Source organism: Phaeobacter sp. G2, assembly GCA_025163595.1.
GTDB lineage: Bacteria > Pseudomonadota > Alphaproteobacteria > Rhodobacterales > Rhodobacteraceae > Pseudophaeobacter.
This window is the reverse complement of record CP104100.1, coordinates 2,464,042-2,521,032: the sequence shown is the minus strand read 5'-3', so window position 1 is coordinate 2,521,032 and position 56,991 is coordinate 2,464,042. Positions and strand designations below refer to the sequence as shown.

Here is a 56,991-nt window from a genome sequence, read left to right as displayed (position 1 = left end):
GCCGGAGCAGTATTGCGAGGTTGTTTGCGGTTATTGTCATGATGAACCGCGAACGGACGCGCTCAAAGCCACGATGCATTGTTTGGGCCATGCCGCCGATGGCTATCGAAGAGTATTGCTTAGAATTGAATCATGGTCCGTTCGGCGAATATGAGCCGATAGCCATGCGACCCAAGCTCTCACTCCGCCGCTTGTCCGACTGTTTTCACGTGAAAGGTCGACGAACACCAGCCGTTGGCAATCTCAGGCCTTTCATTCGTAATGGGAGCTATGCCGTCCAACTATGCCGCCCTGCCCCGCCGAGAATGCCGATGCCGCGCATCTGGATCGTCGAAAACCCAATAAAATAAAGCCTTTGATGCACCAGCATAATCGGAAAACGGTCTCGAAAACCGTTGAGCCTTCACGGGTTCCCAGGGTTCGAATCCCTGTCTCTCGGCCATTTTCCCTGCATGTGAAAACCGCCTTTAACACCATAAAAAGAAGGTGGTTTTGGTGTTTATGCTGTCTGAGATCTCTTCCAAGTAATTTGCTCTGTTTGGTTCAGTCGTCCGACCGGGCTGAATTATCTCAGTCGCCCTGTTACTCTTGTCTCTTGTTGGCAGATCTGCGCTCACTCTTTCTGCTGGCTCGCCCTCGCAAGGCTCAAAAGAAAAGGCCGGGTTTCCCCGGCCTCATTTGTTGGTTCCAATGTCGCTAGGCAGCTGGCATGGCTTAGCCCCGGCGGCGACGCCCGCCACCACGACCACCGCGACCGCGGCTTTCTTCACCCTCTTTCAGAGGCGCCTTGTTAAACTTGATCCATTCGCCACCGTGTGGGTCATTGTTGGTCAGGAAGTTGGCGGCGCGGATGGCTTCCATTTCCTTGCCTGCGCGGGGCTTCATCGAGCCCAGGCCAAACATGGTGACAAAGGTTTCATCATCCATGTCTTCGGGCAGAATGATGCCAGCGGCGGCGACTTCTTCTTTTTTGGCTGCCAGAGCTTTTTGCGTCACGGGCAGGCCTACAGGATTCATAATCGCCGAGGTCATGCCCGCACCCATCGCCATGGGCAGGAAGGCATTGTTGATGCCGTGACGGTTTGGCAGGCCAAAGGAGATGTTGGAGGCACCACAGGTGGTGTTAACCCCCAGCTCTTCGCGCAAGCGCCGCACCAGAGCAAAAACCTGCAGGCCGGCAGTCCCCATGGCGCCAATTGGCATCACCAGCGGGTCAACCACGATGTCATGGGCGGGAATGCCAAAGTCGGCAGCGCGCTGCACGATCTTTTTTGCCACCTCAAAACGTACATCGGGATCCTCAGAAATCCCGGTGTCATCGTTGGAGATCGCCACAACAGGAACGTTGTATTTCTTGACCAGCGGCAGGATCTGTTCCAGGCGCTCTTCTTCGCCGGTGACAGAGTTCAGCAGCGGGCGACCTTCGCAGACCTCAAGACCGGCCTCCAGCGCGCCAGGCACCGAGGAGTCGATGCACAAAGGAACGTCAACAAGCCCTTGAACCAGTTCAACGATCTTCCGCATCAGTGGCGGCTCTGTCTCATTGGGGTTGGGGTTGGAGTTATAGACAACACCCGCATTGATATCGAGCACGGTTGCGCCAGCCAGTACCTGCGCCACAGCATCTTTTTCAACCGTGGAGAAATCACCGGCTTCCAGTTCTGCTGCCAGTTTTTTGCGCCCGGTGGGATTGATCCGCTCGCCAATAACACAGAAGGGCTCGTCAAAGCCCATAACGGCTGTTTTTGTTTTAGATTCGATAACCGTACGGGTCATTGTTTATCCTTGCGGGTTGACGGGCTGCGCAGATGCGCCGCCGTTGTTGATGGCCCAGGTGGCGTTGGTCTTGATGCCGCCAAGTGGGAAAAAGTGAACTTTGGTGATGTTGAAATCCGGGTTGGCGGCCTTGTGGGCAGCCAGATCCGCCAAAACTTCACCGGGTTCATGGGGCAGCAGCAGCTTGGTAACATCTTTGGCGCGCTTTTGCAGCACTTTCAATGAGGGACCGACGCCGCATGCGATGGCAAATTTGATCATGGTCTGCAGCTTGGCAGGACCGGCGATGCCAATATGCACCGGCAAGTTCATGCCCCGCGCGCTCAGCTCATTGACCCAGTCAATGACCGGCTGTGCTTCAAAGCAGAACTGTGTGGCCAGGGCCATCTCGGCGTCGGTACGCTTGGAGAATTCCTGTTTCCAGTCCAGCGCCGCATAGGTGTTTGCACGACCGCCTTTGGGATCAATGTCGAGGTTGGGTTCCGGGTGGCCCGCGACGTTCAGATGGGTAAAGCCCGCCTTGTCAAACAACCCGGTTTCCAACAGCTGCATCGAGGAATGGAAATCGCCTTTTGGCTCGGCAACGCCGCCGGCCAGCAATAGCGCCTGCTTGACGCCAGCTTCGCCCTGGTAACGGGAGATCCAGTCAGCCAGGGTGGCCTCATCCTTGATGATGCGCGCCGGGAAATGCGGCATGACATCAAAGCCTTCTTCGGCAATGCGTTTGGCGGTGGCAACCATGTCCTCAATGGGCGTGCCATCGATATGGGCGATATAGACACGGGTTCCCGCAGGCAACAGGGCGCGGAAATCCTCAACCTTGGTGGCTGTGCGCGGCATTACTTCGATGGAATACCCCTTGAGAAAGGCCTCCATTTCAGGGCTGACGGGCTGGTCGGCGCCAGGGTCGCGTTTTTTGAAGTTCAACAAAGCCATCACGGCCTCCCATAGTGGTGTCAGGCTCACGCCCATCCGTCATTTGCAATCAGGGTCTTAAGACGATCCTGATCGTATTCCGCTTCCAGACGTTTGGCCTCAGCCTCGGCAACCTCGCCAGCATCACCTTCCAGGGCATAGGGCGCTGCTTTGCGCCATTCTGCCAGGTAGGCATCGCTGTCTTTGGCGTTGACCTTCATCGCAGCCCGGTCAATTGCCTGTTCAAACCGTTCTTCCAATTGGCGCTTTGAACCGCGGCGCCCCTTGCCCACAATGACCTGCGCGGGGATATCGCGCCAGTATACGATCGTAACATCCACCATAGCCTGTCCTCCTGAGACGTCTGTTGTGTTGTTTTAGTGCGTCCCGTTTCACCGAGTACGCCGGATTTCGACACCACTTGGGTTTTGAGCGACGTTTTTCCTTTCTCTTGAATACAAAGCTGCCCCGGCGCTGGCCACAGCTGGGCAGTGTCAAAATACTCATCAAACATATGAGTTTGTCGCAACCTTTGCAGTCAGCCCCCCACCCAGTCCCCTGTATGCCGGGGGTTATAGCGGCCAGATGCCCTTGCGCAGCAGGGCCTGGCTCCATAGTCTAGGGGCAACACGATAATCGGAGGGCGTGAATCATGACGCCCAGGCGTTCCAAAGGTGCGGGCGCGTTTCCCAAGGTGGTTGAAACCCCTGTACCAGCCCGTCCGGATTCTGATGCGCTTTATGCGGCTCTGGATCTTGGCACAAACAGTTGCCGCATGCTGATTGCCCAGCCAAAGGGCAGCGGCTTTCATGTGGTGGATAGCTTTTCCAAGTCTGTGCAATTGGGCACAGGGCTTGAACGAACCGGACGCCTGTCCCGTTCGTCCATGTCCCGTACTATTCAAGCGCTGCGGATCTGCCAGCAAAAACTCAAACGCAACCGCGTCAAGCGCATGCGATTGGTTACCACCGAAGCCTGTCGGCGTGCCAAAAACGCGCGCGAGTTCATCCGGCAGGTGAAACGGGAAACCGGGCTGCTGCTGGAAATTATCCAGCCCGAAGAAGAGGCCCGCTTGGCGGTGATTTCCTGCGCGCCTTTGGTGTCGACCAAGACTGAGCAGCTACTGGTGGTGGATATCGGCGGCGGCTCGACTGAACTGGTCTGGATTGATTTGTCTTCGGTGCCAAAGCGTGATCGCCCGGCCGCCATCATGCGGCTGCATGCCGGGTTTCACCCAGCCCACAGCCCTTTTCCGTCCGCCAAGGTCGTGGATTGGATTTCTGTCCCGCTTGGGGTGGCCACGCTGCGGGATCAGTTCAACGACGTAGAAGATGATTCCGCCCGCTTTGCCCTGATGAGCTGGTATTTCGAAGAACACCTGGCCGATTTCGCCCCCTATAAGGATGAGCAGGCCCGCGACGGCTTTCAGATTGTTGGCACCTCGGGTACGGTGACCACTGTTGCTGCCTCCCATCTTGGGTTAAAGCGCTACGATCGCACCAAAGTGGACGGGTTGCGAATGACCAGCGACCAGATCGACAAGGTGATCCGGGGCTATCTGGATCTTGGGCCGCAGGGACGTCGTCGTGACCCCCGAATTGGCGAAGATCGTCAGGCCCTGATCATGTCTGGCTCGGCCATTTTGCAGGCGCTGCTCCGGTGCTGGCCCACGGATCGGCTGTCGGTGGCGGATCGCGGTCTGCGCGAAGGCCTGCTTTATGCGCAGATGAGCGCGGATGGTGTACTGGAAGACGGGCCCTTCTGAGGCACGTAAATGTAATTTACGCCCTGCCCTCCGGTTTGGAGGCTGCGGCAAAACGGTGACGATGATGGCAAAAACGCCGAACGGAAAAACCCCCACAGGCAAGAATACCTCTGGCCGTGGTCAGCGGGATCTGAAGGTTAAGGTGAAATCTGCGCGCGGACGTCGGCTCAGCTCTACCCGCTGGCTGCAACGTCAGCTGAACGATCCTTATGTCAAACGCGCCCAGGCCGAAGGTTATCGCGGGCGCGCCGCCTATAAGATCATGGAAGTTGACGACAAATATCGCTTCCTGGTGCCCGGTGCTCGGGTTGTCGATCTGGGCTGTGCCCCAGGTGGATGGGCACAGGTGGCCGTAAAACGCATCAATGTGATGGGCGAAAAGCGCGGCAAGGCCCAGGGACGCATCATTGGCGTTGACCTGCAGGAGATGGAGCCAATGGCGGGGGCCGAGTTCCACCAGCTCGACTTTATGGATGAAGGCGCTGACGATCAGGTCAAGAAATGGCTGGGCGGCACTGCCGATGTGGTCATGTCGGATATGGCGGCCTCCAGTTCGGGTCACAAACAGACTGACCACCTCAAAATTATCGCCCTGTGCGAAGCTGCCGCCTATTTTGCCTTTGATGTTCTGGAAGAAGGCGGCACCTTTGTCGCCAAGGTTCTGGCCGGCGGCGCCGAGGGTGAGCTGCAAAAACTGCTCAAGAACAAATTCACCAAGGTCGCCAACGTCAAACCGCCATCGTCGCGGTCAGACAGTTCGGAAAAATTTGTGGTGGCCATGGGGTACAAGGGCTAGGGCTCTTGGTCTTGCTTAGGGCTGTGCCAGCAGCGACCGGCTTGCCTGATCACGCAGTTCGAGGGCCTCTGCGCCCTCGCCTTCGCTTTGCAAAGAAACACGCAGCTTCTGCGACATTTGGCTGGCAAGCCCTGACTTTTGCAAAACCTGTTTTACCAGCTGCGGGACCAGCAGCTCTTTGCCAAACCTTGTCATCTTGCTCTTCCTACCTTTGGTGTTCCTGTGGCGATGGGATAGGATCTGGGTAGGATCCGAGCGGGGCCAAAATGTGGCAGGACTGCCCCATTGTTTCCAATCTGGGAACGTGTGGTATTTTTGCATATCTAGGGCTTTAGCTGGCGACCTGATCAGTGATTGATCTGACTGGGCTGCCTTAGCTTTTTGATCTTAGGTCGATAAGGGCGCTGTTGAATTCCGCCCCCAGGATCAAAATCGCCGCGTTCACATAGAGAAAAATCATTGCCGCCATGGCCCCGGCCAGCCCCGCATAGGTGGCAGAATATTGAGCGATGGAGCCAACATAGAAGGCAAAACCAATCCCAGCGCCCCACCACAAAGCAACCGTGAGAACCGTCCCAGGCAATATGTGGGACAGGCGGTGGACTTGTCCCGGCAGCAACAGATGGCAGAATAATACCGCCGCAAAAGGCAACAGTGCCAATACCAAGGCATGCAGGCCGGGTGTCAAATAACCTGAAAGCTCCACATTGGGGAAAAAGTCAGCGAGATAATGCAGGTAGAGCGGTAAGATAACCTCAAACAGGGCGGCAATCAGGATACCCACACCGCCCAGGATCACAAAGCCAAGGCAAAGCAGCCGTGACACCCAATAGGGACGCAGATCCTGGTCGTGATAGGCCCGCACCATGGCCAGCCGCACCGCATTGACGCCGTTGGAAGCAAAATAGAGGGCAAAGATACCACCCACGGTGATCAATCCAGTGTTGGAGGTCTCCAGCACCGCGTCAAGCTCAGCCAGGATCGGGGTTGAGACAGGCTCTGGCCAGGCTCCAAAAACCAGCTCCACCAGATGATCCAGTTCGACGCTTTGCGAAAACAGGCTCGCAACGGTGCCGGCCAAGGCCACAGTGAACAAAACAAAAGGGAAAAGCGCCAGCATCATCGACATGGCAATATGGCTGCTCATCACCCAGCCGTTCTTGCTGTTAAAGCGGTTTATCGCCAGCCAAAGCGACCTGGTCCAAATATTTGAAAAAATGCCGGTTTTCATATTGGCAGACATCCGTATCTAGATCACAAACATCAGTACACTACGACAAAGAGCGCCGACAAGACAGCGGGTTACTGGACAGTTTCACCTCAGACGTATTCACTGCCATTCAGCGATCAACCTGCCATTTGCCCTGCTGACGGCCATTTCTCGGGATACAGATCAAAACATGGTTCTAACCGTAACAGATGTTACCAAGACAATTCCCCAAAGCGGTTTGCAAAAGCCGATCTTGGATCGGGTGAATTTGCAGGTGCAGGCCGGAACCTCTCTGGCGCTCACCGGTGAAAGCGGATCTGGAAAAAGTACGCTTTTGCACCTGGTGGGTGCTTTGGACAGTTTTGACAGTGGCGAAATCCATGTGGATGGAATTGCCCTAAGCAACCTGGATGAAACCGGGCGGGCGGCGCTGCGGCGAAGCAAGGTTTCCATTGTTTTTCAGCAATTTAATATAATCCCTTCACTTGATGTTGCTGCAAATATCGCGCTGCATGCCAAGCTGGCCAAAACCCATGACCCGGATTGGGAGGCGCTTTTGGCCCAGCGGTTGGGCTTGACCGCACTGTTGTCCCGCTACCCCGAACAGCTGTCGGGCGGGCAGCAGCAACGGGTGGCAATTGCCCGTGCGCTTGCTATGCGACCCAAGCTGTTGTTGGCGGATGAACCAACCGGCAGCCTGGATGAGGAGACCGGTGACGCGGTGCTGGGATTAATGCTGGATCTGGTTGCAGAAAGCCAAACCGCGCTGTTTCTGGTCACGCACTCCCAATCTATCGCCGCAGCGCTGGATCAGCGTCTGCATCTGAGCAACGGCGGGTTGACGTGACCGGGCCCGCCCTCCTTGCACTGCTGTCCCATTGGCGGCAGCACAGGTTTCAGCTGGCAGCCCTGATTGTCGGCTTGGCACTGGCGACGGCGCTCTGGATGGCCGTTCAGGCGATCAACAGCCAGGCAAGGGCCAGCTATGCCAAGGCGGCAAACTATGCGCGCCAAATTGACCGCCCAAGCCTGGTGTCCGCCACCAATAACTTGACGGTGTCCGACTATGTCAGCCTAAAACGCAGCGGCTGGAAACTGTCTCCGATCCTAACCGGAAACATAAAGGTTGCGGGCCAGTCCATTGAAATAACTGGGGTTGATTTGTTATCGCCGCCCCCCATTTCTGGCATCATGCCCCCCGAGATGACTGCCCAGGACATGACTGCCCAGGACGGGGAGATCCTGATTTCCATGTTGCGCCCGCCCGGTGGTTTGCTGCTGCATCCTCAAACGGCCCAACGGATCGCCGCAGAGTTTCCGGCGCTAACCCTCCATCGCTCGGCAGAGCTGCCGCCAGGACATGCAATTGGCGATATTTCGGTTGTCAGCAGACTGCTCGATGCGCCTAAAACGCTGACACGGCTCATCTATCTGCCGTCAACGCCACCGCCACCGAATGCACTGCAAAAACTGCCGGATCACATTCAATTTGAAGCCGCAAATGCCAGCCGCGTTGAACCAGGCACCCTCACCGAAAGCTTTCACCTCAATCTAACGGCCTTTGGGTTCCTGTCCTTTGTCGTTGGGCTGTTTATCGTGCAAGGCACTATTGGTCTGGCGATGGAGCAGCGGCGCGGCCTGTTTCGCACCCTGCGCTGCCTTGGGCTTCCCTTCGCAAATCTTGTGTTGATTTTGCTGATCGAGATCACATTTATTGCCTTTATAGCGGCCTTTATCGGTTTGATAATTGGCTATTTTATCGCCGCATCCCTGTTGCCTGGGGTCGCGGTGACGCTTTCGGGGCTGTACGGTGTCGAGGTGGACAACGGTCTGACCCTGCAACCCGCATGGGTGCTGTCCGGTCTTGCCATGACCCTGTTGGGGGCGGCTGTTGCCAGTGGTTATTCGTTCTTCACCCTTTGGCATCTGCCTATTCTACAAGCGCCCTCCACCCAGGCCAGAGGCCAGCAGATCCTGCGCAATTTCAACGGTTGGGCACGGGCCGGGGTCGGCTTGCTGGGGATTGGCGCCCTGTCCCTGCTGCTTTGGGGCGGGCTCAATGGCGGTTTTGCCTTTCTCGGCTGTCTCATGCTGGGGACGGCGCTGCTGCTGCCATTTTGCCTCTGGCACATACTGCAGGCCGGACAGAGACTGACGCGCCATCCGCTTGGCCATTGGCTCTGGGCGGATGCACGGGCACAGCTGCCGGGCCTGTCGCTGGCGCTGATGGCGCTCATGCTGGCCTTGGCTACAAATATTGGCGTTGGAACAATGGTTTCCAGCTTTCGGTTGACCTTTACGGGCTGGTTGGATCAACGGTTGTCGTCTGAGCTTTACGTCACCGCCCGTGACGACGCCCAGGGGGCAGCGCTGGAGCAATGGCTGGCGCAAAAAGACCTGCGGGTTTTGCCGATCCGCTCCCAGGACTTGCGCGATCCGGCCGGGAAGATCAGCATCTACGGCGTGCGGGACGATCCTACATATCGTGACCACTGGCCGATGCTGGAATCCCAGCCAAGGGCCTGGGATTTACTGGCAACGGGTCAGGGGATTTTGATCAGCGAACAACTGGCACGCCGCCGCAACCTGAGCCTGGGCGACACAATACTGCTGCCGCAGGGCTGGCCCAGCAACATCCTGGGCATTTATTCGGATTATGGAAATCCTCACGGGCAGGCGATTGTTTCGATGGCGCAATTACTGCGCAATGCGCCAGAGGCGCCCAACCAGCGGTTTGGCCTGCGTTTAAACGCCAGCGATGTCCCGGCCCTGATTAATGACATTCAAGAAACGTTTGATTTAGATCGGGAAAATCTTGTTGAACAAGGCAAGCTGAAGGCCGCTTCACAACAGGTTTTTGATCAGACCTTTCGGGTTACCGACAGCCTGAAGCTGCTCACATTGGGAGTGGCGAGTTTTGCAATTTTCACCAGTCTCGCAACACTCTGGAGCCAGCGCCTGCCGCAACTGGGTCCGGTTTGGGCCATGGGGGTCAGCCGCCGGACGCTGGCGCAGATCGACATCGCGCGCAGCCTCCTGATGGCGGGTTTGACGGCCCTGTTGGCGCTGCCGCTGGGGTTGGTGCTGTCCTGGGCCTTGTTGGTGGTGATCAACACAGAGGCCTTTGGTTGGCGGCTACCGATCTATCTGTTTCCGCTGGACTGGCTGTGGCTGGTCATCCTGTCGCTTCTGGCGGCTTTGCTGGCGGCGCTACTGCCAGCCTGGCGCCTGTTCCGCCTACAGCCCAGTGCACTCTTGAAGGTGTTTTCCAGTGAACGTTAGCCGCCTGCTGCTCTGTCTGAATTTGCTTGTTGCCGGACCGGCCTTGTCCCAGGGGTTTGCCGGCCTCGGGACTGCGGCTGACGGTTTTGCGATTCCCAATCCCGAGCACCGCCTAGAGTTTCCCATGGACCATGGTGCGCATCCGGATTTTCGTATTGAATGGTGGTATTTGACTGCCAACCTTAAGGATGAAACCGGCCAAAGCTATGGTATTCAATGGACGCTGTTTCGCAGTGCGCTTGCCCCCGGCGAAGCAGAAGGTTGGCAGAGCCCGCAGATTTGGATGGGACATGCCGGGCTGACCAGCGCCACTGCGCATTTCTCAGCCGAGCGTCTGGCGCGTGGGGGCATTGGCCAGGCCGGCGTCACCACTGCGCCCTTTCAGGCCTGGATTGACGATTGGCAAATGGCGGGTGCAGATGACCTGTCCCAGCTTGATCTCTCCGCCGCGGGTGACAGTTTTTCATATGAGCTCTCGGCCAAAACCACGGCGCCATTGGTTTTGCAAGGTGAGCAGGGCTATTCGGTGAAATCCCCCGAAGGTCAGGCAAGCTATTATTATTCGCAGCCAAATTACCAAATCAAGGGCAGTCTCACCCTGCCCTCTGGTCCCGTTGATGTGACTGGCGATGGCTGGCTGGATCGCGAATGGTCCAGCCAGCCGCTGTCAGAGAACCAAAAAGGCTGGGATTGGTTTTCGCTGCGGTTTGACAGCGGGGATAAGCTGATGGGGTTTGTATTGCGCGGCGCCAACGGGGCCGAGGACTTCCGTTCCGGCACCTGGATTTCTGCCACTGGCGAGGTCACGCCTTTGGCTCCGGGAGTGTTTCAGGCGGACCCGCTGGCCCAGGTTGGGGTCAAGGGGCGAAGCATTCCAACCCGTTGGAAAGTCGACCTGCCTGAAAGGAATGTTTCCCTTACAGTTGAGGCGCTTAACCCACAAAGCTGGATGGATGTTGCCTTTGCCTATTGGGAAGGTCCGGTGACCGTATCTGGCAGCCACAGTGGCACCGGCTATTTGGAAATGACCGGGTATGAATAGCGCACAGTAAAAACAGCCAGCAAAAAGGGGCGCCTCAAAGCGCCCCTTTTTTGATTTTCAAACCAGGTCTTCAGGTCGGGGCGTCAGGCCTTTGGCCCGCGCACAACAAAGACCGAGCACTCTGAATGACGGATGACCCGGGCCGCATTGGGGCCCAGCAAATAGTCCTTCAGATCAGGCTTATGCGCCCCAACCACGATCAGATCGCTGCCGGCGGCCTCTGCCACCTTCAGGATCTCCTGATAGGCGGTTCCAGTGGCAACCACGTGGCGGATCTTGGCATTGCGCTCTTGCCCCAGGATCTCGGCGCAGATGCTTTTGAGTGTGGCTGTGGTTTCCTCGACTGCCTTTTCATGGTGATGGCTTTCAAAGAACCCAGAAACCCAGCTTTCGCCAAAGTCAGGCAGAACATTCACCACATCCAATTGCGCCCCGTCCAGGTCGGCCATTCTGGCCGCCTGTTCGAGTACCATTTTATCAGTGGCCTTGTCGCTCAGCTCCACCGCGCACAGGACAGATTTGATCATGCTGGATCTCCTTCTCTGCGGACGCGGCCGCGTTGCATCATGGCTATCAGACCCAGCAGCAACAGCGCTGGAATGAACACCAACTCCTTGGGCAGCTGATCAACTGGTGCCAGGATTTCCTTCACAAAAACAGGGCTGTCCCCGTAAAAGTCAAAGCTGCCCAGGTCTTGTTCCGCCGGGGTGCCAAAGCCCGGTGCATCCAGGTTCATCTGGCTGCCTTCGGGCAACAGGATCAGCCCGGCCTTTTCAGCCATAGCAGCGCCATCCAAGCCATCGATCGCTTCGACAATCAGCGTTGTTGAGGCAATTTCACCAGTGTCAAAATCGGGCCCTTCGATGGTCAAGCGCAGCTCTTGCCCCGCCTCGGCCGTCCCAAGCGCCTGCACCAGTTCGGTTGGAGCAACTTCCGTGTGGGCCGGCATAATCCGGTTCATAAAAAAGTCCGGACGGAACAGCGCAAAGGCGACAAAGACCAACAGAAAGCTTTCATAGATCTTACTGCGGGTGACAAAGTAACCCATGGTGCCAGCGGTAAAGACCAAGATGGCAATGGTAGCGGATATGGCAACCAATATGCCTTGGGTCCAGGTGACATCTATCAACAACAGGTCCGTGTTGAAGATAAAGACAAAGGGCAAAGCCACTGTTCGCAAACTATAAAAGAAGGCGACAAATCCAGTACGGATGGCGTCACCGCCGGACACAGCGGCAGCGGCAAAGCTGGCAAGCCCCACCGGTGGCGTCACATCGGCCATGATCCCAAAGTAGAACACAAACAGATGCACCGCGATCAGTGGCACGATCAGACCAGACTGCGCCCCAAGTTCCACCACAACCCCCGCCATCAGCGAACTGACAACGATATAGTTGGCGGTTGTGGGCAACCCCATGCCCAGCACCAAAGACAACAGACCAACACAAAGCAGAACAAAAACCAGAATGGTCCCGGTCATGTCTGCGGCGCGTTCGGCCACGGTGCCCTGAAAGCTGGTAATGCCCACAAAATCGGTCAGCGGGCTGATCGCGTGAACCGCCATTGCGCTCAGATAGGTGAGCCCATAGGCCATGGTTTCCACCAGATCGGCCATCACCTGACCCACACCTGTCAGCGTTACCGTACCCACGATCACACCGGCCGTCGCCGTTGCAAGGGCGATCCCGATCATATTGCGAGAGCCGTCAATCAAGCCGCTCCACAGGTCGTGGCACCCCTCAACAAAGGTTGATACGATGTTGCTTTGTTTGCGGAAAAACGCCTTGATGGGTTTTTGGGTCAACAGGATGACAAAGAGTAGCGCCGTGGCCCAGAAGGCAGAAAGCCCTGGGGATTTCTGCTCGATCATCAGGAAATACACCAGAACCACGATGGGCAGCATATAGTGCAAACCTGCTTTGTAGATCTTGGCGATTTCCGGCAGTTCGACCTCTTTGGCGTTGGGGTCATCCGGTTCCAGATCATCAATGCTGGAGGCCAGGGCCACCAGAGCCACATAGATCGCAAAGACCACGCCAAACATCAAAACGCCTGCAATACTGGGCGCCCACCTATAGGCCGCCTCCACCGGGAACTGACTGCCGTAGCACAGTCCGGCAAAGACTGCGAAAAAGCTGGCCATGCCAAGAATGGTACGGGTCATGTGGACTTCGCGGTTGCCCAGGGTGGGCATGTTACGTTTCACCGCCTCCAGATGCACGATATAGACCAGTGCGATATAGGAAATCGCCGCCGGCAAAAAGGCGTGGGTGATCACCTCGACATAAGAAATGCCGACATATTCCACCATCAAAAAGGCCGCAGCCCCCATAACCGGCGGCATGATCTGCCCGTTCACAGACGAGGCCACCTCGACCGATCCGGCCTGCTCTGACGAGAATCCAACCCGCTTCATCAGCGGAATGGTAAAGGTACCGGTGGTGACCACATTGGCAATGGAAGAGCCAGAGATCAGACCGGTCGCAGCAGAGCCAACAACGGCCGCCTTGGCCGGACCACCGCGCAGGTGACCCAGCGCGCCAAAGGCCATTTTGATAAAGTAGTTCCCTGCCCCGGCCTTATCAAGAAGAGCGCCGAAGAGCACAAAAAGAAAGACAAATTTGGTCGAGACCCCAAGCGCGATACCAAAGACACCTTCCGAGGTGATCCACATATGGCTCATCGCTTTTTTCAGGCTTGCGCCTTTCCAGCGAATGACTTCTGGCACCCAGTCAGAGGAGCCGAAGAAAACGTAGGCCAGAAAAATCGTGGCAATAATCGCCATGGCCGGCCCCAGTGCGCGGCGGGCCGCCTCAAACAGGATCAACAGGCCCGCAAGGGCGTAAAACTTGTCGATGTCATCCGCCAGGCCGCCACTGTCGACGATCTTTTGATAGTTCAGATAGCCATAGATGGCGACAAAAACCCCGGCGCCCGCCAAAGCCCAGTCCTGAACCGGGACAAAACCGCCTTCGGGGGTTTTCCATTGACGCACATAGGACAGCACAAACCAGGCGCCCATCGCTAGGGCCAGTATCAGCGCGACAGCCTGCAGGGGGCTGCTCCAGCCGTCCAGCAGGTATTGGCCCAGAATGGCAAAGGCGCTGTAAAACAACACCACAATCGCGGCGAACATACCAAGGGCACTGACGAGGCGTTCCACGCCATTCGCGACACCAGATCCATTCAGGAAGGTTGGCGCCACCAGCGCCAGCGCAACCACTGCGCCAATTGCCACAGCCACATTGATGGAGATATCCGGCGAGACCGTGATCATCACTGCGACCGTAAAGGCCCCCAGCCCCAGAACCGTGCCCAAATGCCCAAGGGCAAAGGAAATCAGATTGCGGCTTTCGCGGCCCATCGCTGGATAGGCCATGAAGCCCAGCATCAGCGCAAAGGCGAGATGGATCAGGCGCGAGTTATTATTGACCGCGCCCGGTAGCAGGTAGTTTGCCAGCGGTGAGGCGAGAATGACTTGAAAAACAGACCAGCTAACAGCGATGACAGCAAGGGAGAGACCCACTGCTCCGACCGGGTTGCGCGCACCCGCATCGGAGGAGGCAACCAGTTCCTGCAGTTCATCTTCGCTAAGCGGTCGATTTCCCTGAGCATCGGATGTCATGGATAATCTCCCATACAGAAGTGATCCGCCCTATGGAGAAAGCCCCCAGTTTCGGACCCTGTCTGATATTATTGGTTTTGGGGGTGTCCCCTTCGTAAATTGAAAGGGGCACGAAATCGCGCCCCTTCCTATGTCGTTGGATTTATTATTCAATCCAACCTTGTTCACGGTAGTATTTCGCCGCGCCGTCATGCAGCGGTGCAGACAGACCATCGGCGATCATTTCTTCAGCCTTCAGATTTGCAAAGGCAGGATGCAGTTTGCGGAAGGCGTCAAAGTTTTCAAACACCGATTTCACAACCGCATAGACGGCCTCGTCCGGAACATCGGTGGAGGAGACAAAGGTCGCGCCAACACCAAAGGTCTGGGTATCCGCATCCGACCCGCGGTACATGCCGCCGGGGATGGTGGCGGTACGGTAAAAGGCGTTGTCGTCAACCAGTTTGCTCACAGCGTCGCCATCAACGGTTACCAGGACGGAATCACAGGCTGTGGTGGCTTCCTGGATCGAACCGGAAGGGTGGCCAACGGTATAGACCATGGCGTCGATCTGGTTGTCACATAGGGCTGCGGACTGTTCAGCCGCTTTCAGCTCGGTCGCCAGTGCAAAGTCTTCCATGCCCCAGCCTTTGGCATTCATCAGCACTTCCATGGTGCCGCGCTGACCAGAGCCCGGGTTGCCGATGTTGACGCGCTTACCCTTCAGATCGTCAAAGGTGGTTATGCCGGCATCGGCCCGTGCCACAACGGTAAAGGGCTCGGGATGCACAGAGAAGACGGCGCGCAGACCTTCATAGGGGCCTTTTTCAGAGAACTTGGAGGTTCCGTGATAAGCATGGTGCTGCCAGTCAGACTGGGCAACGCCAAACTGCAATTCGCCTTCGCGGATGGTGTTGATGTTGTAGACAGAGCCACCGGTGGATTCCACCGCGCATTTGAACCCGTGCTCTTTGCGGCTCTTGTTTACCAGACGGCAAATCGCGCCACCGGTTGGGTAATATACACCTGTTACACCACCGGTGCCGATGGTGATGTACTCCTGCGCCTGCGCAGCCGGGGCCATAAAGGCCGCCGTGACCAAGGCACCCACGGTTAGTTTTGTATGTTTCATGTTTGGTTTTCTCCCACGATGTTTTTCATGAAATTTCACCGCTCTACGTTGGAACGGCGATAGGCATGCACTCACTCTTGTTTCATCCAGGACCAGGCGGCCAACAGAATGAATGAGGGGTGATCATTTTGCACTCTCCCAAGCTAGCCCCTTGCGGTCCCGACCTGTCAAGCGCTTCAAAATCAAGCGATGTGGATGAGACGGCACTTTTCTCGCATGTGACAAAAGCCCGCCAATTTTCCCCTGTGCCCTCCCCCTCAAGAGTCGCAGCAGTGTGGCAGATTGCCGCAGGTTAGTGCAAGAGCGAACTCGGCCTGATTGAGGGTCGCCGACGGGTTCTGCGGGGTTTAGGTGGAAAATCAGAACGAAGCATTCGTTTTCCAGATCGAATACTGTCTCATGCCGCTCATTGGTAAAAGTGCCGCGAACCAAACGGTGCTGCCTAACCGCGAGCCATGTGAACTTACTTAGCAACTTGGTCGCAGACAACCCTAAGGTAAAAGACTTCAGCGCCCTCGATAGATGCCTATCAGCGGCGTCTATCGAGGGCGCCGATGGTTTGGTGGCCCCGGTTTGCTGTCCCCCCATTGGTCTGGAGCCTGAACACTGCCCACCCTCGCGAAAGTGGTAGATCATTCTTACTGCCGCCTTTGAGCGAGGCCTGCAGGCAGACAACACGGGCGCCTAGATCGCCGCACCAAAGGGCTAAACAAAGCCGACCAGGGAGCCAGGCAGGTCGACAAAGCAAAGGAACCAGGGAGGGTCGGAACACGCCTCTGTGGTATGTTTTATGAAGAATTGGTCGCACTGCCACCTTTAGATCTGTCATAAAGGTACAATCAAAATCAGCCAGGTTGGCTGTACCACTTTATCGCGACCTGCGCCTAGCACTTGCAGGTTACGCCCTTGCGGAGATCACTCATGAAAGTTGACGGCACGCCCTATAGATCCCTGTGGTGGGACACTGACGCCGAGGCCCTGCAGATCATTGATCAAAGATGGCTGCCCCATGACTTTCGGATCGAACAGCTGGACAGCCTGCAGGGTTTTGCCAGTGCCATCAAGGATATGCATGTGCGCGGCGCGCCTCTTATTGGGGCCACGGCCGCCTATGGCATGGCGCTGGCCATGCGCCAGGATCCTAGCGACGCCGCACTGCAACAGGCCTGGGAGGCCCTCAATCAGACCCGCCCCACCGCCATCAACCTCAGGTGGGCCTTGAACCGGTGCCGGGATCTGTTGCTGGGCCTGCCTCTGGAGCAGCGGGGCCAGGCTGCGCTGTCTCTGGCGCATGAAATCGCTGACGAAGATGTGGAGATCAACCGCCGCATCGGTGAACACGGGTTAAAACTGATCCAAGACATCGCCGCGCAGAAAAGTGACGATAGCCCGGTGCGCCTGCTGACCCATTGCAACGCCGGTTGGATTGCTACGGTTGACTGGGGCACCGCCACCAGCCCGATGTACCACGCCCATGATGCCGACATCCCGCTGCATGTCTGGGTGGATGAGACCCGTCCCCGCAACCAGGGGGCGCTGACCGCATGGGAGCTGGGCAGCCATGGCATCAGCCATAGCTACATCACGGACAACGCCGGCGGGCATCTGATGCAACACGGGTTGGTTGATATGGTGATCACCGGAACCGACCGCACCACCCGGCAGGGGGATGTCTGCAACAAGATCGGGACCTATCTCAAAGCTCTGGCGGCAAAAGACAACAATATTCCCTTCTATGTCGCCCTGCCCTCGCCCACGATCGACTGGACGGTGTTGGACGGGATCTCGGAAATACCAATCGAAGACCGCGCCGCAGCAGAGGTCAGCCATATTCAGGGCCGCACAGATACAGGCGAAATCTCGACCGTACAGGTGACACCGGAGGGGACTTCTGTCAGCAATCCGGCCTTTGATGTGACCCCCAATCATCTGGTGACGGGCCTGATCACCGAACGTGGCGTATGCGCCGCATCTGAGGCTGGACTGGCGGCATTGTTCCCGGATATGGCCCCGCCTGCCGCCACGGCAAAGGTCTCCGCCAATGTCTAGGCCCTACTGCGATGACACTGCCACCCGGCAATCCATCATTGACGCCTGTCTGGCGATGCAAGCTGCGGGCGTCAATCAAGGTGTGTCGGGCAATATTTCGCTGCGCACCACCGAGGGCATGCTGATCACGCCCTCTGGGGTGGAATATGAAAAGATGCGTCCCGACATGCTGGTGCTGATGCCACTGGATGGCTCTCAGATGCGCACAGGCCAGATGAAACCCTCGTCGGAATGGCAGTTTCACCGGGATATTCTTATGGCCAAGCGCTCTGAAATGGCCGTGGTTCACGCCCACCCCACCTTTTGCACCGCGCTGGCGATGAATCACGAGCCGATCCCGGCCTGCCACTATATGGTGGCGGCCTTTGGTGGCGATGACGTCCCTGTGGCCGATTATGCGCTCTTTGGCAGCCAGGAGCTGTCGTGTCTGGTGGTTCAGGCCCTGCATCACAGATCAGCCTGCCTGATGGCCAACCACGGCGCAGTGGTTACCGGCGACAGCCTGCAGACTGCGCTGTGGCGGATGATGGAGCTTGAAACCCTGGCCAAGGGCTATGTGACCTCCCTTACCATAGGCAGCCCAAAACTCCTGGGCGCAGACCAGATGAGTGAGGTCAAGCAAGCCTTTGCAGATTATGGCCGCACATCTCTTTGAACAGATCATAAAAGCCGCGCACCGTTCTCGGCTGCTGGTGATTGTTCACGGATCGTCGGCGATTGTAGTATCGCGCACCGTCCACAGTGCTACCAATGGGCAATTCAGTAGAGTATCTTTTGGCGCGAATTGCGACCGCTCAGAGGTGGGTGTTGGAATCATTGACGCTGAAAATGTGATTGTTTTTTGAATAACTTAGGATTTTTCCGGCGCTAAGGTGTGTGCAGAAGTTTCCATCAACTAAAATAAATTTGGACTTCAATAATGCAGCAAGCCAATCTATGCACAGGCCAATTAGGCAGCACCCGATCGCACCCCTACTAGCCTCGACAGGCTACCTCATATCAGCGCTTTTCAGCGCCGATATGAGACCCTTATTGATAAGAGGAAAACCTCATTGACACGGCGAGTTGAAACGTTTTGTCTGTCTCCGCTGAAACAGCCCACTGAATATCTTTGTGTGATCAAAACCTTTTGAAAGAGGAAGTTACCATGAAATTAGATCCCAATAAAATCCTGACATTGAAGGGCAGCAAGGCAGCAGCCGCTCCGAAAGTCGGTGAACCAGCCCCACCGGGCAGTGGCTTCTAAGCCAATCCGGCACGATATTCCGAATTCTGAAGAAAGCGGCGGCCTGCGAACTATCGGGCCGCCGCAAGCACCAGTAGACCTTGCCCACAATATCGCAGAAACAAGAAACCTTATGATGAGTTCAGACACACAGATCGACGAAACTTTTCGTTCGATTTCGCGTTTGTCCGACAATTGGCCAGGCCGGGCCGTCGGTCCCCGAGGGGTTGTAAGGTACCTGAATTCATCCGGATCTCTCGCGCCGATCCTATGGTTCTTCAATGCGGCGCACGAACCTGCAAGATTCCATGCAGCACTGGATCCGGAGCGGCCGTTTTTTGCGCTTCGCTCTCTCAACCTCATCATGAAACCATCGCCTGAGCGGGATAAAATTGGTGCCAACATGGCGAACCATCTTGCGGACGCTTTGACTGGCATGTTGCCCAAGGAGATTGCGGTTGTTGGTGGAAATTGCCAAGGAGCGCCATTTGCAATCTGTTTGGCACGGCGCCTGCTGGAACTTGGACATGACATAAAATCCGTAGCCGCGATTGATGCCATTCCCGACTACACAATACCCGTTCCGGCGTTGCTCAATTTCGGCGCGGAGGCACCGGAACGAAACCCCTTCCTGCAGGATCAGAGCATGACCGAGCAGCGGGTAGAAAACCTGTTTCCAGTATATGAGCAAGCCAGCCTGCCCTGTGGGCATGGCAAATACTTCGAGGCTGAAAACCTCCCCTACCTCATCGCCAACATCGAAAATTTCATAGGGACCCGCATTCGCGCCGAAGAGCATCTGTAAGCGTTGCCGGGGTGGAATGAGAAAACAGAATGGATGGATGAACCTCCATGCCGAGGGGGCCTCCAATAAGACGACACAGGTCAACCGCTTTCAGGGAATCCCCACCTAGATCGAAAAAATCACTGTCCTGCGATACCTCGGCATCGGGAAAGCAGGTTTTAAAGGCGTCTTCGACGCAGGTGCTCAGTTCAAATGGCATGGCATACCTCTGGTGTTTTTTCGATCATCTGACCCAACTGTGCCCTTGCGATTTTGAGACCAGATGTCTTTGGAAGCACCCGCATCAGTACGATTTTGTCCGGCCTTGTCAGCGGCGACAGATGGGCTCTCAATCGGGTTTTGACTTCGCTTATGTGGCTTGGCTCGGCTTCGATGACCGCAACGATCTGATCTTCATCACCGGCCTCGCTCGGGATAGAAATCACGCAACAAAGCGCCGCGCCGGTAACGTCCTGGATCCGGTGCTCGAGGTCTGGTGCGTTGAAGGAAATGCCGTTTCGGCAAAAGTACTCCTGAACTCTCCCCACAACATGGAGATACCCTTCGTCGTCCAGGTAGCCACGATCACCAGGCCGAGCCGCATTGCCATTGACCTGCGCTTCAATATGGCCAACCTGGTTGTTGGGCAGTGGGCAGCCTTCGTCATCGACGATCCTGATATGATAATGTGGAAGCGGTTTTCCGACGGAGGTCGGATGGCTGTCAATCGCATCCCCTTCCAGACGGGATATGATGCCCGTTTGCGTCGAAGAATAGGTAACGCAAAGCTTGTCGGACAGGATGGACTTGGCTTCTTTCAGAACCGCGCCTAGCAGCGGGCCGCCGATACTCTGCATTTTGACCAGCCTGTCATAGCGCGGCCCGTCCCCGACCACCCCTTGCGCCTTGATGTGCTGGACCAGACCGCGGATCAATACCGGCGGCAAAGTGACTTCTTCTGCATCCTCATGCAAGAGAGCCGCATCGAGTTCCCCATAGTCGAAGAACACCGGGACAGTGATGATCTTGCGCCCGCTGACCGCGTTGCGGAACCAGATATAGCGCGTTCCCGGAAAGCTGAGATTGAGACAGGACACTGCATTTCCCCAATGGCCTCTTTCTCCGCCCACGGCCATCCGGTCAATGGCACTCAAAAGCTCTTCATGTGATAAAGGGTGCAGTTTCGGAACCCCGGTTGTTCCAGAACTCATAATGAAATCTGCGGTGACATGCGGCGTGGCCGGAAAAATCAGCCCTCCCGAAGTTTTAGTCACCTCCCCGCCCCTGGGAGCCTCCAGAACCCCTTCGTGCTGCGTCAGCTTCCGAAAGTCTGAAAAGATACATACAGCGCGCGACCTCGCAGCCCTTTCCAAAATGTCCGAAGGCGGGCTTCTGAAATCGAGCACCAGAGGCGACGCCCCCAATGCCCATAGCGCAAAAATTGCAGCGAACGTGTCAATCTGGTTGGTGTTGGCAAGCCCTACCACCTGGCCAGCAGAAACGCCTTTTCTGGCAAAAGCTAACATCGTCAACTCGATGCGCATTTTGAAGTCTGCGTAGGTGAGGGAGCCGCGCCCTGTTCCGCGCCGAGTTTCGAAAAGTATGGTGCCTGGGTTTGTTTCGACCTGTTTCAGAAAGGCCGCGCCGATGGTTTCAGGAGCATGCATCTGACATTGCCCTTTGTGCATCATCAAACAACTGTTGTCCCAGCGGCGTCAAACGCGCATGTCGTTCAACTTGAGTAGCGCAATCCCGATAGATGATCACCGCCTGCCTGCATTGGCGGCGGAGCTCTTCGGCATCCGGCCCGCTAAAGCCGTTTTCGAGCATAGCCCTCGCAGATTGCACCATGCGTGCCGAGACCCAGGCCGCATGGAAAATCCCCTCCATCGGGCGCGGCGTGGAGCGGAGGGGAGAGCTGAAGAGTTCAGTATCTTCATTCAGGATGACAGGGTCATCCAGGTGATACAGGAACAGCTTGGCATGAGAGCTTTCATGCACCAGCGTCATCAGAACCGTTGGTAGAATATCAATCTTGTCAGAGTTCACGAGGATGGAACCAAAAGCCCCAAAGACCGTGGCGCCGCCAAAGCCGCTCTTCTTGGGGTCCCGGTTAACGGCAAGGTATACCTGAGACACGAGGAGATCGAACTCCTTGGCCCAATTGGGCGCGTACTGTTCCAGCGTGTTTATCGCTAGTTTGATCTTGGCAGCAGCGTGTTTCTTCTCCTCGGCGCCGGGAGCGCTCAGATCGGCTGTGAGCCCGACATCATCACGAAACACACGACGAAGAAGGTTACATGCACCGTGTCCCAGCTCTTCTTCCGACAGGCCGAGTACCCTGAGGCCGGTCGCCTGGACCGGATCGGGGAGCTGTAGGAATTGCAGGCAGGCCTGTTCAAATCTGGGTTCGTCCTGCGCGAGTGCTGCATTCAACATCGCGTCATGGGCGGCAAACACAAGGCTATCGGGGCGCCTGTGATCGGAGAAAATACGCTTGAATTTTTCTTCTGCTCTCGCTGTGTTTTCGGGTGCGTCCCAAACCTCAAGCAGCAGGTGCCACAATGAGGTCTCAAGCCTGCAGAATAATCGAGTGATCGTTTCCCGAAGATCATCTGCATTCGGGAACAAGGTTGTTCCAAACTGGATTTCCATAATATGTACCTAATAAAATGACTTTCACAAACATGATACTGTTTTTCGAGAAGTTTGCACTTTCACGAAGCCGCAGCCAGGGGCGGTTAAACGCTGCTAGGCCTAGCTGCTCCGAACCAATATATGCGGCGTAACCCGTTGTACTATCAAGTGCTGCCTGTGCGCTGGAAGCCTCCGCTGCGGAAAATATCTTTCCCCTTTTCGGAAGAAAACCGCGTCAACTGGTATCTGAACTGCTCTTGAAGCGCTGTGAGTTCCGCGGAGGGAAAATCGACGCGACTGCTTCTAATCACGTGCATGATGTTTCCCAGCGAAATTGTGTAATCTGTCAATCTATTTTCCCAACTTTTGGATAGCTTAGCGACAGTGGCGCTATCACTGTTCGCAATGATGAAACGGGCCGCGAAGGCGTTCCGCTCGCCGTAGGTATTTGGTAAGTGAGAGCGATCACGCGTCAAGGCAAACCGGAGAACCGGAGGACTCAGGGGGCAGCCCCCCCAATATGTGGGCAGGATCTACATGCACGTAGCGGTCAAAAAATGCGTTCGCTGCGGCCTTGGAAAATTGCTACACTGTGCGCGTAAAACGCTCAAATTCAGGATCTGTAAGCGCCGCGATCAGTTTTCTGGATCGACAGAAACTGGCTCAGACAAATCATAGCCACCGTCACAGTCCGCAAGCGTTCGCCACTGAGGCCTTTTCGTGTTTTGCGGGGTGCTGGAACTAGATCTGACAGGCGGTAATGTGCCTGCCCTGACCCTCCCTTGCGCGTCTCAGGCGCGACGTCGTGGCAGGGCCCTAGTCCCTCTCCATGCGGGCCCCATTGTGGTTGCATTCGGTGCGCAAATTCGCTGCACATCTATGGTCGTAATACTAAAGGCCATGCGCCCTTTGTTCTCCTACAACCGCCTTCTCCCTTGGTGCGGGACCTGGGCAAAGTCCGGGCGATCTGTGCTCGATGAAATGGGAGCACTTTGACGGAGAATCGATTTCTGTAATCCAGGACAAAACGGATGTCCGGATCTGGATCTACTGTCCGCAACACCTGCGCAAACACCTATCAGAGGTCCCAGGCGCGGCGCCTATATTCTTGCAAAGACCTAACTATGCCAGTTGGTTACGACGCGATTGAAAAACGGTTTCGTAAAATCAGAACGGCAACAGGAGCAATATGCAATGGCCTGGTCATGCATGGCTGGAGATACACAGCTGCGGTGGAACTGGCGGAGGCAGGCTGTTCCGATGCGGAAATTCAATCTGTTACAGGCCACAAAACTCTAGCCATGGTTCAAAAGTATCGCCAGCGTGCATCGCAGAGAAGCCTCTCAAAACAGGCCCAAAGCCGACACGACAGAACGTGAACGAAAAGGGAATGGAGGAACCGCAGGGGGAACTTGTGAGGAGCTTCTCAAGGGCTTGCATTAACTCAGTAACGCAAGCCATTGAAGAATATGGCATCCAAGGCCGGACTCGAACCGGCACGCTGTCACCAGCGTGGGATTTTGAATTACATCGATTTCTTTATGGTTCAATAACTTGACGATTTTAGCTCACACGGACATTACAAGAACGAACAAGGGGTGTGTGAGTGGCAGTTTGCGACCTGCCAAACTCCACTTATACGCACTTTGCCCAGACGCGCAGCAGGGTCTCACTGGCCTAATACGCCGGTGGCCAATCGCCAATTAATGGCGTTTCCCAGCCCTTAGCGGTCACGAGGTTTCAGGCATGGATTGACAAAGCCGACGTTCATGGTCTTGTTTCCCAGTGACGGCACAGCGGACAAAGTGTGAGTTCGCTGCGCTCGCACCAATGACTGCTTTTTTCGTTTGTATGGTTCGGATCGAGGAAGAGCTTCGCCGCTACGCTCCCGTTAACCAGTGTATTGTTGCGTAAGCGGGTCGCGAACTCTGGGCAGGTCGCGTCTATTTTTGGGATTCTAAAAATCGTCCAATTCGGGGACATTGCCTAGCCTTACAAGGAAGCTTGGGTCACCGACTTCTCCACTGGCTGGATCTTCTGTAACCACGTAGGCGTCAGCACCTGCGCAATCCTCAGATAGAGCCTCTCGTTCGGCTCTGTTTTGTGCTTCCAGCGCAGTGGAATATTCAATTTGCTTGGCAATTTTCAGGCCAGTCTGCCCATTGCGCGCAGCCTTCGTTTCAACATAAGTCTGGCAGATATAGTGGATTTTTTCCGGGGAACGCTCTGCGTTTGTCATGGATGGATCCTTGGATTCGGTTGGGATAATTGGACAATTTGTGAGCGGCTCTGGCCGATTTAAAACCGATTGAATTGCCTGTCGCCCGGCAGAGTATCTAACGTAAAAAACGCCGCCGAAGTTCAATTACCGGGTTGAAGCGGCTTTCGTTCGGCGCGATTTGGATGCAGCTGAAGCTTTGGTTACAGACGGCGTGTTCGCTTCTCTTTCAAGGCGCGCATTGCGCAGTCGGGAAATCTTGGCTTGTCGTTGTTCTGCTTCTTCGTCGACCATTTGCCTGACGACACGCGTCGTCTTGTCCATCGCCGTTTCCGGTTTGGACTCATACACTTTGAACAGATTGTTTTTGGACAGTTTCGTCAATTTTCAGTTTCCTTTGTTTTGCAGGTCGGCCGGACCAAGCGAGGTCTTTCAAACCAGCGCCAAGTGTTGGACCTTGCCTTGGGTGTGCCGTGATGGTCGTTTGGGTGGATAACCCATGAGTTCTACATTGATGTCCGGCGCGGCCATGGCTCGCATCAACGCATTGTAACTCATCTGGAATCTTACCTCGGAACCCAGCGTCGGCGGGGTGACGGGCGTTCCAATGACAAGATGATCGCTGGTTGCACCGATCAATGTGCATCCAACAGGCATTGAAAGCCCCAGAATGTCGGTGTCCTGACGTCCGATTGCGAGGATCATGCGAGCAGAGGCACCTCCGGTTGTCACAATGCAAAGTCGTTCAGCAGTTGGATCTATTAGGGCAATCGGAAAAGGCTTGGGTCTTGCATCCGTTTCGATAACTTCGGCAACAAGCGTGAAGGCGTCGGTGTGCATCCCGTCGATCTGGTCCCCTGAGACTGGCTCAGCACCCAGAAGGATCGCCTCACCCAGTCGTATGTCGTTGATGCGACCGGTAGAGTGTTCGCCAAGTGCCCAAGGCAAGTTGGCCGAGTTGCCGCCAGATACGATGCTTAGGAATGGGCCGCAAACCCCCTCAATCCCGTTGGACAGAGCACTCAGCGCCGCCATTTGAAAGGCCGTAGGAGCCCCCCGTTCAAGCACGCAAAGTTCGCACCAATCCCTTTCAATGCGACTCCGGGTACTTGCATGACCAGCTGCGCAACATCTGCCAAGTTCTCGGGTAATATTCCGTCCCGCTGATCGCCCATTTCGACCATGAGGACGATACCGTGCACAGAACCCTTACGGATCGCGGCGGCGGCAAGTGCCGAAATGATCAAAGGCTCGGTATTATAACTCGCTTCGCAGGATTGAACGACTTGATCAACCTGGCTCAACATCGGCGTCCGGATCAGCGTGATGGGGCCAGTCATGCCTGCGGCACGTAGCCTTTGCACATTGCTGATACGTGCATCTGCAAGCCCAGCAGCGCCACCATCGAGCATGGCCTGAGCGATCGCAGGATGCCCGCAGATCGCTTTGGTCACGCCTGTTACGCCGATCCCACGCGGGCCCAAACGCTCGACAAGTGTCTGCGTGTTGCGCCGTATCTTGCCCAGGTCCACTTCGATGCGCGGGTAGCTCATATCGCGGCCACGGGCGGCCTTTGAGTCAATCCGGGGTACGCGGCGACTACCATCGCAACCAGATGTGCAGCTGGCCTGGCCAATGCGTCAGTGACTGGTAGCCCGAGTTTGTGTGATTGGGCCGCGATGGTGTCAGTGATTTCGTCCTCAGACATCCCCTCGTGATTGAGTGTGACACCGATGACCTTTGTATCGGCAAAGGCTTCAATCAAGGCAATCTCACTTGACGACGTAGGCATCGGCATATTGGGAAAGTCACAGCGATGCGCGCGTTTGGGCGCATGCTGAAGGATGACAGCATCCGGCTGGCTACCACGAAGAATAAAGGCAGATGTGCAAAACGCCGGATGGCTGAGTGCGCCTTGGCCTTCGATCAAAATAACATCGGGTTGTTCCGCTTCAGAAGCTGCAACAATCGCGCCTTCAAGCTCGCCACAACAGAACTGGGGCGGCACGGCATCCATTGCGATACCGTAACGCGCGCCCTGCATCAGGCCGGTCTGGCCCGTCCCGACAAGCACCGTCTTGATACCCTTCGCGTTCAGAGCACGCGCCAGAACGGTCGCCGTTGTCCGCTTTCCAATGGCGCAATCGGTGCCAAGAACTGCAATGCGTAGCGCTTTGACACCAGTGACACTGCCATCTAACAGGCGCATGTCCTTGCTGGGTTTCGGCTTGCGGATGTCGCGGATCGTGACATTTCGAACTGACGCCGCATTGGCAAATTCTATATCATCGCTCAAATATTCATGCAGCCCGCTCACGATGTTCATGCCAAGCTCAATTGCGTGCAGAATAACGTCCCGGTCCGCGGGCGAGAGCCGCCCCGTTGAGGGGGCCATTCCATAGATCAGCGTATCGGGAATAACGGCTTGATCGGCAACTGCCGCATCCAGAAGACCAAAAATCGGTATGCGGTTGATTTTATTGTCGAGAACGGTTCCGCTGTCTTGACCTCTATAGGTGCTGTCGATGACAGAGAGGATGCGATATGCTTGTGAATGGCGGACAAGGCCATTTGCCGTCTTACCATCGATTTGCGCGAAATTCCCCTCGCAATAGACGACTGCCGTCGGTGAGGATGTGATCTGCCTGCCTGACGTCATACCTGCGGGTTTGATCTGTTTCATTGGAGGTGCTTGCGGTCCCCTGATAGGGCGGCGGATGGTATCGACGGTTTCAGATTTGGTTTCCATTGTGGTTCTCTTTTATAGGTTGGCACGGAGGGCAGAATTGCCCTCACATGTGCATTTTGAATGGAGATGGTGCCGTGGCTCGCGCCTAGTTGTTAAGGACGCACAGCCCTTTTGATTTTTGGAAATTATTGTTGCATTCCCATCGGTTGCCCGACCTGTCCAGATGCGCATTTTCGGGAACGTTTATTAATTCGCATGCCTTGGCAGAGGCGGCGTATCCCCGATCACACTTCCACCCTGGGCCGTAGCTTGCGTCGTCGAAGTATGCATTTGCGGGGATCGCGACGGCTTCGCACAGACCAGCCTGTTCAAAGAAGCCGCGCTCACATGTCCAGGGCTGGCCGTATCCTGATCCATTCAGATAGGCGTTGGCCGGAACCGCAATTGCGGTGCACAGATCGCCAGTTGCTTCAAACCCACGTTCGCACGTCCACGTGGAGCCATACGAGGCATCTGCCAAGTATGCATTTGCGGGCAATACGATCTCTTGACAGGTGTCATCGACCTTGATGTAGCCACGCAAACAACGCCACCTTTCGCCTGACGGGTCCAAAAACCCACCTTCGGGCACCTCGACGGCAACACATGCAGCGTCATCGGTTCTGCGAAATCCATGCAGACATTCCCATCCGGACCCGTAAGACCGGTTCGTGTCGTATGCGTTTTGCGGCACAACAACAGCGACGCAGGCATTTTCGTTCAGCCGGAATCCAATATCGCATTCCCATCCATCACCGTAACTTTTGGCACTGGCGTTCTCAGGCATTGGTTGCGAACCGGTTTGGGCAAACGCTGGCGTTAAAAGCAGTATGACCGCCAAAATCGAACCAACAAATAGGGCAATGATCGTTGGTGTTTCTGCTGGGGCGCAGGCAGCGATTACATGTGGACTGTGAGGCTCTGTAAGTTGTGATTTACGATCCATCTAGTTCAAGCTCCGCAAGACACGCGCTTGCGAGATCTCGGCTCGGGGCATCAGTGCCTGGCATTGTGGCCCAGCCTGTTTCCATCATCGCAGTGCGCCGCTGAAAGCTGGAAGCTTCTTGAAGTGTTGCCAGTATCGAGGCGCGTTCTGCATCGGCTTCCGAAAGGCCCAAACAGACCGGCACCATGGCCAAAGTAACTTGCTCTGCGGCAAAATTATCAGCCATCTCCTGGGCACCGCCAGCAGTTGTCCAACCGCCCCAGCTGAAGCCAATGATAGAGACAGCAACTGCGCCAACAAAGGCACCGTAAACACCGGGTTTCGTCCATTCGGGAAATGTCATTTTCGATCCTCTGACGGAGAAAGCGCCGCCGCACTATTTTTGATTACGTTTGTAGTTGCGTTGGCTTGATCCTGCGCCAGAGCCAACTCCGGGCCTTGCTGCTTCACTGCGCGCAGTTCTGGATTTCCTGCGTGCCAATTGATCAATGGAAACGTCGCTGTCCGTCGGTATGCCGCAAAGCTTTGCTCAGCATGACGTCATCGTCTGCCGACACTTCGTATTAACTTGCAGGCAGTTCATCCGTTTATCCCGCGACCACAACCGGATGAAGAAATGTCACAAATGACGTGGTCGTGCGCGATGACATCGGCAACCTTCCCAAACACCAGATCCATGCTACAGGACGTGACAGCTGAATTTTCATGATGGAGGTTGTGGTTCGCTCTGGCAGGCTGATGCGCCTACGCTGCAGAAAACCGCAACTTTCGTATCACTCACATAGTCTCTTAGCCTATGAAATGCAACGTTGGTGACTCCGACTCCAAACTGTCAGTGCCCTTAAGTTGGTCAAGGTTGGCAAGCCTCCACCCTGTGCATTTGAATATCATTCTCCAGCCATCTCTTTTTTGGTTCGCCAGCCCAGGAGCTGACTTTCGCCGCGTCGCTAAAAATTGGTAAAGAGGGCTCACAGCGGACTTGCGGCGGTGCAGCGTGTGGTTTTCACCCTGAACACTCTGTCGCCGGTCTGATCGGCCCACCTGGTTGACTGCTGTCAGCCCAAAGCGGAAGTAGGGCAAGACCACCTGACTTAGGAATGCAGACCTTCAGGGGCTTAGGATTGAGGGAACAACTCTGCGGGACTGAGCTGCTCTTAAAAAGAGTGCTGCTGCGCTGGAAGCCTGCGAAGCTCCAAGCCCCAACTGTTCGCGAAGTCAGAGAGGGCGACTGAATTGAGATTGTTGCGAGTGAAGTTTGACCAGTTTCAGCTTTGCGTAGGGCTTGGAAGCAACAGCAATGGTTCTTTTTCCTCTTGTTGTATCTGCTCGACGTAAGCCCGCCCGTTGATACCTAGGTCTATCAGACTTTGTATCAGAGCAGGCTGCGTGGCTACTCGGTGCCTGATTTCCGAACTCTCTTCTGAGATTGCGGAGCTCAATCCTTCACCATCAACCAGCCGCATCGCCAATTGACTTTTTGGCATTAGAAAAGCGAGTTGCTGTAGCTTTTCAAACTGAACCCGGGATCGGTGTTGTGCTGCGTCTTTTTCGTCCAACCAAACCAAAGCCTTGAATTCCGAAGCACCGCACAATGACAGACCAGCAAGCAGGGCCCTGAGTAAGCCTGGATCGACCTTGGCTTCTATGACGACAGAACACAAACCATCATGGATATGGTTGAAGCCTTTTTGAAGATCCTTCTCGACTTGTGAGACAACTTTAGACGCGTCAGACCGAAGACTTGCTTCATGTAGCCGCTCTATTGAGGTCGAAACGTCGAGCAGCCTGGATCGAAGTGAAAGTTCACGCCATCTTGCGGGCAAGCTTTCCAATGAATCTTCGATCCGAGAAAGAGCTTCATCTACAGAAGTAAGGCGTTTGAGGATCATCGCAGTGGAAGCGGCTGTTACACCAACGCCAACGACAGACGAGAACAGTGACGCATATTGAAGGACTTGCAAGCCACCGAGTGCTTGCTGCATTGCGTTCAACTTGGTCGAAATGGCAACGTTCTGTGCGACGCCAATTAAACCTGTCGCGCCAGTTGGATCAAATGACAAACCTGCCTGTAAGATTTTTTGAGCAACGCCGGTTTCCTGAACATGGCCAAGTATTTGACCGGTCGTTGCATCCTTCAAGATGGCCCCATATCGCACCACTTGGCCGCTCAACAAACCAGGTATGTGCTCCGCCGCAGCAGAAAACGGAATGGTAAATGGGGTCACGCCAAATCCTCGATTCTTCTCAATGCAACATTGGTTAAGTCTTTCAGGAGTGAGCCCTTCAATGAACCTAACTCAGGATTTTGGGGATCGCCAACAACACGGATGCGTGCCTTGTTGAATGTAGCCTTCTTATAGTCATTCTTCACCCGTTTCTTAGCCTTATTGCGTACCGTTGGACCGACAGCAACCACGGCCAGACCAGCTGCGGCCGCTACTGCAGCAGATGGAATCAACGCTGGTGAACTGAGGGTGAATCCGAGAATAACTGTGCCGGATGTGACAAAGCCTCCTGTCAAAAAAGGTAGTGCAGCCAAGGGGGCAATTGTCGCCACGGCGGCGCCGCCTACAGTCGCCATTTCTTTGTAGCTCCAAGTGTTGAGCGAGTCTGTTACGCTTTCCGACTCAACTCTAGCTAAAGATTGTTGGAACGATTCTTCGAGTTGGCTTGTGAATTCTGCATAGTGCTTTTCCAGAAACTCACAAACAATCGGTTCTAGACGTTCCTTATGATGCTTTCCCTTTCGCAAAAGCGAACGAGTTGGCATCGTCTCGATTTCCGCTTCGAGCCGTTTCAAAAGATCTGAAAGTTTTTCATCGAGCCCTTTGGATACCATTTCGTGTTGTGCCTCCCACCAATCCAAGACTTCTGCTTGCAAAATTTCCACTGGAAGACGCTCAGAAATTGACATTTGTAGGTTTCTCTAATCATTGAGCTTAAGGCTGCCACTGTAGCTCAAGTTTGCTTCGATTAGCAACGATCCGCTAGAGGTTGGCCCGAAGTTTAGAAACGTAGCCACTTGGGCTCAAAGTGAGAATTCGCTTCAGTTAGCCCCAATGCCTGCTGTCGAGAAGTCACCCAGGCTTTGCAAAGTCCGCTCCCTGCGCACAGCCGACCTTGGCGCGTGGCGCAGCATATGGGATCCGCTTGGGATGGTTTGGAACGGCTGCTTCAGACTGTCCGTCCCGGAGCTCTCGCAGGTGCAGCTAATGACCGGAAACCGCCCATGTTGTTAGCGAGTGTTGCCTTATTGTAGCTGCTCAAAATTCGCGGTCCAGCAGCGGTGGCAGGTCAGGATCAGTCTTCAAAGTTTGGCGCGGCCAGAATCTCAGCCACTGCGGCCAGCTTGCCATTGGCGCAGGACCGCCCGCGCGCCTCGGCAATCAGGGCATCCGAGATCTGGCCCTCAGATTGCGGCAGCAGGCCAGTGTATCCGGCGCAGGGCTGCAGCAGATCGGGCGGCACGCGGGGCGGCGGTATGACCAGCTCACTGGCCCGATCGGAACAGGCGCCGAGCAGTAGCGGCAAGCAAAGGGGATAAAGGCGCATCGCGGCCCTCCATCTGTTGCAGGTCATCTGATAGCGCCACCCAGGCGCGGGCCTCATCGGCGGCGCGGTCCAGGTGGGCGCGGTGAATGCGGGCGGTCTCTGCGGCTTGCTGCAGGCTGGCTTGCGCTGTTGCTAGATCCGACTGCGAGGCCGCCAGCTCTGCCCGCAGCCTGGTGCGATCCTGGAAGGCGGCGCCAATGGTCCAGACCACCCCGGCCAGCACAGCAACCAGGGCAATGCCAGGCAGATGGCGCAAGAGAACAGCAGGGATCATGCCGGTTCTTTCAGGGCCTGATGGCACATGGCGCGCTCGGCGCCGCGCCGGTTGCTCAGCCCCGGTATGATCCGCCCGCCTGCCTTGTTCCAGCGCGGCAACTCATTGCAGGCGCCTGTGAGATCCCCGGCATTGGCCTTGCGCACCAGGGTCGATTTGCACGCAGCCCCTGCCCCAACATTGTAGGTCCAGCTGACCAGGGCGATCTTCATGCCCACCGGCACCGGGTGGGTCAAACAGCGGTCCAGCGCCGCCTCATAGGCCAGGATCTCACGCGCCAGCATGGCATCGCAGTCGGCCTTGCCGTAGCGATCACCGGGCTGCACCCCCTTGGTTTCGCCATAGCAGACGGTCCAGATACCCACGACATCGCGGTAGGCCTCGGTCCGCAGACCCTCCCACTGACCAATGAAGCCAATGGCCGAGGTCATGGCGATGCCGCTGCCCGCGATCAGCCCAACCGTGCGCCGGCGCACCGCACCAGACTGATCGAGCCGGAAGGCAGCAAGGCTGGACAAGCCGCTTTGCAGCACCAGCCGCGCCGGGATCGCCAACACCTGACATGTGGCCGAGGCGATGGCAAAATACAGCGGGTCCCAGCCCAGCATGCCGGGTTGGACCAGGGCCAGAAAGTATCCGCCCAGCAGAACCAGGCTCGCCAAGATGAGCCAGACAGACCAGGACTTGCCAAGCGTGGCGCGCCAGTTTGAGATCAGTTTCATATGATGTCTCCAATGCAAAAGACCCCGCCAAAGGCAGGGTTGGGTTCAGGTTTTGGGTTTTGTGGTTTCGTTACGGCTTAGTTCGCACCAGCCATTTGGTCAGCAACACCTCAGCCCCGCGCGGGCCAATGTAAGCCGCCAGCGCCACAATGCCGGTGGTCACGGTTGGACCGGCACCCATATAGCTGGCAATGGCCTCGCCAATAATGGCCATGCCGATGGCCACCGGGATTTCCCAGAGCAGTTCCGGGCCAAAGAACCGCCGCTCACCTTTGCGCACCTCGCCAGAATGCCACATCAGGCGGCCTATAGTGGCCCCGACTAGCGTGGTGGCGGCACCGCCCAGCAGGTTCGACATCCAGTCGATCAACCCCGGCTCAGGCATCAACCCGCCCCCAGATTAAGCAACGCCGCATCAAGCGCCGCCAGGGCGACCTGCACCTGCGCAGGCGTTGTCGCGACCTCAATCACCGCGCGGGTTTTGCGCCGCAGTCCGGCCAGCTACGCTGCGATACTGGCATAGGCATCCGCCATGGCTACAATCGCCGCTGCCAGATCTGCAATCGCCTCGCCGGTGATGGAGGCCTCAGCCTGCAGCATGGCCAGCTGATCGGCGCTGGCCGCATCCGCCAGATAGGCCCGCGCCGACACCGCCTTGGTGGCCCAGCTGTCGCGCTCGGCCTGGGGCACCTGGCCGGTGATTTCCTCTGCCGCTGCTGCGAGCCGATCCAGCGCCCGCGCCAGGCCCTCTGCCTTGGCCTGTGCCAGAGCCTCGGCAGCACTGGTTTCTGCGGTGGTGATCTTAAGCGAGAATGTCATGGGCCTAAGCCTCCGGTGCTGCGGATTTGCGAATGATGGGATCGGGCACGGCCCCGGCGACAACGCTCAGAACCGGCGCATCGGTGGGCTGGATTGGCTCTGCCGTGGCTGCGTCATAGCGCCAGAGCAGCGACAGGTGCAGAACGCCCCCCGTGCGCTCGATGCGGCCCGCAAACGGGTGATCGCCCTCTGGCTCAGCAAAGCCGCCCTCGGGTACGGAGGACAGGTCATAGGCGACACCATCGACGGTGATGATATCGCCGTTGACGCTTGCGGTGGTTTCAGGCTGACCGGGCAGACCAGCGATACAGATGCAGGTGATTTTCATCATGTGGTTTCTCCTTTAGAACCATCGGCCAATTGCGATGAGGCTGGCGGCCAGGGCCACGCGATTGCCGTTCACATCGATCCCGCGCACATCCACCTGGGTGGCAACCGAACCTGATCCGGCGATCCCTCCGATGCTCAGGAAAGACGCCTGCCCTAAGACAGAGGAAATCGCGCCAGAGACGGCAGGCCGTCCCGGCGAGGCCGGATAGAGGAAACTGGCAGGATAGGTCCAGGTCGTGTCGGCAGTGTCGCTGGTTTGGAAGGCCTGATTGGTGCAGATCTGGGTGCCATTCGGAAGCCTTACCCACTCGCCATTTGCGTTGTTGCCGGAGGCCGCGTTGAGAGCTTTCCAGTCTGACCAAACACCGGCGTCTTTGATGCGATGATAACTGAGGTTGTTGCCGTGGGAGAAAAACAACTGCGCCGCATTTGAGGAGTTGTACTGGAGATGCAGCAGGCAAGAGCCAGATGAACAAGGAGGAATATCTGTGGAAGCCGCAATAACCTGAGCGTTTATCAGATAGTTCCCAGAGGCGACAATATTGTCGATATTATCATTCGGAACTGGCGCAGCAATTTCACCCCAGCCAAACCCGCCGACTAGCGGTATCTTGCCCGGCGTCACATCCAAAGGATCGGATTGCACCGCATCGCCGCCAAGGCTGTTCGCCAGCAGCTCAGTAAACGCGCCCGCCGCTGGCGTGGTCTGGCCAATGGTGGTCCCATTCAGCGCACCGCCAACAATTGTGCTACTGGTTTCCAGATAGCTGCGCCAGGCCTCCATGAAGCTGACAAAATCATCTGTGGCCCATTTGAACAGGGCAAACATTTTGACGTCAAAATCTGCCTCGGGCGCAGAGCGTGACGGAATAGCCGGCAAAGCCGGGGCAATGGGTGCTGCCATAGTTGAGCACTCCTATTTGATGGTTTTCAGAACAAGGGTGAAGAGTGAATCCCCAGCTGCATCCAGCGGCTGAGTGTGGTCATCAACAAAGCCAAGGCCCTCGATGCCGTAGTTTGGCGCGTGTTCGCTGGAGCCATAAAAGGCAGTGACCAGCCCATCGACCTCGGCCACAATATCCATCACGCGCGGCGCCTGCAGGGTTGGCACCCGCAGCGGAACCGTGACCTTGCGCGTAGAGCCGCGCTTGATCAGCAGCTCATCGCCAAACTGGTCAAACTCTTTACGGCTGTGGCTGACATGGCCGATCTCCGCCCCATCCATGACAGTGCCAAGGATGTGATTGCGCCCCAGCACAATATGGCCCACCTCGGCCACCGCACCCGGTGCGGAGATTGTGATATCAATCTGATGCCCGATGTAGCCCGGAAAGCCGTTCAACACCTTCTGGCGCGCATAAAAAATGCCACCAAAGAAATAGGTGTACATGCTGACCACATGGCCGGTGTCCGCCAGAACAAAGCTCTGATCATAAATCAAGGTGCCGCCATCGCGCACCGCGATCTGCACCGCCCCCGCCGTGAGGCCAAACAGCGAGATCGCATCGCAGTCCCGCGTCGGCACAATCGAATAGGTGATCTCATCGGCGCGGCTGGCTTTGTTTGAGCGGCGATTGTCAAAGGCTGACCAGCGGTTCGTTGAGAGCTGCAGATCCAGCCACCAGGTGCCATCATCCGAGACCGGATCGTGGCCCAGATTGCCAGGCTGGACGCTCTCATAAATCCGATGGGTCACCAGAGAGATCACCCGATCCCCCAGCCCATAAGTGGTGCCCGCATCCCAGACCGGGTGATCATCCTCGGCAATGTTTGAAGCCGTTAGCTCTGCATCGGTGATCGCCATTGGCGCAATAATATTGAAGTCCATCACACCACCTCCCTCAAACCATTTCCGGCGGCAGGCCGGCGTCATTCCAGCTCTCAATATGGCGCGCGATTGTCTTGATCAGCAGCTCTACCTTCTGGCCCTGCACCCCAGCCTGGCGCGCCAGATTATCGACGCTCTCCACCACCCGGCGATTGTCCAGCATGGCCTTGGAATCGGAATGGCTGATCACCCGGCTGGATCCGGTATTCTCCAGCTCCCAGCCACGTTCGCCAACCACGCGCCAGCCCCCGGCATGCACCCCGCCAGCCGCAAACTGCGGCACTCCACCCAGCCCTCGGACCTGCCCCCGCAGCCGCTCTAGCCGCGCATTCTTAGCCTCGATCGAGGCATTCATATTGCCCATGATTTCTGCATAGGACCGCGAGCCAAGCTGTGCCTCCAGTGCCGCCTTGAAGGGCTCAAAATTCGCCTCGGGACCGCCGTAATAGTCAAAAGATGAGGTCAGCAGCCCGTTGCGATCGAGGCCCACGCTTTCGTTTTGACCAACCAAAGTGATCTCATATTGGCGGCGCAGGGCGTTGAAGGTGTCCAGAGTGCCTTGTGACTGGTTTTCCCGGCGCTCAGCAACCGCCACGCCCGTTGACTGCAATTCAACAAGTTTGAGCTGGTTCTGGCGCTGCGCCACATCGGCATTCACCGCATCGCGCAGATCCCCCAGCATATCGTGCAACTGTGTCATTGGTTGCATCAGCCCACTGGTGGCGCTGCTCAGATCATTGAACACACTGTCAGCGGTCAACTGCACCCCACCGGCAAAGGTCAGATTGCCGCTGCCGGAACCGCCAATCAGATCCTGCAAGCGGTGCAACCGCCTTACGGTTTTATCTGCGCCATTGGTCAGCGCCACATTCACCCGGCGCGACAGATTTGCAGTGCGCGTCAGCAACAGACCCCGCGTGTCAGCGTCCAGATCCTGCACCAGGTTCAGGCGCATGTCGCGCCGGATCTCAGCTGCGGTGTTCAGCGCCAGACGCCGGGTGCCGCGATCGAGATCCTGCCCCAGCACCAGATCCAGCGTGGCCACATGCTCCGACAGGGCATTGGTGGCAATCCAGCGATCTGCCGCTGTCAGATCATCGCGGCGAATGACAAAATCCAGTGTTGTCTGGATCCCCGCCCCGGCACTCTCAACCAACCGCTGCAGCCAGCGCGGCGCGGTGTCATCCAGTGCCACCGCAACATCCAGCCGCCCCACCAGGTCATCATAGGTGAAGGCCTCGGCATTCGTGATCGCATCCCGAAGAGCACCAAGCGAAGATTGAAACGCCCCAACCGTGCCATCCCAATCCGCATGCAGCGCCTGCACTCCAGCTGTCAGCGCGCCCACCTGATCACTGGTCAGGCCGTTCAGTTGCAGGAAGGTGCCCAGCCCGGTCAGAACCTCGATCTGCTGATTATACAGCGCTTCCAGCACCTCATCATTGCCGCTCTCCAGATCAGAGATCCCGGCGATAAAGTTCAACTGCCCCTGCACCTGGGACGCGATGCGGCGATATTCCAGGGAAGAGCTTGCCGAACCTTGTGCGCTTTTCAGGTAGTTTCGCGCCAGTGCAGCCAGGCCAGTCGCAGCCTCCTGATCGCCGCCGCGCGCCGCCTGGAAAGCATCCTCATAGGTTCTACGTTGCGCCGCTGCGGCCTGGTCCCGGCTGGCCCCGCCCAGCTCAGAGGTGCCCAGACCAGATAGATAATTCCTCAGGCTCTCCGCCGTGCGCGCCCAAAGGGTGGCCGCCGCCCGTGCATCCGCCGCCATATCCCGCGCGGTTTCGATCTGCAGGCCAATCTCGCCGCCAATCTCATCCAGCATGCTCGTCATCGACAGGGTGAAGCTGTCCACCTGCGGCAAGACTTGATCCATTGCTGCCGACATCTGCAACAAGCTGGCATAGAGATCCCGCCCATGGGTGGTGGTGAGGTCCAGCGCCTCCACCAGCTCGCGCTACCCCTCGCGGCTCTCAGGCATCGCCAGGCCGAGATCCTCAAACCGATCGCCCAGGCGGCGCAGCACGGTATCCACCTGCTCGGCCTCCGTATAAAACCCGGAAAAATAGCTATTGGCCGCTGCGTTCATCGCCTCCGAACCGCCAAAGCGACCCCAATGCGTGCCGCCATGCTGGCCAATGACGTGGCCTTTCAGCGCTACGCCGCCACCCGCAATGGCTTTCCCGGTGGCCAGTTCAGCCCAACAGCCGCCACCGAGCATCTGCGCACCGTCTGCCACGTCACTAGCCGCCGCCAGCTTGCAACCGACACCGCTGCGCGCCAGCGGTTTGAGAACATGCACACCGATTTCCTGATTTGGTCTGGCCGCATCCAAGCCCCAGAAAGCATGGATAAATGCCGACAAAACACGCCCCGACAGATTTCGTCCGTGCACTTGCTGCTGCTGTACAGGCAGAGATGCCAGCCCCTCGACAAGAAAAGCCGTTCGGCCTTGGCGCGCCCTGGACGCATCACGCCACCCCGGAAGAATTTAAACGCCTTGCACGGCTGCACAACCGGATCTTGCGTAAAGAACTGGCGCTTGCAGCCATGCGTGAAGAACGCGCCGACATCATGCGGCGCAGTATCCGCCGCATGCGACGTGCCGCAGGAAAAGACAAGGATCCCCATGAAACAGTTGAAAGTTCTGATCGGCTGCGAAACCAGCGGCGCGGTGCGCCGGGCATTCCTTGAGCGCGGCCATGACGCCTGGTCCTGTGATCTGTTGCCCGCGCAAGATCGCAGCAACCGCCACATGCAATGCGATGTACGCCAGGTGCTGGATATGGGCTGGGATCTGCTGGCCGTGATGCACCCGCCCTGCACCCGGCTGTGCAACAGCGGCGTGCGCTGGCTGCACCGGCCCCCAAAGGGGCGCAGCCTGGTTGAGATGTGGTCTGATCTGGATGAAGGCGCCGCGCTGTTTTCTGCCTGCTGGAATGCACCGATCGCGCGCGTCGCGGTGGAAAATCCGGTGATGCACAAACACGCGAAACAGCGGATCGAGAACTTTCAGCCCGCCGCCCAACATGTGCAGCCCTGGTGGTTTGGGGAGCCTGCCTTCAAATCCACAGGGCTTTACCTGCGCGGGCTGCCCAAGCTCACCCCCCACCAACAAGCTGACACCGCCTGAGAAAGGCACAGAGACCCACAAACGCTGGTCCGCCATCCACCGCGCCCCACCGGGCGAACTGCGCTGGCAGATCCGTAGCAAGACATTCCCAGGCATTGCCAATGCCATGGCAGATCAGTGGGGCAACTATGCGGCAGAGCAATCATAAACAGATTAGCTCAAGTGTGGCGCGCAGCGCCTTGAGTGAACTTCACCCAAACCCATCAGATGGAGAACCGCATGGGACAAGTTGAAAGGATTGCGGTTACGGAGAAAACAGCCGCTAAGATGATGGACATGTCCGCGACGAAGTTCCGAGAACTTGTCAATTTCGGTGCTTTCCCAAAGCCAGTTTCACTTGGTGGTGGCCTCAAGCGCTGGCGGGTGACTGACCTTAAGGCCATCATCGACGGAACCGCCGCAAAAAACATTGAGGAATTCGAGCTGTGAAACGCCCTCTGAAACCGCGTATTGAAAAGCCACGCCTCGTCTGGAAGTGGTCCGCGCGGCTGCAAGCTTGGGAGCCATATCACCGTGTGACATGGACAGAAGGCAGTAGACGCAGGCAGAAGGCCATTCTTCTCAAATGGGAGGGGGAAGCATGTGCTTGCAAAGAACCTAACAGAACCACTTGGGTACGATGCGGTAGAAAAATCTTTTCGACGCCGGCGCAATAACTTGGGGGAAACAGCTAAACCATACGTTCTGCATGGGTTGCGAAAATTGGCAATCATTCGGTTGGCCGAGGCAGGCTGTACCGATGCAGAAATCCAAGCCGTGACAAACCAAAGCCCTGAGATGGTTGCCTACTACCGAAAGAAGGCAAGTCGAAAAGCCCTATCAAAGGCGGCACAACATCGTCGCACCTAAGCGACCAAAAAGAGAACAAAAGGAGCCTGTGTGAGTCGTGTGTGTGAGTGTTCTGGAAAACAAACAAGGCCTTGCATGAAGTTACTCACGCAAGGCCTTGATTTTAATGGTACCCAAGGCCGGACTCGAACCGGCACGCTGTCACCAGCGGGGGATTTTGAATCCCCTGCGTCTACCATTCCGCCACTTGGGCAACGACCCGTTCCTACCCAAGCCAGAACCGGAGGTCCAGAGGAAAATGCCTAATAGAATGCAGAAAAATGGCAAGAATCCACCACAGGCAGCGCACTGTTATTGACCTCTTCGCGCGCCCATGCGAGGCCCCTGTTGCAGGGGCAAACGCAAAGGTATTTCAAATGCTACGCAGGCTATATGATCGAACCATGTCCCTCGCGTATCACCGCCATGCCTTGTGGTGGCTCGCTGCGGTCTCCTTTGTCGAAAGTTCGATCTTTCCCATTCCGCCGGATGTGTTGATGATTCCGATGATACTGGCGCGTCCCTCACGGGCCTGGCTGATCGCTTCAGTTGCGCTGGTCGCCTCCGTTGCAGGTGGCATGCTTGGCTATGCCATTGGTGCCTTTTTCTATGACAGCCTGGGCCAACCGATCCTCGAAGCCATGGGAAAAGGCGCTGCAATTGAAGAGTTCAACCATAAATTCAATGACTTCGGGTTTTGGGCGGTTCTGATGGCCGGGATCACGCCTTTTCCTTATAAGGTCATCACAATCATGTCGGGCTGGACCGGCATGCCGCTAATGACGTTTCTGGCAACCTCCGTTTTGGCCCGTGCGCTGCGCTTCTTTATCGTGGCCGGACTGTTGCGTGCCTTTGGCGCCCCCATTCGCGGCTTTATCGAGCAGCGTATGGGGCTTGTCTTTACCGTCTTTATCGTGCTCCTGTTTGGCGGATTTTTAGGGCTGAGGTACCTGTGATATGCGACGAATTCTGATCCTTGCCGCCACCTTGGGCTCAGCCGCAATGATGCTGGGAGCGCTGGGGTTTCAATACATTGGTGAAATGGCGCCCTGTAAGATGTGTTACTGGCAGCGCTACCCGCATGTGGCAGCGGTCGGCATCGGAATTCTGGCCCTTTTATTGCCTGGCGCAGGCCTTACGGCGCTGTTGTACCTTGGCGCCCTGGCCGCCCTGATTACTGGCGGGATTGGTGTTTACCATACCGGGGTTGAGCGCGGCTATTGGGAGGGACCGACAACCTGTACCTCAAGCCCAATTGGAGGTTTGTCCCCCGAACAGTTGATGGAACAGATCATGGGGGCGCCGCTGGTGCGCTGCGATGAGGTGCCATGGGAGCTGTTCAGCCTGTCAATGGCCAGTTGGAACGCCATTATTTCCTTCGCCCTGGCCGGCCTGTGGATCGCGGCGGCGCGCAGCAAGCCCTGAACCACTTCGCGGCACGCGGTTCGCTAGGTCTGGTTTCAGGAGTCTTTTTTGGTTGCCAAAAGCAGATTTGTTTCACTGCTGACCACCCCGTCAAAGGTGCGTATCTTTGCGAGTGCGGCATCCAGTGTTTCCAGTGTTTCCGTGCCCAGTTCGACAATCAGATCCCAGCGTCCATTGGTGGTATGGATGGCACGCACCTCTGGCAGGCCTTGAAGCTGGCGAATGATGCGACTGGCGCCGCGGCCTTCGATGCCGATCATCATCAATCCCCGCACCGGATCGCGCAGCACGTCCTCTTTCAGAACAACCGTAAAGCCAAGTACATCTCCACGCAGTTGCAGCCGCTCGATGCGAGCGCGCACGGTGGTTCGGGACAAATCCAGCTGCAAAGCAAGATCTGACAGGCTGGCGCGGGCGTTGTGCCGCAAGGCTGCAATCAGTCTTTCGTCCGTTTTATCCACTTTAATGCTCCGTTTTGTTGGTCAGTGAAACATATCGGTCAATTTGATCGGTTTCAATCACCTCATTTCGGAGGTTTTTAGATCTCACTGATTTCGACGTGGAGAATTCTACCGTGACGCAAAAGACTTGTTTCCTTGTTGGTGCCCCCGTAGATAGCGGCAAACGGCGACCTGGTTGCCTTATGGGGCCGGATGCCTACCGAACTGCGGGCCTGGCTGCAGCTCTGTCCGGGCTTGGCCATCAAGTGACAGACCTGGGCAATATCGCCCCTGCTCCACATGCCCCCGATGCCGAACCTGGCGCAGTTTTTGCCCCCAATCAGACAATTGGCTGGACCTCAGCACTGGCCGAGATCGCCGAACAGACTATGGCCGACGGTTTGCCGATCTTCCTTGGAGGCGATCATTCATTGTCGCTGGGATCGGTGTCTGGTGTGGCAGCCTATGCCGCTTCGGTTGGACGCCCGCTTTTTGTTTTGTGGCTGGATGCCCATACGGATTTTCACACGCCGCAGAGCTCTGACAGCGGCAACCTGCATGGCACGCCGGTCGGCTATTTCACCGGGCGCAGTGGGTTTGACGGCTTTCCCGAGGTGGCCCACCCGGTGCCACAGGACAACATCTGTATGATTGGGCTGCGCTCTGTCGACAGTGCTGAGCGTCAGGCGCTGGAAGCCAGCGCTATCCACCGCCATGATATGCGCGACATAGATGAAAATGGTATCGCCGGGCCGCTGGCGCAGTTCCTCAAGCGGGTCGCGGCGGCCAATGGGTTGCTGCATGTCTCGCTGGATGTTGATTTCCTGGACCCCTCGGTGGCGCCAGCTGTTGGCACCACGGTTCCGGGTGGTGCAACGGTGCGCGAAGCCCATCTGGTTTGCGAGATGTTGCATGATTCCGGGCTGATGACCTCTTTGGATCTGGTAGAGCTGAACCCGTTTCTGGATGAACGCGGTCGCACCGCCCATCTGATGGTTGACCTTTGCGCCTCTGCGCTCGGGCGCCGTGTCTTTGATCGGCCAACCAGGAGCTTCACTTGAACAGTCTGCAAGCCCCCGCCGCCGTGGTGATGATCCGGCCACATAATTTTTGTTCCAACCCGGACACCCAGGTGGACAATGCCTTTCAGATCACTGCCGGAGACCCAGAATCCACCCGTAAGAAGGCGCTGCGAGAGTTTGATACCGCAGCGGAAACCCTGCGAAACGCAGGCGTACGTGTGCATGTCTTTGACGACACCGGCACCACGACACCTGACAGCGTATTTCCAAACAACTGGTTCTCAACCCATTCCGGTGGTCATATTGCCATCTACCCGATGCATGCCCCAAATCGCCGTCTGGAACGGCGTTGGGATGTCATAGAGGCGCTAAAGCGCAGCTACCGGGTGCAGGATGTCATTGATTTCTCTGGACTGGAAGAAGACGGGCTGGCGCTGGAGGGCACCGGCGCCATGGTGCTCGATCATGTTGGCCGGGTTGCCTATACAGTGAAATCAAACCGGGCCGATCCAGTGCTGCTGGAACGGTTTTGCACCCATTTCAACTATGAACCCATGGCCTTTGAGGCCCGCGATGCAGCAGGTCGTGAAGTTTATCACAGCAATGTTTTGATGGGCATTGGCAGTGATTTTGCCATGATCTGCCTGTCGATGATCAGCGATCCAACCCGGCGCATGGAAATTGCCACGCGTCTGGCAGAAACCGGCCATGAGGTCATCGACCTGACGGAAGATCAGATCCGGAACTTTGCCGGTAATGTCTTTGCGCTAACGGGATCGAAGCCCCTGCTGGCCCTGTCCTCCCGTGCGCTGGAGGCCCTGCGCCCCGATCAAATCCGCATCATCGAGCGCAGCACTAGCCTGTTGCCCCTCTCCATTCCAACCATCGAAACAGCCGGAGGCTCGGTGCGCTGCATGTTGGCAGGTATCCACCTTAGCCCCCGCGAAAGGACCACCCCATGACCACGCCCTCACATAAAGCTCTCGTTCCCTTTGTCAGCGTCGACAATATGATGCGCCTGGTCCATAGTATTGGCATTGAAACCATGCTGCGCGATCTGGCCGAATACGTCGAAGCGGACTTTAAGCGTTGGGAATTGTTCGACAAAACCCCACGTGTTGCCAGCCACTCAGATGTCGGCGTGATCGAACTGATGCCCACCTCTGATGGGGAGGCCTATGGGTTCAAATACGTCAATGGCCATCCCAAAAACACCAGCGAAGGCCTGCAAACCGTAACTGCCTTTGGGTTGTTGGCGGATGTCTACACTGGCTACCCGGTGCTTTTCACCGAGATGACAATGCTCACTGCGCTGCGTACCGCCGCGACATCAGTTATGGCGGCTAAGTATCTGGCTCCAAAAGGCGCGGACACCATGGCGATGATCGGAAATGGAGCGCAGTCTGAATTCCAAACCCTGGCGATGAAGGCGATCTGCGGGCTGAAAACCGTGCGCTTGTTTGACAAGGACCCGGCGGCAACAGAAAAATGCGCCCGCAACCTGGGGGCTTTTGGTCTCAATGTTGTGCGCTGCAGCTCCCCCGAGGAAGCCATTGAAGGCGCACAGATCCTGACCACCTGCACCGCCGACAAGCAAAACGCCACCATCCTGACCGACAACATGATCGGCGCCGGGGTGCATATCAATGCCATCGGCGGCGACTGCCCCGGCAAGACCGAATTGGCCGCCGGCATCTTGAACCGGTCTGATGTCTTTGTGGAATTCCCACCGCAAACCCGGATCGAGGGCGAAATCCAGCAGATGCCAGAGGATTTTGCCGTCACCGAGCTTTGGGAGGTGATCAGCGGTCAGAAACAAGGACGCCGCGACGACAAGCAGATCACTCTGTTCGACAGCGTCGGTTTTGCAATCGAGGATTTCAGTGCCCTGCGTTACATCCGCGACCACATCAAAGGCACCGAATTCTTTATTGATCTTGATATGTTAGCGGACCCGGATGATCCACGGGATCTGTTTGGCATGCTGCAACGCTCAGACGCGTAAACTGCATCCAGTTTACGACATTGGGGCCAGCCGGACTGATGACCTGCAACGTGGCCATTTTGAACCGGCGACCTCAGGCGTCGAGCTCGGTGTCCCAATAGAGAAAATCCATCCAACTGTCGTGCAGATGGTTGGGTGGGAACTTTCGCCCAGTATTGCGCAAATCCTCGGCACCTGGGCGCCTGGGGGCTTTGCACAGTGACATCCCAAGCATATGCAAGGGCTTGGAGCCTTTCTTTAAGTTACACGGCGAACAGGCTGCCACGACATTTTCCCAGCTTGTTATCCCACCAGCTGCCCGCGGAACCACATGGTCAAAGGTCAGATCACCACGGGCACCACAGTATTGGCAGCAAAATTCGTCGCGCAAAAATAAATTAAAGCGCGTGAAGGCCACGCGCTTTTGAGGTTTCACATAGTCTTTCAGCACCACAACCGAAGGTATTCGGATCTGCGTGCTGGGGCTATGCACCACCTCGTCATATTCCGCCAGAATATCCACCCGATCCAGCCAGGCCGCCTTGACCGCGTCTTGCCAGCTCCACAGCGACAGTGGGTAATAGGACAGCGGCCGATAATCCGCGTTCAGCACCAGTGCAGGATGCTGCCGCAACGCGCTGGGGTCCCTCACAAAATCAGTTCTGAAATCGCCATCCATGATGCTACGTCTTCCTCGCCCTGTCTGCCGGTTGCCGGCACCAGAGCGGGGAACCCGCCCCAGCATATGTTCAACTATATATCGTGGTTTTTGTCTGACAAGCCCTTGCCAGCTACAAGATTTCGCTTCTTCGCTAGCATTCCTCTGTGACAGGCTCGTGACGGGGAATTGCCGTAGCCGCCAAAGCCCACTTGCAAGCCAAGGGACCACTGCCTATGCACGTCCCATGACCCGCCTTATTCGCTTTAACAAACCCTATGACGTGCTGCCGCAGTTCACCGATACCGGCAGCCAGGGCAGCACGCGCCAAACCCTCAGCGCCTTTATTGACTGCCCCGGCGTCTATGCCGCAGGGCGGTTGGACCGGGACAGCGAAGGCTTGATGCTGCTGACAGATACCGGCCGTTTGCAGGCCTGGATCAGCGACCCACAGCACAAGATGGCCAAAACCTATTGGGTACAGGTCGAGGGCGAAATGGATTCTGCGGCAGTGTCGGCGCTGGAAAAAGGCGTGGAGCTGAAGGACGGATTAACCCGGCCCGCCAAGGCGCATCTGATGGCGGAGCCTGCGCAGCTCTGGGCGCGGACGCCCCCCATTCGCACACGCAAATCCATTCCGACCAGCTGGGTTTCCCTTACCCTTCGGGAAGGCAAGAACCGCCAGGTCCGCCGCATGACAGCTGCGGTTGGCTTTCCCACCCTGCGGCTTATTCGCTATAACATCGGAGCCTGGACGCTGGATGGGCTGTCCCAGGGCGCTTGGGAAGATCTTGAAGTGCCAAACATTCCAGGGCCTGCAAAACCATCGCAGCTGCCCAATCGCAGAGCGCAAAAGACTAGGGCCAAAAATACCAAGGCCCAAAAGACTGACGCACAGTCTAGGATACAGGCTAAGATACCGGGCAAGGCTGAAGCCAAACACAAGCAAGACCGCAAGGATCCTACGCCCCGCTCAAGCCGGGGAAACCGCCCCCGGAAACCTTGATTTCAGCGCTCGTTTGGGCGAATTGAACTATATAAAGGTACAGGCCTATCGCCTGTACCTTAATTATATCAGTGACTTACAGGCCCAGCTTGTCCCGCATAAAGGCCAGGGAAACACTCAGCCCATCCGGGGCGATCCCGTGCCCGGTGCCTTTCATGATATGGGCAAAGACATCCTTGAACCCGGCCTGATCCAGCGCTTCTGCGGCTTCTGGTAGGGATTGTGGCGGCACCACATCATCGGCATCGCCATGCACCAACATGACCGGCATCCGGCTCACCACCTCGTCTTTCAGCGTGTCAGGCGACAGCAGGCGCCCCGAGAAGGCAACGATCCCTGCAATAGCATCCTCGCGACGCGGCCCCACGTGCAGGCTCATCATGGTGCCCTGCGAAAAGCCAAAGAGCACCACCTGTTCGGGCAGGACATCTTCGTCGACCATCAGCGCATCCAGAAAGGCGTTCAGATCCTCGATCGAGGCATTCATGCCCCGCATGCTTTCCTCTTCCGAGGAGCCATCGATCCAGGGGATCGGGAACCACTGGTATCCCATTGGCGCACCGGGACAATTTTCTGGCGCGTCAGGAGCCACAAACAGGGTATCTGGCAGGTGCTCGGCCAGCGGATCAGCCAGCCCCAAAAGATCCGCCCCATTGGCGCCGTAGCCATGCAGAAACACCACAATAGACCGGGTCACCCCGGAGAGCGGCTCTCTGCGCTCAGCTTTTAGTACACGAGTCATCGGATCCCTTCCCTGTCCTTTGCAATATGGTAATAGGCCCAGAGGATGCGGGCCGCAACCGACCGCCACGGGGACCAGGCCTCGGCCAGCTGCCTGAGTTCACGTTCCTTTGGCCGGTCTGGCAGGTCAAACAGCGCTTTGGCCGCCTCCTGCAAAGCCAGATCGCCGGGAGCAAAGACATCGGCCCTCCCCAACGAAAACATGGCATAAATTTCAGCGGTCCAGACCCCAACGCCGGTCACCTGTGTCAGGGCCTTGATAACCCTGTCTGTGGGCATGTCACGAAGTGCATCAAAATCAATATCTTCCTGAGCCAAGGCACAGGCGTACCTGACTTTTTGCCGGCTTAACCCGGCGGCACGCAGATCATCCTCTGTGGCCGCCAGGATCTCTGCCTGGGTGGTCAGGCGCGCCGCGATAAGACGCTGCCAGATCGCATTGGCAGAGGCCACACTCACCTGCTGGCTGACGATGGCGCTAAGCAATTGCCCAAAGCCATCCGGTTTGCGCCGCAGCGGCAGCGGGCCACATTGGGCCAAAGCCATGGCAAACCGTGGATCCTGTTTGGCAAGCCAGGCAGCGCCTTCGTCCACACAGGCATCTGTGATGATTATACGGCCCGCCGCTGGCGCACAGCTGGTCACAAATGGGGTCACCGCAAACTCCTCAAAGCGTTCTCTTTTCCTGCGACATTGTACCAAAGAGGATCTTGCCGCTTGTTCCTTTGAATATTGATCGCTACGCATCCCATATGACAGATCACATGACCACCCCGAGCGACAGCGTCGCCAAGAAAAACGTCGCCATCCTGGTATTGGCCCAGGCGATTCTCGGCTCACAAATGCCGATGATTTTTATCATTGGCGGACTTGCTGGCCAGTCCCTGGCCTCCAATCCCTGTTTTGCCACCCTGCCGATCTCTTTGATTGTTGCGGGATCTATGATTGCGGCGACCCCCATTTCGTCGATCATGCAAAAATGGGGACGGCGCGCCGGCTTTTTTACTGGTGCGATGTTTGGCGCTCTGGGCGGGGTGGTTGGTGCCTATGGGCTCTACCTCGGGTCCTTTCCGGTCTTCCTGCTGGGCAGTCTTTTGACCGGCGTCTACATGAGCGCCCATGGGTTTTATCGCTTTGCTGCGGCAGATACCGCCTCTGAGAGTTTTCGGCCCAAGGCGATTTCTTATGTCATGGCGGGCGGATTGCTTTCGGCTTTGCTGGGGCCACAATTGGTCAAGGCGACAAGCCAGGTCTTTGTTATTCCCTTTTTCGGCACATATTTGACAGTGATTGCCATCAACCTGTTGGGATCTGGGCTGTTTTTGTTTCTGAATATCCCCAAACCACAAGCCCCCCACGAAGATCTGCCCGTCGGGCGCAGCCGCATGGAGTTGCTGAAAACCCCGGTAATTGCTGTGGCGGTGATATGTTCCATGGTCTCTTACGCGCTGATGAACCTGGTGATGACCTCAACCCCCTTGGCGGTTGTGGGATGTGGCTTCACCGAAGGAAACGCTGCGGATGTTGTGTCCCTGCATGTTCTGGCGATGTATGTGCCCTCCTTCTTTACCGGCCACCTGATTGCGCGCTTTGGCGTCCATAAGATTGTCGCTGCGGGTTTGGTGATCCTGGCAGGTGCTGGCGCAGTGGCGCTGCAGGGGGTCGAACTGGAAAACTTCTTTATCGCCCTGATCCTGCTGGGCGTGGGGTGGAACTTTGGCTTTATTGGCGCCACCACCATGCTGACCGCCTCGCATACGCCAGAAGAGCGCGGACGGATGCAGGGGCTCAATGACCTGCTTGTCTTTGGTGGTGTGACCATGGCCTCTCTGGCCTCTGGTGGCCTGATGAACTGCTCTGGTGGTAATCCGGTTGAAGGCTGGAATGCCGTCAATATGGCGATGGCGCCCTTCCTGGTTCTGGCAGGCGGCGCCCTGGTGTGGCTGGCCATGCGCCCCAAAGAGGCCTGATCTCCAAGGCCTGTTTCAAACAGCAAAAAGGCGCCCGATTGTGGCGCCTTTTTTTTCCGTTTAGTTAGATAGATACAGCCGAAATCTAAGCTACCACCGACCACGTCCAGCCCGCCACATCAGCCCCGCACGGCGGCGAAATTCGCTTTGCCCCAGGCTGCCCTCGGCAATACGGTCTGGCTGGGAGAGCGCCTGTTTTAAGATTGCTTTGGCCTGCCAGCCCGACAACAGCGCCCAGCCGGCGTCTTTTGAAATAAGAGCGCGGTGTTTTTCCGCCTGCTGGATATGCTCCAGGCCTTTGCGGGCCAATTGGCGCAGCCCCTCTGGGGTGCCATCCAGCAGCGGGATACGGCTGTGGCTCACCAGCTCGGGAATGGCCCTGAACCAGTTGGCGATCCCTACCCCATAGGCATATTTGCGCACCACGGCTTCGTCCGCCGGACCAAGGGAAGCCGCAGCCATCCACATCAGCCCACCAGACGTGGCGTCAATATAGTGGTCAAACCCCGCCTCATCTTCAAAGGGATCTTTATAGATATCCCACCGGCGGGCCTCGGCCATGGGCTCAATATGTGTGGCCAGACCCGCGCGCAGCAACCGCCCCAGAGGGGTGGCAACATGGTGGCGTCGGACCGCACCGCCCTGGGCGATCTCAGCGCCAATATCACGCCACCATTGCACCCGCATCTCGGCGATCATGCTTTCCTGACTGGCCCAGGGGGCCCGCGCCAGTTCAAGATTAAACGCGTAAAGCGCAAACAGCAGCGGCCGCGCCGCAACCGGGGCTGCCATGGTTGCCAGAAACCGGTCTGGGTCGCCCTGCTGGACCAACTCTGCACAGCTGGAGAGGTCTTCGTCAAAATGCATCCAAATACCCCCGAATTGCCGCCAAAGCTTGTGGCTCATCAACCAGATCTAGATGACCTGTATCTTCCAGGATCTGATAGGCTCCCTTGTCTGTTTCCGCCTCCATCAATGGGCGGTAAGCCTCAGCGATAAAGGCTTCATCCTGCGCGCCAGCGAGCAGAAGAAACTCCGGTAGCGACCTGATATCACTCAGATAGTCAGATCTGGGCGCGTAGGATTGATTAAGCCGGTAACTGTAGCTGGTTGTTGCCAGATGCCCCAGTGGCCCCTGCAGAACCTCCGCTGGCATATTGAACTGAATGACCGGTAGGCGGTTCCAGGCCTTGATGCCAACCGCATTGAGCATCGACAGGCCGATGATGCGGCGCAACAAGGGCTGCGCCCAGCCGCCGGAATTGGCACGCATGGTGGGGGCGCTATGATGCAGAAAGGGCGCCAATAACACCGCGCCATCCAACAGATCCCCCTGTGCACCGCCAGCAAAGCGCACCACCAGACCACCACCTGAGGAATGGCCGACCAGGACGACCTTTTGATCCAGTCCAACCCTAGCCGTAATCAGATCCGCCAGATCATCCTCCAACTGGCCGATATAGTCGACATCTCCCCGCCTGCCGGGCTGCGCTCCATGACCTCGAAGATCCGGCACCAGGACGGTTCCTGCGAGCTGCGGTGCCAGATGTGAAAACTGCAACCCATTCCAGCCAGAGCCGTGCACCAGGACAACCAGTGGCCCATCCCCATTGGAATAGGACCTTACCTGAAGCCCGTAACCATCTCTCATATATATGGTTTCTGGATCGGTAGAGGGAGCCTCCTCAGCCTGAGGTTTGTCCTGCAGCAGGCTTGTGAAATCCAGGGTCGGCGCTGCAGGCTCAATGGGTGTAACAGGCTGTGACAGGATCAGGCCAAGCGGGATAAGCGCGGTGATACCCGCAGACATCGCGATAAACTTTAGCGCCTGGGAGATCACTTGAGCGCTCCGCTGTCCCGCATCAGTTTCCACCGCATGGCATCCAGCAAAGCCTCAAAAGAGGCGTCTATTATATTGGCGCTGACGCCAACAGTGGACCAACGCCGCCCCTGCCCATCTTCGCTGTCGATGATAACACGGGTCACAGCCTCGGTACCGCCCTGGGTGATCCGCACTTTGAAATCCACCAGATGCATATCGTTGATAATCGCCGAATACCGCCCCAGATCCTTGGCCAGCGCCTTTGCCAGTGCATTCACCGGCCCCCGGTCACTGCCGGTTTCATCCATCGACTCGCTGACAGAGAGACGCTTTTCACCATCAACCTTGACCACCACAACAGCCTCCGAGAGGCTAATCATGCGATTATATTTGTTCTTGCGACGCTCCACGGTGACTTTGTAGCGCTTGACCTCAAAGAAATCGGTGCTCTGCCCCAGTTCTTCCCGGGCCAGCAGCTCAAACGACGCCTGCGCCGTATCATAGGAATAACCCTCGGCCTCACGCTCTTTGATGCGATCAAGAATACGCGCCAGGGCCGGGTCGCCCTTGGCAACCTCCAGCCCGGCATCCATCAGGCGTTTGCGCAGGTTTGACTGGCCGGCCTGGTTTGACATCGGTATGATCCGCGCATTGCCGACCAACTCAGGGGCGATATGCTCATAGGTGGTTGGGTCTTTGAGGATCGCGCTGGCGTGCAACCCAGCCTTATGAGCAAAGGCCGAGGCGCCGACATAGGGCGCCTGTTTCGTTGGCACCCGGTTCAGGATGTCGTCTAACATCCGGCTGAGCTTGGTCAATCCGGTAAGCGCCTGCCGACTGACGCCAATGTCGAACTGATCGGCATAGGGTTGTTTCAGCAGCAAGGTCGGGATCAAGGTGGTCAGATTGGCATTGCCACAGCGTTCCCCCAACCCGTTCAGGGTGCCCTGTACCTGGCGTGCCCCGGCCTCAATCGCGGCCAGAGAACAGGCCACGGCATTTTCGGTATCATTATGGGTGTGAATGCCAAGACTTGCGCCGGGAATGCCTGCCGCTATGACCTCGGCCACGATACGGCGCACTTCACTGGGCATGGCGCCGCCATTGGTGTCACATAAGACCACCCAACGCGCCCCTGCATCCAGCGCCGCGCGGCACGCCGCCAGCGCGTATTCAGGATTGGCCTTGTAGCCATCAAAGAAATGCTCAGCATCATAAAGCGCCTCGCGCCTCTGGCTCACCAAATGCGCCACAGAGGCCCGGATATTTTCCAGGTTTTCCTCCAGGCTAATGCCTAATGCTGCCGTCACATGGTAATCATGCGACTTACCAACCAGGCAAACCGCCGAGGTGCCGGCATTCATCACCGCTGCCAGCACATCGTCATTCTCTGCTGAGCGCCCTGCCCGTTTGGTCATGCCAAAGGCGGTCATGGTGGCGCGGGTCTTGGGCGCTTCGTCAAAAAACGCACTGTCGGTGGGGTTGGCACCGGGCCAGCCGCCCTCGATGTAATCAATCCCCAGATCATCCAGCGCCTGCGTGATCTGCTTCTTTTCGGCAGTGGAGAATTGCACCCCCTGGGTCTGCTGGCCATCGCGCAGGGTGGTGTCGTAAAGATAGAGCCGTTCGCGCTGCATCACAGCCCCTCCAGTTTGGCCGCGTCAAATCCCGGCCCGGGCACCAGTTCAACACCGGCCTTGCTCATCCGCACTTCCAACCCTGCCGTAACAAATGCAGCCTTCAACCGGTCGACCTGCGAGAAGTCCTTGCTCTGCATGGCGGCTTCCCGTGCCTCCAGAAGCTGCGCCGCATAGGCCGACAGGTCGAAATCGGGCGTCTCTGCCCATTCCCCGAGCGCGTCACTCAAAAGTCCCATCAACTGGGCCGATGCCAACAATCCAGGCCCATCGCCTGCGGCGGCCAGTTTGTGCATCTCGGCAATAGCCCCGGCGGTGTTGAGATCATCAGCCAGTGCGTCCAGGACTGCGGCAGCAGCGTTGGCGGCGGGCTCGATGCCCGCTGTCAGCGCACGCCACTTGCGCAGCGTTGCCTCGGCCTCTTTTGCCTTTTTCTCAGTCCAGTCCATTGGTTTCCGGTAATGGGTCTGCAAAAACACAAACCGTATCACCTCGCCGGGAATGCCCTGGACCAGCAAGTCATGCACAGTAAAGAAGTTGCCCAGGGATTTGGACATCTTCTTGCCCTCGACCTGCAGCATCTCATTGTGCAGCCAGTAGCGGGCAAAACTGTCATCGCCATTGGCGCAGCAGCTTTGGGCGATTTCGTTCTCGTGGTGGGGAAACATCAGATCATTGCCGCCGCCGTGAATATCAAACGTCGCCCCCAGCAGTTCCTGGGCCATGGCGGAGCACTCAATATGCCAGCCTGGACGGCCACGCCCCCAGGGGCTGTCCCACCCCGGCAGCTCATCCGTGGAGGGCTTCCACAGGACAAAATCCATCGGGTTCTTCTTATAGGGTGCCACTTCGACGCGGGCGCCGGCAATCATATCATCGACTGACCGCCCGGACAGGGCGCCATAGTGTTGCTTCCAGCTGTCTACGGCAAAAAGCACATGGCCCTCGGCCGCGTAGGCATGGCCCTTGGCGATCAGATCCTCGATCATTGCAACCATCTGGCCAATATACTGCGTCGCCCGCGGCATGTGGTCCGGTTCCAGGGCGCCCAGCTTGCCCATGTCGTTCAGATACCAGCCGATGGTCTCTTCGGTGCGCTCTGCAACCAGCTGTTCCAGGGTTCCGGGGGCGCCTGCCTCTTTGCGCGCCAGAGCTGTGGCGTTGATCTTGTCATCGACATCAGTGAAGTTGCGCACGTAAGTGACATTCGCAGCGCCATAAACCTGCCGCAGCACCCGATAGAGCACATCAAACACCACCACAGGCCGTGCATTGCCCAGATGCGCCCGGTCATAGACCGTGGGCCCGCAGAGATACATCCGCACATTGTTCGCATCAATCGGGGTAAACTCCGACTTTGTACGGGTTTTGGTATTGTGCAGTTTAATCACGGTGTTCGAGGTCATCATGACAGCTCCTTGGACGGACACGGATGGGCTGAGCGCGCAGCGCGGGCATAGCAACTTGTCAAGGTGAAGAAAACGACAGAAACCAGCCCGCTGAGGAAATCAGCAGGAAATGCAGCAAATAATCAGGGTGCAGGTTTTGGTCATGCCAAATCTCCTAGCATGTCTTATTTGCTCCGCCAAGGGGGAAGTCTAGGGGCGTGGCCCTAGAAACGAAACGCCGCTCCGATAGAAATCCGGCTGGGGGATTGGCCTTGATGTGCTGCCGAACCTAACGGCGCGTGATGCAGGTATTCACCGGTCAACTGCAGCGCACGGTTCAGGGAGACCCGAACGCCAATGCCCAAAGTGTTGGTCTCTTCCTGGCCGCTAACTGCCTGCTCCCGCTGGTGCCCCAAAGAAATATAGCCAAGGCTGTGGCCAAAATCATATCCAGCCCGCAGGCTCACCTGCTCCGTCCTGGCTGTGGCTCCAAATCCAGACAGCAAAGAGCCGTTGCCGCGACTGTAGGTTCCACCCAGCACAAGTTGCCCATAGTCCCTGTCAGCGGAAAACTCCAAGCTGTCATCAGGCTGGTTAAAGCTTTCGTCTGTTGCGCCTATTTGTTCGTGTTGAGGTGAGAAAAAGTTGGGAGAGTTCCAGTCCCCGGACATCGCCGGAACGGCCACAGCCGAAAACGTGCCCACAGCGAGCAGTAGTCCGATTTTTGTCCAATTTATCTGCGCAGCGGGCATGATTTCTTGCCTGTTCTAGCGCCGTTCACAGCGCGGTATGTCCTGAGCCTCCATTTTCGGAGAAATACCTTAACGAGCTGTTCCATTTTTTCAGGGAAAGGGCTCGAAACGGAAAGAAAATCTGCGCCCTCAGCCAGAGGCGGCTGAGGGAAAAGTACATTGTTGAAAAACCGCTGAAATGGCCCTGGAGCCATAGCCTCATCGCAACGGTCGCGCGTGAAAAAGAAGTCGCATTTTTCACACAAGTCGCAAACAGGTTAGAATCGGTCCTAAAAACCGCCAAGGCTGTACGGGGGAACAGGAGGAATTCTTTATGCGAGCCGAACGCTGTGTCGTTAATCTGGTCTGGCGCACGATTGGTGCCACCAGAGGCCTGGCCGCCCGCGGGCGCCCTGGCGGGGTGTTGTCTTCAGCTCTTTGAAACACCTTTGCACTTCCTGCATCAAGGATCCTCACTATGACCAATCAAACTGCCAGCCCGCCCCCTGCCTCCGTGCGTAGCGGCGGCCGCGCCGCACGTCGAACCGCCCGTGCCAGCGCCCTGCCCGATCATCTGCGTCCCATTCGCCCCGGCATGGAGGGCGGCACTCTCAAACCGCTCACCCAGGAGGGAATGGAGAAAATTCACCGCGCCGCCCTGGATGCGCTGGAACACATCGGCCTGGCAGATGCCCCACCCAGTGGTATCGGCCACCTGACACAGGCGGGCTGCATCCTGGGCGAGGATGGCCGCATCCGCTTTCCCCGCGCCCTGGTGGAGGACATGCTGGCCAAGGCCAACCGCTCCGTTACCCTGTTCAGCCGGGACGGCAAACATGATCTTGAGCTGTCAGGGAACCGCGTACATTACGGCACGGCCGGCGCTGCGGTTCATTTGGTCGATGTCCAGGGACGCCACTACCGCGATTCAACGGTTCAGGATCTGCACGATGCTTCCCGGATCTGTGATAAGCTAGATAATATCCATTTTGTTCAACGCCCTATGGTCTGCCGCGACATCGCGGACAATATGGAGATGGACCTGAACTCGATCTACGCCACCACATCTGGCACCACCAAACATATCGGCACCTCCTTTTCAGAACCGGGATTTGTTGCCCCGGCAATGGAGATGCTGCACCTCTTGGCAGGTGGAGAAGACAAATGGCGCGCCCGTCCCTTTGTCTCCAACTCCAACTGCTTTGTGGTGCCGCCGATGAAATTTGCCACCGAAAGCTGCCAAGTGATGGAGGAGTGCATCAAACATGGCATGCCCGTGCTGCTGCTCTCTGCCGGAATGGCTGGGGCCACGGCACCTTCAACCATCGCAGGTGCCATCACCCAGGCGGTGGCAGAATGCCTTGCGGGGTTGGTCTATGTGAATGCGGTGAAACCCGGTGCCCCGGCGATTTTTGGCACCTGGCCCTTTGGCCTGGATCTGCGCACCGGTGCCATGACCGGCGGATCCGGTGAACAGGCGCTGCTGACAGCGGGTTGCGCCCAGATGCACAAATTCTACGACCTGCCAGGCGGTGCGGCTGCAGGCATCGCAGATTCCAAACTGCCCGACATGCAGGCTGGATGGGAGCAAATGTGTTCCAATGTCATGGCCGGGCTTTCGGGCCTCAACATGGTCTATGAGGCCGCCGGCATGCATGCCTCCCTATTGGGGTTTTGCCATGAATCCCTGATCTTGGGCGACGACCTTATTGGACAGGCGCTGCGCTGTGTGCGCGGGATTGAGGTCACAGATGAGACTCTGGCGCTAGATCAGATGGCAGAGGTTTGTCTGAATGGTCCAGGTCACTATCTGGGCACCAGCCAGACCCTGGGGCGCATGCAGGCGGATTATGTGTATCCGGCGCTAGGGGATCGGACCTCGCCAAAGGAATGGGTTGAGCTGGGCAAACCGGACCTGCTGCACAAGGCCACAGCCCGCAAGGAGCAAATCCTGTCAGAACGATCAGCCGCCCGGTTTGATCCGGTGCTGGACGCCGAAATACGCGCCCGGTTCAACATTCACCTGGGCACGTGAGCCAAAAACAGCACAGGCGAGGATCCCTCCTCGCCTGTACCAAATCAACCTGTGCCTAATTAGCCTGTGCCAAATTTGCTTGCGCGTCTTATTCGCCCTTAAGCGAATAACTCATGGGCCAGCTCGAGCGCCTCGATCAAAGTATCGACCTCTGCCTTGGTATTATAGGCGCCAAAGGACGCGCGACAGGTGGCGGTGACGCCCAGATGATCCATCAAGGGGCCAGCGCAATGATGACCGGCCCGCACCGCGACGCCCTTTTTGTCTAGAATGGTGGAGATGTCATGGGCATGCGCAGCGCCCTCCATAGTAAAGCTGAAAATCGCTGCTTTGCCAGCGGCTTGCCCCTGGATATTGATCCAGTTCAATCCCTGCAATCGGGCCATGGCATAGTCACGCACCTCGGCTTCATGGGCGGCGATATTCTCCATCCCCAGATCCATCATGTAGTTCAGCGCCACACCCAAGCCGATGGTTTGCACGATCCCCGGCGTTCCGGCTTCAAACATCATCGGCGGATCATTGTAGATCACCGCC

At 57.0% G+C, this 56,991-nt stretch carries 57 protein-coding genes, 1 tRNA gene and 1 pseudogene (1 of these 59 only partly in view); 19 read left to right on the top strand and 40 right to left on the bottom strand.

Annotated elements, in window-relative coordinates:
• Positions 1–714: 714 nt before the first annotated feature.
• The 3 genes from N1037_12015 to N1037_12005 are packed head-to-tail and all read right to left on the bottom strand — an operon-like array spanning position 715 to position 3,035.
• Complete coding sequence (locus N1037_12015) at positions 715–1,776, bottom strand: methyltetrahydrofolate cobalamin methyltransferase (GenBank protein UWS78015.1); 1,062 nt, start codon at positions 1,774–1,776, stop codon at positions 715–717.
• A 3-nt stretch (positions 1,777–1,779) separates the two neighbouring features.
• Positions 1,780–2,712, bottom strand: coding sequence for a methylenetetrahydrofolate reductase (locus N1037_12010; protein ID UWS78014.1), 933 nt, complete (start codon positions 2,710–2,712; stop codon positions 1,780–1,782).
• Positions 2,713–2,738: 26 nt separating this feature from the next.
• Positions 2,739–3,035: a virulence factor gene (locus tag N1037_12005; protein ID UWS78013.1), complete on the bottom strand. Its 297-nt coding sequence runs from the start codon at positions 3,033–3,035 to the stop codon at positions 2,739–2,741.
• A 308-nt stretch (positions 3,036–3,343) separates the two neighbouring features.
• Here N1037_12005 and N1037_12000 point away from each other — a divergent pair, with 308 nt between their 5' ends.
• Positions 3,344–4,456 carry a Ppx/GppA family phosphatase gene (locus tag N1037_12000; protein UWS78012.1) on the top strand — a complete coding sequence of 371 codons (1,113 nt, stop codon included), beginning with the start codon at positions 3,344–3,346 and terminating at the stop codon, positions 4,454–4,456.
• Between the two features lie 64 nt (positions 4,457–4,520).
• The gene (locus N1037_11995) at positions 4,521–5,252 is read left to right on the top strand and encodes an RlmE family RNA methyltransferase (protein ID UWS78011.1); all 732 of its coding nucleotides are present in this window, start codon (positions 4,521–4,523) and stop codon (positions 5,250–5,252) included.
• 15 nt (positions 5,253–5,267) lie between these two features.
• On the opposite strand, the gene N1037_11990 is transcribed toward N1037_11995, so the two are convergent.
• Together N1037_11990 and N1037_11985 are read right to left on the bottom strand one after the other, a co-directional pair.
• On the bottom strand, positions 5,268–5,447 hold the full coding sequence (locus tag N1037_11990) for a hypothetical protein (GenBank protein ID UWS78010.1): 180 nt from the start codon (positions 5,445–5,447) through the stop codon (positions 5,268–5,270).
• Positions 5,448–5,625: 178 nt separating this feature from the next.
• Positions 5,626–6,399, bottom strand: a complete 774-nt coding sequence (locus N1037_11985; GenBank protein UWS78009.1) for a YihY/virulence factor BrkB family protein — start codon at positions 6,397–6,399, stop codon at positions 5,626–5,628.
• Between the two features lie 253 nt (positions 6,400–6,652).
• Between N1037_11985 and N1037_11980 the strand changes: the two genes are divergently transcribed.
• From N1037_11980 to N1037_11970, 3 genes are read left to right on the top strand one after another with little or no spacing between them, the layout of a single operon-like run.
• On the top strand, positions 6,653–7,309 hold the full coding sequence (locus N1037_11980) for an ABC transporter ATP-binding protein (protein UWS78008.1): 657 nt from the start codon (positions 6,653–6,655) through the stop codon (positions 7,307–7,309).
• Entirely contained in the window at positions 7,306–9,744 is a 2,439-nt protein-coding gene (locus N1037_11975) for an ABC transporter permease (GenBank protein ID UWS78007.1), read from the top strand. Before N1037_11980 ends, N1037_11975 begins: the two co-directional genes overlap by 4 nt.
• Entirely contained in the window at positions 9,734–10,786 is a 1,053-nt protein-coding gene (locus tag N1037_11970; GenBank protein UWS78006.1) for an iron ABC transporter permease, read from the top strand. The genes N1037_11975 and N1037_11970 overlap by 11 nt, the downstream gene beginning before the upstream one ends.
• Before the next feature lie 83 nt (positions 10,787–10,869).
• Here N1037_11970 and N1037_11965 read toward each other — a convergent pair whose 3' ends face one another.
• The 3 genes from N1037_11965 to N1037_11955 all read right to left on the bottom strand — a co-directional run bounded on the left by N1037_11965 (position 10,870) and on the right by N1037_11955 (position 15,522).
• Positions 10,870–11,313, bottom strand: a complete 444-nt coding sequence (locus N1037_11965; GenBank protein ID UWS78005.1) for a universal stress protein — start codon at positions 11,311–11,313, stop codon at positions 10,870–10,872.
• Positions 11,310–14,411, bottom strand: coding sequence for a TRAP transporter permease (locus N1037_11960; GenBank protein ID UWS78004.1), 3,102 nt, complete (start codon positions 14,409–14,411; stop codon positions 11,310–11,312). The genes N1037_11965 and N1037_11960 overlap by 4 nt, the downstream gene beginning before the upstream one ends.
• 145 nt (positions 14,412–14,556) lie before the next feature.
• The gene (locus N1037_11955) at positions 14,557–15,522 is read right to left on the bottom strand and encodes a TAXI family TRAP transporter solute-binding subunit (GenBank protein ID UWS78003.1); all 966 of its coding nucleotides are present in this window, start codon (positions 15,520–15,522) and stop codon (positions 14,557–14,559) included.
• Between the two features lie 921 nt (positions 15,523–16,443).
• On the opposite strand from N1037_11955, the gene mtnA reads away from it, so the two are divergent.
• From mtnA to N1037_11940, 3 genes are all read left to right on the top strand, one after another.
• Positions 16,444–17,571, top strand: coding sequence for an S-methyl-5-thioribose-1-phosphate isomerase (mtnA, locus tag N1037_11950; GenBank protein UWS78002.1), 1,128 nt, complete (start codon positions 16,444–16,446; stop codon positions 17,569–17,571).
• Positions 17,564–18,226: a class II aldolase/adducin family protein gene (locus N1037_11945; GenBank protein UWS78001.1), complete on the top strand. Its 663-nt coding sequence runs from the start codon at positions 17,564–17,566 to the stop codon at positions 18,224–18,226. The genes mtnA and N1037_11945 overlap by 8 nt, the downstream gene beginning before the upstream one ends.
• Positions 18,227–18,929: 703 nt before the next feature.
• Positions 18,930–19,601, top strand: coding sequence for a hypothetical protein (locus N1037_11940; protein UWS78000.1), 672 nt, complete (start codon positions 18,930–18,932; stop codon positions 19,599–19,601).
• Between the two features lie 188 nt (positions 19,602–19,789).
• Here the strand turns inward: N1037_11940 and N1037_11935 are convergent, their stop codons facing one another.
• From N1037_11935 to N1037_11835, 21 genes are all read right to left on the bottom strand, one after another.
• Entirely contained in the window at positions 19,790–21,247 is a 1,458-nt protein-coding gene (locus N1037_11935; protein UWS77999.1) for an acyl--CoA ligase, read from the bottom strand.
• Positions 21,234–22,235, bottom strand: a complete 1,002-nt coding sequence (locus N1037_11930) for an HEXXH motif-containing putative peptide modification protein (protein ID UWS77998.1) — start codon at positions 22,233–22,235, stop codon at positions 21,234–21,236. Before N1037_11930 ends, N1037_11935 begins: the two co-directional genes overlap by 14 nt.
• Before the next feature lie 1,939 nt (positions 22,236–24,174).
• Positions 24,175–24,456, bottom strand: a complete 282-nt coding sequence (locus N1037_11925) for a hypothetical protein (GenBank protein ID UWS77997.1) — start codon at positions 24,454–24,456, stop codon at positions 24,175–24,177.
• A gap of 126 nt (positions 24,457–24,582) precedes the next feature.
• On the bottom strand, positions 24,583–24,819 hold the full coding sequence (locus tag N1037_11920; GenBank protein ID UWS77996.1) for a hypothetical protein: 237 nt from the start codon (positions 24,817–24,819) through the stop codon (positions 24,583–24,585).
• 48 nt (positions 24,820–24,867) lie between these two features.
• Positions 24,868–25,470, bottom strand: coding sequence for a hypothetical protein (locus N1037_11915; protein UWS77995.1), 603 nt, complete (start codon positions 25,468–25,470; stop codon positions 24,868–24,870).
• Positions 25,458–25,988, bottom strand: a complete 531-nt coding sequence (locus tag N1037_11910) for an alanine racemase (protein ID UWS77994.1) — start codon at positions 25,986–25,988, stop codon at positions 25,458–25,460. The genes N1037_11915 and N1037_11910 overlap by 13 nt, the downstream gene beginning before the upstream one ends.
• Positions 25,985–27,118: a DUF1611 domain-containing protein gene (locus tag N1037_11905; protein UWS77993.1), complete on the bottom strand. Its 1,134-nt coding sequence runs from the start codon at positions 27,116–27,118 to the stop codon at positions 25,985–25,987. Before N1037_11905 ends, N1037_11910 begins: the two co-directional genes overlap by 4 nt.
• 151 nt (positions 27,119–27,269) lie before the next feature.
• The gene (locus tag N1037_11900; protein ID UWS77992.1) at positions 27,270–28,109 is read right to left on the bottom strand and encodes a hypothetical protein; all 840 of its coding nucleotides are present in this window, start codon (positions 28,107–28,109) and stop codon (positions 27,270–27,272) included.
• Positions 28,099–28,452, bottom strand: coding sequence for a hypothetical protein (locus N1037_11895; protein ID UWS77991.1), 354 nt, complete (start codon positions 28,450–28,452; stop codon positions 28,099–28,101). Before N1037_11895 ends, N1037_11900 begins: the two co-directional genes overlap by 11 nt.
• A 922-nt stretch (positions 28,453–29,374) precedes the next feature.
• Entirely contained in the window at positions 29,375–30,334 is a 960-nt protein-coding gene (locus N1037_11890) for a hypothetical protein (protein ID UWS77990.1), read from the bottom strand.
• On the bottom strand, positions 30,331–31,023 hold the full coding sequence (locus N1037_11885; GenBank protein UWS77989.1) for a hypothetical protein: 693 nt from the start codon (positions 31,021–31,023) through the stop codon (positions 30,331–30,333). The genes N1037_11890 and N1037_11885 overlap by 4 nt, the downstream gene beginning before the upstream one ends.
• A gap of 386 nt (positions 31,024–31,409) precedes the next feature.
• On the bottom strand, positions 31,410–31,577 hold the full coding sequence (locus N1037_11880) for a hypothetical protein (protein UWS77988.1): 168 nt from the start codon (positions 31,575–31,577) through the stop codon (positions 31,410–31,412).
• A gap of 22 nt (positions 31,578–31,599) precedes the next feature.
• On the bottom strand, positions 31,600–31,935 hold the full coding sequence (locus tag N1037_11875) for a hypothetical protein (GenBank protein ID UWS77987.1): 336 nt from the start codon (positions 31,933–31,935) through the stop codon (positions 31,600–31,602).
• Positions 31,932–32,657 carry a lysozyme gene (locus N1037_11870; protein UWS77986.1) on the bottom strand — a complete coding sequence of 242 codons (726 nt, stop codon included), beginning with the start codon at positions 32,655–32,657 and terminating at the stop codon, positions 31,932–31,934. Before N1037_11870 ends, N1037_11875 begins: the two co-directional genes overlap by 4 nt.
• Positions 32,658–32,727: 70 nt before the next feature.
• Positions 32,728–33,042, bottom strand: a complete 315-nt coding sequence (locus tag N1037_11865; protein UWS77985.1) for a phage holin family protein — start codon at positions 33,040–33,042, stop codon at positions 32,728–32,730.
• 116 nt (positions 33,043–33,158) lie between these two features.
• Positions 33,159–33,476 carry a hypothetical protein gene (locus N1037_11860; GenBank protein ID UWS77984.1) on the bottom strand — a complete coding sequence of 106 codons (318 nt, stop codon included), beginning with the start codon at positions 33,474–33,476 and terminating at the stop codon, positions 33,159–33,161.
• 4 nt (positions 33,477–33,480) lie between these two features.
• Entirely contained in the window at positions 33,481–33,807 is a 327-nt protein-coding gene (locus tag N1037_11855; GenBank protein ID UWS77983.1) for a hypothetical protein, read from the bottom strand.
• 12 nt (positions 33,808–33,819) lie between these two features.
• Positions 33,820–34,710, bottom strand: coding sequence for a pyocin knob domain-containing protein (locus N1037_11850; GenBank protein UWS77982.1), 891 nt, complete (start codon positions 34,708–34,710; stop codon positions 33,820–33,822).
• Between the two features lie 12 nt (positions 34,711–34,722).
• Positions 34,723–35,634 (bottom strand): hypothetical protein, encoded by a 912-nt coding sequence (locus tag N1037_11845; GenBank protein ID UWS77981.1) that lies wholly within the window; start codon positions 35,632–35,634, stop codon positions 34,723–34,725.
• Between the two features lie 13 nt (positions 35,635–35,647).
• Positions 35,648–37,582 (bottom strand): hypothetical protein, encoded by a 1,935-nt coding sequence (locus tag N1037_11840; protein UWS77980.1) that lies wholly within the window; start codon positions 37,580–37,582, stop codon positions 35,648–35,650.
• Between the two features lie 9 nt (positions 37,583–37,591).
• Positions 37,592–37,936 (bottom strand): hypothetical protein, encoded by a 345-nt coding sequence (locus N1037_11835; protein UWS77979.1) that lies wholly within the window; start codon positions 37,934–37,936, stop codon positions 37,592–37,594.
• A 53-nt stretch (positions 37,937–37,989) separates the two neighbouring features.
• Between N1037_11835 and N1037_11830 the strand changes: the two genes are divergently transcribed.
• The 3 genes and pseudogenes from N1037_11830 to N1037_11820 all read left to right on the top strand — a co-directional run bounded on the left by N1037_11830 (position 37,990) and on the right by N1037_11820 (position 39,196).
• Positions 37,990–38,328: a hypothetical protein gene (locus N1037_11830; protein UWS77978.1), complete on the top strand. Its 339-nt coding sequence runs from the start codon at positions 37,990–37,992 to the stop codon at positions 38,326–38,328.
• A pseudogene (locus N1037_11825) lies at positions 38,264–38,915 on the top strand (hypothetical protein). Before N1037_11830 ends, N1037_11825 begins: the two are co-directional and overlap by 65 nt.
• Before the next feature lie 71 nt (positions 38,916–38,986).
• On the top strand, positions 38,987–39,196 hold the full coding sequence (locus N1037_11820; protein ID UWS77977.1) for a hypothetical protein: 210 nt from the start codon (positions 38,987–38,989) through the stop codon (positions 39,194–39,196).
• Between the two features lie 527 nt (positions 39,197–39,723).
• On the opposite strand, the gene N1037_11815 is transcribed toward N1037_11820, so the two are convergent.
• A tRNA-Leu gene (locus N1037_11815) sits at positions 39,724–39,809 on the bottom strand.
• Between the two features lie 163 nt (positions 39,810–39,972).
• Here N1037_11815 and N1037_11810 point away from each other — a divergent pair.
• Both N1037_11810 and N1037_11805 read left to right on the top strand, forming a co-directional pair.
• A complete protein-coding gene (locus N1037_11810; protein UWS77976.1) occupies positions 39,973–40,551 on the top strand; it encodes a DedA family protein in 579 nt (192 codons plus the stop codon).
• Between the two features lies 1 nt (position 40,552).
• Positions 40,553–41,020: a disulfide bond formation protein B gene (locus N1037_11805; protein UWS77975.1), complete on the top strand. Its 468-nt coding sequence runs from the start codon at positions 40,553–40,555 to the stop codon at positions 41,018–41,020.
• Between the two features lie 35 nt (positions 41,021–41,055).
• Here the strand turns inward: N1037_11805 and N1037_11800 are convergent, their stop codons facing one another.
• Complete coding sequence (locus tag N1037_11800) at positions 41,056–41,481, bottom strand: Lrp/AsnC family transcriptional regulator (GenBank protein UWS77974.1); 426 nt, start codon at positions 41,479–41,481, stop codon at positions 41,056–41,058.
• 113 nt (positions 41,482–41,594) lie between these two features.
• Here N1037_11800 and rocF point away from each other — a divergent pair, with 113 nt between their 5' ends.
• The 3 genes from rocF to N1037_11785 are packed head-to-tail and all read left to right on the top strand — an operon-like array spanning position 41,595 to position 44,487.
• Positions 41,595–42,521 (top strand): arginase, encoded by a 927-nt coding sequence (gene rocF, locus N1037_11795; GenBank protein UWS77973.1) that lies wholly within the window; start codon positions 41,595–41,597, stop codon positions 42,519–42,521.
• On the top strand, positions 42,518–43,444 hold the full coding sequence (locus N1037_11790; protein UWS77972.1) for an arginine deiminase-related protein: 927 nt from the start codon (positions 42,518–42,520) through the stop codon (positions 43,442–43,444). The genes rocF and N1037_11790 overlap by 4 nt, the downstream gene beginning before the upstream one ends.
• Positions 43,441–44,487: an ornithine cyclodeaminase gene (locus N1037_11785; protein ID UWS77971.1), complete on the top strand. Its 1,047-nt coding sequence runs from the start codon at positions 43,441–43,443 to the stop codon at positions 44,485–44,487. Before N1037_11790 ends, N1037_11785 begins: the two co-directional genes overlap by 4 nt.
• 73 nt (positions 44,488–44,560) lie before the next feature.
• On the opposite strand, the gene N1037_11780 is transcribed toward N1037_11785, so the two are convergent.
• A complete protein-coding gene (locus tag N1037_11780) occupies positions 44,561–45,145 on the bottom strand; it encodes an HNH endonuclease (protein UWS77970.1) in 585 nt (194 codons plus the stop codon).
• A 226-nt stretch (positions 45,146–45,371) separates the two neighbouring features.
• On the opposite strand from N1037_11780, the gene N1037_11775 reads away from it, so the two are divergent.
• Positions 45,372–46,130, top strand: a complete 759-nt coding sequence (locus N1037_11775) for a pseudouridine synthase (protein UWS77969.1) — start codon at positions 45,372–45,374, stop codon at positions 46,128–46,130.
• A gap of 76 nt (positions 46,131–46,206) precedes the next feature.
• On the opposite strand, the gene N1037_11770 is transcribed toward N1037_11775, so the two are convergent.
• Positions 46,207–46,872 (bottom strand): alpha/beta fold hydrolase, encoded by a 666-nt coding sequence (locus tag N1037_11770; GenBank protein ID UWS77968.1) that lies wholly within the window; start codon positions 46,870–46,872, stop codon positions 46,207–46,209.
• Entirely contained in the window at positions 46,869–47,528 is a 660-nt protein-coding gene (locus N1037_11765; GenBank protein ID UWS77967.1) for a DNA-3-methyladenine glycosylase 2 family protein, read from the bottom strand. The genes N1037_11770 and N1037_11765 overlap by 4 nt, the downstream gene beginning before the upstream one ends.
• Before the next feature lie 95 nt (positions 47,529–47,623).
• On the opposite strand from N1037_11765, the gene N1037_11760 reads away from it, so the two are divergent.
• On the top strand, positions 47,624–48,841 hold the full coding sequence (locus N1037_11760; protein UWS77966.1) for an MFS transporter: 1,218 nt from the start codon (positions 47,624–47,626) through the stop codon (positions 48,839–48,841).
• Between the two features lie 90 nt (positions 48,842–48,931).
• Here the strand turns inward: N1037_11760 and N1037_11755 are convergent, their stop codons facing one another.
• The 5 genes from N1037_11755 to N1037_11735 form a co-directional block, all read right to left on the bottom strand.
• Positions 48,932–49,708: a squalene/phytoene synthase family protein gene (locus tag N1037_11755; GenBank protein ID UWS77965.1), complete on the bottom strand. Its 777-nt coding sequence runs from the start codon at positions 49,706–49,708 to the stop codon at positions 48,932–48,934.
• Positions 49,698–50,681, bottom strand: coding sequence for a lysophospholipase (locus N1037_11750; GenBank protein UWS77964.1), 984 nt, complete (start codon positions 50,679–50,681; stop codon positions 49,698–49,700). The genes N1037_11755 and N1037_11750 overlap by 11 nt, the downstream gene beginning before the upstream one ends.
• Entirely contained in the window at positions 50,678–52,300 is a 1,623-nt protein-coding gene (gene cimA / locus N1037_11745) for a citramalate synthase (GenBank protein UWS77963.1), read from the bottom strand. The genes N1037_11750 and cimA overlap by 4 nt, the downstream gene beginning before the upstream one ends.
• Complete coding sequence (gene cysS / locus N1037_11740) at positions 52,300–53,709, bottom strand: cysteine--tRNA ligase (GenBank protein UWS77962.1); 1,410 nt, start codon at positions 53,707–53,709, stop codon at positions 52,300–52,302. The genes cimA and cysS overlap by 1 nt, the downstream gene beginning before the upstream one ends.
• Positions 53,710–53,912: 203 nt before the next feature.
• Positions 53,913–54,440 carry a hypothetical protein gene (locus tag N1037_11735; GenBank protein ID UWS77961.1) on the bottom strand — a complete coding sequence of 176 codons (528 nt, stop codon included), beginning with the start codon at positions 54,438–54,440 and terminating at the stop codon, positions 53,913–53,915.
• Positions 54,441–54,897: 457 nt separating this feature from the next.
• Here N1037_11735 and N1037_11730 point away from each other — a divergent pair, with 457 nt between their 5' ends.
• The gene (locus tag N1037_11730; GenBank protein ID UWS77960.1) at positions 54,898–56,454 is read left to right on the top strand and encodes a trimethylamine methyltransferase family protein; all 1,557 of its coding nucleotides are present in this window, start codon (positions 54,898–54,900) and stop codon (positions 56,452–56,454) included.
• A gap of 98 nt (positions 56,455–56,552) precedes the next feature.
• On the opposite strand, the gene N1037_11725 is transcribed toward N1037_11730, so the two are convergent.
• Positions 56,553–56,991, bottom strand: partial view of a cysteine desulfurase gene (locus N1037_11725; protein UWS77959.1) — the 3' portion only. 782 nt of this gene lie beyond the right edge of the window; only the last 439 of its 1,221 coding nucleotides appear in the window; its start codon lies off the right edge, out of view; its stop codon occupies positions 56,553–56,555.

What these genes read in the sequence shown, in the direction of transcription:
- N1037_11985 (UWS78009.1), bottom strand. Translation starts at nt 6,399, where the DNA reads ATGAGCAGCCATATTGCCATGTCGATGATGCTGGCGCTTTTCCCTTTT.
- N1037_11915 (UWS77995.1), bottom strand. Translation starts at nt 25,470, where the DNA reads ATGGCGGCGCTGAGTGCTCTGTCCAACGGGATTGAGGGGGTTTGCGGC.
- N1037_11860 (UWS77984.1), bottom strand. Translation starts at nt 33,476, where the DNA reads ATGACATTCTCGCTTAAGATCACCACCGCAGAAACCAGTGCTGCCGAG.
- N1037_11885 (UWS77989.1), bottom strand. Translation starts at nt 31,023, where the DNA reads ATGTCAATTTCTGAGCGTCTTCCAGTGGAAATTTTGCAAGCAGAAGTC.
- N1037_11925 (UWS77997.1), bottom strand. Translation starts at nt 24,456, where the DNA reads ATGACAAACGCAGAGCGTTCCCCGGAAAAAATCCACTATATCTGCCAG.
- N1037_11805 (UWS77975.1), top strand. Translation starts at nt 40,553, where the DNA reads ATGCGACGAATTCTGATCCTTGCCGCCACCTTGGGCTCAGCCGCAATG.
- N1037_11760 (UWS77966.1), top strand. Translation starts at nt 47,624, where the DNA reads ATGACAGATCACATGACCACCCCGAGCGACAGCGTCGCCAAGAAAAAC.
- mtnA (UWS78002.1), top strand. Translation starts at nt 16,444, where the DNA reads ATGAAAGTTGACGGCACGCCCTATAGATCCCTGTGGTGGGACACTGAC.
- N1037_11905 (UWS77993.1), bottom strand. Translation starts at nt 27,118, where the DNA reads ATGAAACAGATCAAACCCGCAGGTATGACGTCAGGCAGGCAGATCACA.
- N1037_11830 (UWS77978.1), top strand. Translation starts at nt 37,990, where the DNA reads ATGCCGACAAAACACGCCCCGACAGATTTCGTCCGTGCACTTGCTGCT.
- N1037_11945 (UWS78001.1), top strand. Translation starts at nt 17,564, where the DNA reads ATGTCTAGGCCCTACTGCGATGACACTGCCACCCGGCAATCCATCATT.
- N1037_11960 (UWS78004.1), bottom strand. Translation starts at nt 14,411, where the DNA reads ATGACATCCGATGCTCAGGGAAATCGACCGCTTAGCGAAGATGAACTG.
- N1037_11990 (UWS78010.1), bottom strand. Translation starts at nt 5,447, where the DNA reads ATGACAAGGTTTGGCAAAGAGCTGCTGGTCCCGCAGCTGGTAAAACAG.
- N1037_11865 (UWS77985.1), bottom strand. Translation starts at nt 33,042, where the DNA reads ATGCCTGAGCCGGGGTTGATCGACTGGATGTCGAACCTGCTGGGCGGT.
- N1037_11850 (UWS77982.1), bottom strand. Translation starts at nt 34,710, where the DNA reads ATGGCAGCACCCATTGCCCCGGCTTTGCCGGCTATTCCGTCACGCTCT.
- cysS (UWS77962.1), bottom strand. Translation starts at nt 53,709, where the DNA reads ATGATGACCTCGAACACCGTGATTAAACTGCACAATACCAAAACCCGT.
- N1037_12015 (UWS78015.1), bottom strand. Translation starts at nt 1,776, where the DNA reads ATGACCCGTACGGTTATCGAATCTAAAACAAAAACAGCCGTTATGGGC.
- N1037_11910 (UWS77994.1), bottom strand. Translation starts at nt 25,988, where the DNA reads ATGAGCTACCCGCGCATCGAAGTGGACCTGGGCAAGATACGGCGCAAC.
- N1037_12000 (UWS78012.1), top strand. Translation starts at nt 3,344, where the DNA reads ATGACGCCCAGGCGTTCCAAAGGTGCGGGCGCGTTTCCCAAGGTGGTT.
- N1037_11995 (UWS78011.1), top strand. Translation starts at nt 4,521, where the DNA reads ATGGCAAAAACGCCGAACGGAAAAACCCCCACAGGCAAGAATACCTCT.
- N1037_11875 (UWS77987.1), bottom strand. Translation starts at nt 31,935, where the DNA reads ATGATCCCTGCTGTTCTCTTGCGCCATCTGCCTGGCATTGCCCTGGTT.
- N1037_11980 (UWS78008.1), top strand. Translation starts at nt 6,653, where the DNA reads ATGGTTCTAACCGTAACAGATGTTACCAAGACAATTCCCCAAAGCGGT.
- N1037_11965 (UWS78005.1), bottom strand. Translation starts at nt 11,313, where the DNA reads ATGATCAAATCTGTCCTGTGCGCGGTGGAGCTGAGCGACAAGGCCACT.
- N1037_11895 (UWS77991.1), bottom strand. Translation starts at nt 28,452, where the DNA reads ATGACATTTCCCGAATGGACGAAACCCGGTGTTTACGGTGCCTTTGTT.
- N1037_11775 (UWS77969.1), top strand. Translation starts at nt 45,372, where the DNA reads ATGACCCGCCTTATTCGCTTTAACAAACCCTATGACGTGCTGCCGCAG.
- N1037_11785 (UWS77971.1), top strand. Translation starts at nt 43,441, where the DNA reads ATGACCACGCCCTCACATAAAGCTCTCGTTCCCTTTGTCAGCGTCGAC.
- N1037_11730 (UWS77960.1), top strand. Translation starts at nt 54,898, where the DNA reads ATGACCAATCAAACTGCCAGCCCGCCCCCTGCCTCCGTGCGTAGCGGC.
- N1037_11935 (UWS77999.1), bottom strand. Translation starts at nt 21,247, where the DNA reads ATGCATGCTCCTGAAACCATCGGCGCGGCCTTTCTGAAACAGGTCGAA.
- N1037_12010 (UWS78014.1), bottom strand. Translation starts at nt 2,712, where the DNA reads ATGGCTTTGTTGAACTTCAAAAAACGCGACCCTGGCGCCGACCAGCCC.
- N1037_11770 (UWS77968.1), bottom strand. Translation starts at nt 46,872, where the DNA reads ATGACTCGTGTACTAAAAGCTGAGCGCAGAGAGCCGCTCTCCGGGGTG.
- N1037_11900 (UWS77992.1), bottom strand. Translation starts at nt 28,109, where the DNA reads ATGGATCGTAAATCACAACTTACAGAGCCTCACAGTCCACATGTAATC.
- N1037_11870 (UWS77986.1), bottom strand. Translation starts at nt 32,657, where the DNA reads ATGAAACTGATCTCAAACTGGCGCGCCACGCTTGGCAAGTCCTGGTCT.
- N1037_11755 (UWS77965.1), bottom strand. Translation starts at nt 49,708, where the DNA reads ATGCATTTTGACGAAGACCTCTCCAGCTGTGCAGAGTTGGTCCAGCAG.
- N1037_11940 (UWS78000.1), top strand. Translation starts at nt 18,930, where the DNA reads ATGATGAGTTCAGACACACAGATCGACGAAACTTTTCGTTCGATTTCG.
- N1037_11820 (UWS77977.1), top strand. Translation starts at nt 38,987, where the DNA reads ATGGGACAAGTTGAAAGGATTGCGGTTACGGAGAAAACAGCCGCTAAG.
- N1037_11735 (UWS77961.1), bottom strand. Translation starts at nt 54,440, where the DNA reads ATGCCCGCTGCGCAGATAAATTGGACAAAAATCGGACTACTGCTCGCT.
- N1037_11780 (UWS77970.1), bottom strand. Translation starts at nt 45,145, where the DNA reads ATGGATGGCGATTTCAGAACTGATTTTGTGAGGGACCCCAGCGCGTTG.
- N1037_12005 (UWS78013.1), bottom strand. Translation starts at nt 3,035, where the DNA reads ATGGTGGATGTTACGATCGTATACTGGCGCGATATCCCCGCGCAGGTC.
- N1037_11845 (UWS77981.1), bottom strand. Translation starts at nt 35,634, where the DNA reads ATGGACTTCAATATTATTGCGCCAATGGCGATCACCGATGCAGAGCTA.
- cimA (UWS77963.1), bottom strand. Translation starts at nt 52,300, where the DNA reads ATGCAGCGCGAACGGCTCTATCTTTACGACACCACCCTGCGCGATGGC.
- N1037_11810 (UWS77976.1), top strand. Translation starts at nt 39,973, where the DNA reads ATGCTACGCAGGCTATATGATCGAACCATGTCCCTCGCGTATCACCGC.
- N1037_11855 (UWS77983.1), bottom strand. Translation starts at nt 33,807, where the DNA reads ATGATGAAAATCACCTGCATCTGTATCGCTGGTCTGCCCGGTCAGCCT.
- N1037_11955 (UWS78003.1), bottom strand. Translation starts at nt 15,522, where the DNA reads ATGAAACATACAAAACTAACCGTGGGTGCCTTGGTCACGGCGGCCTTT.
- N1037_11930 (UWS77998.1), bottom strand. Translation starts at nt 22,235, where the DNA reads ATGGAAATCCAGTTTGGAACAACCTTGTTCCCGAATGCAGATGATCTT.